The organism is Terasakiispira papahanaumokuakeensis (assembly GCF_001709345.1).
Taxonomy (GTDB): Bacteria; Pseudomonadota; Gammaproteobacteria; order Pseudomonadales; family Halomonadaceae; genus Terasakiispira; species Terasakiispira papahanaumokuakeensis.
In genome coordinates, this window is sequence record NZ_MDTQ01000001.1 from 2,679,980 (window position 1) to 2,737,650 (window position 57,671).

43 protein-coding genes and 2 tRNA genes (1 of these 45 cut by a window edge) are annotated in these 57,671 nt (G+C 50.9%); 12 read left to right on the plus strand and 33 right to left on the minus strand.

Features of this window, described 5'->3' with window-relative positions; translation table 11 throughout:
• Positions 1 to 145: 145 nt before the first annotated feature.
• Positions 146 to 1,114 (minus strand): putative metalloprotease CJM1_0395 family protein, encoded by a 969-nt coding sequence (locus BFW38_RS11690; RefSeq protein WP_068998916.1) that lies wholly within the window; start codon positions 1,112 to 1,114, stop codon positions 146 to 148.
• A gap of 435 nt (positions 1,115 to 1,549) precedes the next feature.
• Here BFW38_RS11690 and BFW38_RS11700 point away from each other — a divergent pair, with 435 nt between their 5' ends.
• Entirely contained in the window at positions 1,550 to 1,813 is a 264-nt protein-coding gene (locus tag BFW38_RS11700) for a helix-turn-helix domain-containing protein (RefSeq protein WP_068998920.1), read from the plus strand.
• A 34-nt stretch (positions 1,814 to 1,847) separates the two neighbouring features.
• Positions 1,848 to 3,530 carry a SulP family inorganic anion transporter gene (locus tag BFW38_RS11705; protein ID WP_068998922.1) on the plus strand — a complete coding sequence of 561 codons (1,683 nt, stop codon included), beginning with the start codon at positions 1,848 to 1,850 and terminating at the stop codon, positions 3,528 to 3,530.
• A gap of 51 nt (positions 3,531 to 3,581) precedes the next feature.
• Here the strand turns inward: BFW38_RS11705 and BFW38_RS11710 are convergent, their stop codons facing one another.
• From BFW38_RS11710 to BFW38_RS11725, 4 genes are all read right to left on the minus strand, one after another.
• Positions 3,582 to 4,784, minus strand: coding sequence for an acyl-CoA dehydrogenase family protein (locus tag BFW38_RS11710; protein ID WP_084004813.1), 1,203 nt, complete (start codon positions 4,782 to 4,784; stop codon positions 3,582 to 3,584).
• 9 nt (positions 4,785 to 4,793) lie between these two features.
• Complete coding sequence (locus tag BFW38_RS11715; protein WP_068998925.1) at positions 4,794 to 5,558, minus strand: SDR family NAD(P)-dependent oxidoreductase; 765 nt, start codon at positions 5,556 to 5,558, stop codon at positions 4,794 to 4,796.
• A gap of 62 nt (positions 5,559 to 5,620) precedes the next feature.
• A complete protein-coding gene (locus tag BFW38_RS11720) occupies positions 5,621 to 7,270 on the minus strand; it encodes an AMP-binding protein (protein ID WP_068998927.1) in 1,650 nt (549 codons plus the stop codon).
• Between the two features lie 422 nt (positions 7,271 to 7,692).
• Entirely contained in the window at positions 7,693 to 8,283 is a 591-nt protein-coding gene (locus BFW38_RS11725) for a TetR/AcrR family transcriptional regulator (RefSeq protein ID WP_069000429.1), read from the minus strand.
• A gap of 174 nt (positions 8,284 to 8,457) precedes the next feature.
• Between BFW38_RS11725 and BFW38_RS11730 the strand changes: the two genes are divergently transcribed.
• Complete coding sequence (locus BFW38_RS11730; RefSeq protein WP_068998929.1) at positions 8,458 to 9,639, plus strand: acetyl-CoA C-acyltransferase; 1,182 nt, start codon at positions 8,458 to 8,460, stop codon at positions 9,637 to 9,639.
• Between the two features lie 27 nt (positions 9,640 to 9,666).
• On the opposite strand, the gene BFW38_RS11735 is transcribed toward BFW38_RS11730, so the two are convergent.
• Together BFW38_RS11735 and BFW38_RS11740 are read right to left on the minus strand one after the other, a co-directional pair.
• A complete protein-coding gene (locus tag BFW38_RS11735; RefSeq protein ID WP_069000430.1) occupies positions 9,667 to 10,866 on the minus strand; it encodes a multidrug effflux MFS transporter in 1,200 nt (399 codons plus the stop codon).
• 4 nt (positions 10,867 to 10,870) lie between these two features.
• Positions 10,871 to 11,485, minus strand: a complete 615-nt coding sequence (locus BFW38_RS11740; protein WP_068998931.1) for a YigZ family protein — start codon at positions 11,483 to 11,485, stop codon at positions 10,871 to 10,873.
• Positions 11,486 to 11,722: 237 nt separating this feature from the next.
• Here BFW38_RS11740 and BFW38_RS11745 point away from each other — a divergent pair, with 237 nt between their 5' ends.
• Together BFW38_RS11745 and BFW38_RS11750 are read left to right on the plus strand one after the other, a co-directional pair.
• Complete coding sequence (locus BFW38_RS11745) at positions 11,723 to 13,072, plus strand: exonuclease SbcCD subunit D C-terminal domain-containing protein (RefSeq protein ID WP_218186413.1); 1,350 nt, start codon at positions 11,723 to 11,725, stop codon at positions 13,070 to 13,072.
• Positions 13,069 to 16,356: an AAA family ATPase gene (locus BFW38_RS11750; RefSeq protein ID WP_068998934.1), complete on the plus strand. Its 3,288-nt coding sequence runs from the start codon at positions 13,069 to 13,071 to the stop codon at positions 16,354 to 16,356. Before BFW38_RS11745 ends, BFW38_RS11750 begins: the two co-directional genes overlap by 4 nt.
• 39 nt (positions 16,357 to 16,395) lie before the next feature.
• Here the strand turns inward: BFW38_RS11750 and ggt are convergent, their stop codons facing one another.
• The 7 genes from ggt to BFW38_RS11785 all read right to left on the minus strand — a co-directional run bounded on the left by ggt (position 16,396) and on the right by BFW38_RS11785 (position 26,983).
• Complete coding sequence (ggt, locus tag BFW38_RS11755; protein WP_069000432.1) at positions 16,396 to 18,108, minus strand: gamma-glutamyltransferase; 1,713 nt, start codon at positions 18,106 to 18,108, stop codon at positions 16,396 to 16,398.
• Positions 18,109 to 18,324: 216 nt separating this feature from the next.
• Positions 18,325 to 20,076, minus strand: a complete 1,752-nt coding sequence (locus BFW38_RS11760; protein ID WP_068998936.1) for a DUF262 domain-containing protein — start codon at positions 20,074 to 20,076, stop codon at positions 18,325 to 18,327.
• A 379-nt stretch (positions 20,077 to 20,455) separates the two neighbouring features.
• Positions 20,456 to 21,907, minus strand: coding sequence for a coniferyl aldehyde dehydrogenase (locus tag BFW38_RS11765; RefSeq protein WP_068998938.1), 1,452 nt, complete (start codon positions 21,905 to 21,907; stop codon positions 20,456 to 20,458).
• 196 nt (positions 21,908 to 22,103) lie between these two features.
• The gene (locus BFW38_RS11770; RefSeq protein WP_068998940.1) at positions 22,104 to 24,344 is read right to left on the minus strand and encodes a right-handed parallel beta-helix repeat-containing protein; all 2,241 of its coding nucleotides are present in this window, start codon (positions 24,342 to 24,344) and stop codon (positions 22,104 to 22,106) included.
• A gap of 231 nt (positions 24,345 to 24,575) precedes the next feature.
• Entirely contained in the window at positions 24,576 to 25,322 is a 747-nt protein-coding gene (locus BFW38_RS11775; RefSeq protein ID WP_068998943.1) for an amino acid ABC transporter ATP-binding protein, read from the minus strand.
• A gap of 119 nt (positions 25,323 to 25,441) precedes the next feature.
• A complete protein-coding gene (locus tag BFW38_RS11780) occupies positions 25,442 to 26,119 on the minus strand; it encodes an amino acid ABC transporter permease (RefSeq protein WP_068998944.1) in 678 nt (225 codons plus the stop codon).
• 84 nt (positions 26,120 to 26,203) lie between these two features.
• A complete protein-coding gene (locus tag BFW38_RS11785; RefSeq protein WP_084004815.1) occupies positions 26,204 to 26,983 on the minus strand; it encodes a transporter substrate-binding domain-containing protein in 780 nt (259 codons plus the stop codon).
• A gap of 534 nt (positions 26,984 to 27,517) precedes the next feature.
• Between BFW38_RS11785 and BFW38_RS11790 the strand changes: the two genes are divergently transcribed.
• Positions 27,518 to 28,450: an MASE1 domain-containing protein gene (locus BFW38_RS11790; protein WP_068998946.1), complete on the plus strand. Its 933-nt coding sequence runs from the start codon at positions 27,518 to 27,520 to the stop codon at positions 28,448 to 28,450.
• Complete coding sequence (locus tag BFW38_RS11795; RefSeq protein WP_068998948.1) at positions 28,437 to 30,392, plus strand: putative bifunctional diguanylate cyclase/phosphodiesterase; 1,956 nt, start codon at positions 28,437 to 28,439, stop codon at positions 30,390 to 30,392. Before BFW38_RS11790 ends, BFW38_RS11795 begins: the two co-directional genes overlap by 14 nt.
• 30 nt (positions 30,393 to 30,422) lie before the next feature.
• On the opposite strand, the gene BFW38_RS11800 is transcribed toward BFW38_RS11795, so the two are convergent.
• The 5 genes from BFW38_RS11800 to BFW38_RS11820 all read right to left on the minus strand — a co-directional run bounded on the left by BFW38_RS11800 (position 30,423) and on the right by BFW38_RS11820 (position 35,229).
• The gene (locus tag BFW38_RS11800; protein ID WP_068998950.1) at positions 30,423 to 31,430 is read right to left on the minus strand and encodes a glutathione S-transferase family protein; all 1,008 of its coding nucleotides are present in this window, start codon (positions 31,428 to 31,430) and stop codon (positions 30,423 to 30,425) included.
• A gap of 322 nt (positions 31,431 to 31,752) precedes the next feature.
• Positions 31,753 to 32,748, minus strand: a complete 996-nt coding sequence (locus tag BFW38_RS11805) for a branched-chain amino acid aminotransferase (RefSeq protein ID WP_068998953.1) — start codon at positions 32,746 to 32,748, stop codon at positions 31,753 to 31,755.
• 231 nt (positions 32,749 to 32,979) lie between these two features.
• A complete protein-coding gene (locus tag BFW38_RS11810; protein ID WP_245686144.1) occupies positions 32,980 to 33,702 on the minus strand; it encodes a ZIP family metal transporter in 723 nt (240 codons plus the stop codon).
• A gap of 15 nt (positions 33,703 to 33,717) precedes the next feature.
• A complete protein-coding gene (locus BFW38_RS11815; protein ID WP_068998955.1) occupies positions 33,718 to 34,197 on the minus strand; it encodes a YchJ family protein in 480 nt (159 codons plus the stop codon).
• A 105-nt stretch (positions 34,198 to 34,302) separates the two neighbouring features.
• The gene (locus BFW38_RS11820; protein ID WP_069000435.1) at positions 34,303 to 35,229 is read right to left on the minus strand and encodes a LysR family transcriptional regulator; all 927 of its coding nucleotides are present in this window, start codon (positions 35,227 to 35,229) and stop codon (positions 34,303 to 34,305) included.
• Between the two features lie 314 nt (positions 35,230 to 35,543).
• On the opposite strand from BFW38_RS11820, the gene BFW38_RS11825 reads away from it, so the two are divergent.
• Together BFW38_RS11825 and rarD are read left to right on the plus strand one after the other, a co-directional pair.
• The gene (locus BFW38_RS11825) at positions 35,544 to 36,440 is read left to right on the plus strand and encodes a pirin family protein (RefSeq protein ID WP_245686145.1); all 897 of its coding nucleotides are present in this window, start codon (positions 35,544 to 35,546) and stop codon (positions 36,438 to 36,440) included.
• A 334-nt stretch (positions 36,441 to 36,774) separates the two neighbouring features.
• Entirely contained in the window at positions 36,775 to 37,713 is a 939-nt protein-coding gene (gene rarD, locus BFW38_RS11830; RefSeq protein ID WP_218186415.1) for an EamA family transporter RarD, read from the plus strand.
• On the opposite strand, the gene cysG is transcribed toward rarD, so the two are convergent.
• The 10 genes from cysG to BFW38_RS11880 all read right to left on the minus strand — a co-directional run bounded on the left by cysG (position 37,680) and on the right by BFW38_RS11880 (position 46,982).
• The gene (cysG, locus tag BFW38_RS11835) at positions 37,680 to 39,116 is read right to left on the minus strand and encodes a siroheme synthase CysG (RefSeq protein WP_068998958.1); all 1,437 of its coding nucleotides are present in this window, start codon (positions 39,114 to 39,116) and stop codon (positions 37,680 to 37,682) included. The genes rarD and cysG overlap by 34 nt on opposite strands.
• Before the next feature lie 149 nt (positions 39,117 to 39,265).
• Positions 39,266 to 39,961, minus strand: a complete 696-nt coding sequence (locus tag BFW38_RS11840; protein ID WP_068998961.1) for a phosphoadenylyl-sulfate reductase — start codon at positions 39,959 to 39,961, stop codon at positions 39,266 to 39,268.
• A gap of 175 nt (positions 39,962 to 40,136) precedes the next feature.
• Entirely contained in the window at positions 40,137 to 41,921 is a 1,785-nt protein-coding gene (locus BFW38_RS11845; RefSeq protein WP_068998963.1) for a sensor domain-containing diguanylate cyclase, read from the minus strand.
• A gap of 241 nt (positions 41,922 to 42,162) precedes the next feature.
• Positions 42,163 to 42,238 (minus strand) — tRNA-Lys (locus tag BFW38_RS11850).
• Positions 42,239 to 42,376: 138 nt separating this feature from the next.
• Positions 42,377 to 42,452, minus strand: a tRNA-Lys gene (locus BFW38_RS11855).
• 123 nt (positions 42,453 to 42,575) lie between these two features.
• A complete protein-coding gene (gene rluB, locus BFW38_RS11860) occupies positions 42,576 to 43,415 on the minus strand; it encodes a 23S rRNA pseudouridine(2605) synthase RluB (protein ID WP_084004619.1) in 840 nt (279 codons plus the stop codon).
• 219 nt (positions 43,416 to 43,634) lie between these two features.
• Positions 43,635 to 44,480, minus strand: a complete 846-nt coding sequence (gene scpB, locus BFW38_RS11865) for an SMC-Scp complex subunit ScpB (RefSeq protein ID WP_068998967.1) — start codon at positions 44,478 to 44,480, stop codon at positions 43,635 to 43,637.
• A complete protein-coding gene (locus tag BFW38_RS11870) occupies positions 44,477 to 45,373 on the minus strand; it encodes a segregation and condensation protein A (RefSeq protein ID WP_069000437.1) in 897 nt (298 codons plus the stop codon). The genes scpB and BFW38_RS11870 overlap by 4 nt, the downstream gene beginning before the upstream one ends.
• Positions 45,374 to 45,390: 17 nt before the next feature.
• Positions 45,391 to 46,014, minus strand: coding sequence for an L-threonylcarbamoyladenylate synthase (locus BFW38_RS11875; protein ID WP_068998969.1), 624 nt, complete (start codon positions 46,012 to 46,014; stop codon positions 45,391 to 45,393).
• Between the two features lie 92 nt (positions 46,015 to 46,106).
• Positions 46,107 to 46,982, minus strand: a complete 876-nt coding sequence (locus tag BFW38_RS11880; protein ID WP_068998970.1) for a PHP domain-containing protein — start codon at positions 46,980 to 46,982, stop codon at positions 46,107 to 46,109.
• A gap of 352 nt (positions 46,983 to 47,334) precedes the next feature.
• Here BFW38_RS11880 and BFW38_RS11885 point away from each other — a divergent pair, with 352 nt between their 5' ends.
• From BFW38_RS11885 to mnmC, 3 genes are all read left to right on the plus strand, one after another.
• The gene (locus BFW38_RS11885) at positions 47,335 to 47,880 is read left to right on the plus strand and encodes a septation protein A (protein ID WP_068998975.1); all 546 of its coding nucleotides are present in this window, start codon (positions 47,335 to 47,337) and stop codon (positions 47,878 to 47,880) included.
• 38 nt (positions 47,881 to 47,918) lie between these two features.
• Positions 47,919 to 48,218 carry a YciI family protein gene (locus BFW38_RS11890; RefSeq protein WP_068998982.1) on the plus strand — a complete coding sequence of 100 codons (300 nt, stop codon included), beginning with the start codon at positions 47,919 to 47,921 and terminating at the stop codon, positions 48,216 to 48,218.
• A gap of 138 nt (positions 48,219 to 48,356) precedes the next feature.
• Positions 48,357 to 50,366, plus strand: a complete 2,010-nt coding sequence (gene mnmC, locus BFW38_RS11895; protein WP_068998984.1) for a bifunctional tRNA (5-methylaminomethyl-2-thiouridine)(34)-methyltransferase MnmC2/FAD-dependent 5-carboxymethylaminomethyl-2-thiouridine(34) oxidoreductase MnmC1 — start codon at positions 48,357 to 48,359, stop codon at positions 50,364 to 50,366.
• 1 nt (position 50,367) lies between these two features.
• Here the strand turns inward: mnmC and BFW38_RS11900 are convergent, their stop codons facing one another.
• From BFW38_RS11900 to smc, 4 genes are all read right to left on the minus strand, one after another.
• Positions 50,368 to 50,658, minus strand: a complete 291-nt coding sequence (locus tag BFW38_RS11900) for a YheU family protein (RefSeq protein WP_068998986.1) — start codon at positions 50,656 to 50,658, stop codon at positions 50,368 to 50,370.
• Positions 50,658 to 52,691, minus strand: a complete 2,034-nt coding sequence (ligA, locus tag BFW38_RS11905; RefSeq protein ID WP_068998987.1) for an NAD-dependent DNA ligase LigA — start codon at positions 52,689 to 52,691, stop codon at positions 50,658 to 50,660. Before ligA ends, BFW38_RS11900 begins: the two co-directional genes overlap by 1 nt.
• 198 nt (positions 52,692 to 52,889) lie before the next feature.
• Entirely contained in the window at positions 52,890 to 54,191 is a 1,302-nt protein-coding gene (locus BFW38_RS11910; RefSeq protein ID WP_068998988.1) for a cell division protein ZipA, read from the minus strand.
• A 446-nt stretch (positions 54,192 to 54,637) separates the two neighbouring features.
• Positions 54,638 to 57,671, minus strand: the 3' portion of a protein-coding gene (smc, locus tag BFW38_RS11915) for a chromosome segregation protein SMC (protein WP_068998991.1). It continues 470 nt past the right edge of the window; 3,034 of the gene's 3,504 nt are visible here — the last part of the coding sequence; its start codon lies beyond the right edge, outside the window — the gene reads right to left on this strand; it ends in the stop codon at positions 54,638 to 54,640.

The following is a 57,671-nucleotide window of genomic DNA, read 5'->3' on the forward strand; positions in this document are numbered from 1 at the left end:
GAGAAGAGAGAAGAGAGAAGAGAGATTAAAAATTAAAAAAGAAATATTGGAAAAGGAATACGACCTAGAACTCAAACAAAAACACACCACCCAAAAGCTGTGCGACGATAAGCGATTGATAGCCGCTAGATCACCGCCATAGCGCTTAAGCCGCAATATTCAAGCGCCCACCCGGCGTATAATCCCAGCGATTCGTCGCCGCCCAATCAAAATAAAAAGCAACCGCCTCGCCTGCGGAGCTGGCCGTTTCACCAAAAAATTGACGCCCTTGGGCCACCGCCACATTAAGATTACGGGGTCGACCAAACGCAAAACTGACAGGCTCACGCCTATCGGCCATATTAGACATATCGGCAGTCTCATTATTATTAGCAGGCGTCTGACCTTCATCGTTATTACTCGATTTGACGTCAGAGTCGGAGCGATTCGTCTCCTTCCCGTCACTGCGCTGTTGGGCAAGCTCCATTTGAGCTTGCGCCAGGGTAGCTTGAGCCTGGGCATAAACACTTCGATCTTGAGCTGAAGGCTCTGCCGGTGCCATTGCCGCCGCCATCACCGTTCGCATTTTTTCGATGGTCGCTTCGGGGTCATCAGCGATCGGCGCGGTATCAATCTGAACCTCACCTGCGACCGCATATTGACGTCCATCAGGCCCTTTCTCCGTCTCATAAGTCGGAGCTCCGGCCCATTGACCACCGGCACTGGCATGTGCGCGTTCGTGCGTTCGAACTTCCTGATCGCGCTGACGCATTTGATCAATGGCACGTGCTTGCTCAAGTTCCAGCTTGGCAATTTCTTGCTTCAGGCGCTGCGTCTCTTCATCGGCAGTTTCCTGAGTGACATTCTTTTCGCGATCACTGCCAGACTCATCAGCCGTGCGAGCCTCGCCACGCTTCCCTTCTTGAGCAGCATCCGGCTCTTGAGAAACCGCCGACTGCTGTTGAACAGACGTTGAATCAGGCCGAGCTTGCGATGATGAAGCCTTGCTGGGTGGAGTAGGCGTCGCCGCTTCATCCGTCTGGGCGAGCTTATCACGTAACTGCTGTAAATCCTGATCTCGGCGCGATGACCAGCTGGGCATCATATTGTTGCTGTGTAGACTGGCGGGCATCATGTTCGCGGTCCTCATGTTGGCCAAACGTAAACAAGTCAACATGCTGGCGCACCAGCATCGAGATCAAAACCTGCAATTAGTGCTAGCGAAGTCATGCATTGATCAAATTCAACACGGATCAACTCAATACAGCTCAAATCAAATGTTATTACCTGCCAACCATTACCTATTAAATCAATCACTTGCCTAAACAAGCGCTCATCACGATACAAACATTAACCATGGTATCAACGCACTTGTAGTCAGTTTAGTCACTTTTAGCATAAATACCATAACGGCATCGTCAGCGATTTCTTGAATCTTCAGGGCCTAAGTGACCCGATTTTCGAATCGCACTACCATTTCCACCCGAATGATATTTAAAATAACTATATTGATATCTAAAACATCATTATACTTAATTCACATAGCAATCTAACAGGAAAAAACATTATCATGATTACCGGCTCTCAAATGCGTGCAGCACGTGCGCTCTTAGGTATTGATCAAAAGACACTCGCTTCATTAGCTGGCGTATCGGTGCCTACCATCCAACGAATGGAATCCAGCCCGAATACCGTACGAGGCGTCATTGAAAGCCTAACTCGTGTTGTCAGTGCTCTTGAGGGTGCAGGCGTCGAGCTTATCGCAGAGCAGGCGCACAGCCAGGCCTGCGGGCGAGGAGTACGCCTAAAGGAAGCCTCCTCCACGCAAGCCTGAGATTTCGAATCATCGGTTAAGGTTGCTGAATATCATGCAAACGCCCGCGCCAAGTTTTGCCGCACTCTTTACACCCAAGTTGATCACCACGTTACGTGAAGGCTATTCATTTCATCGCCTCAAGTCAGATGTGATTGCCGGGCTGACTGTCGCGATTGTCGCCCTGCCACTATCGATGGCGATCGCCGTCGCGTCTGGGGCCTCCCCAGCACAAGGGCTATATACCGCGATTATTGGCGGCTTCTTGGTCTCCCTGCTGGGTGGCAGCCGTTTTCAAATAGGCGGCCCTGCGGGCGCTTTTATCGTATTAGTCGCCGCAACAATTCAAACCCATGGCATAAGTGGCCTGCTCGTCGCGACATTTTTATCTGGCTTGATGCTGATGACCATCGGTTTTTTACGCATCGGTACCTATATCAAGTTTATTCCCTACCCCGTCACAGTCGGCTTCACTGCGGGTATCGCCGTCATCATTTTTGCCAGCCAGCTGAAACCTTTACTCGGCTTGAACTTCACCGATTCAGAGCCCGGCGACCTGCCGGAGAAGCTGCCTTTTTTGTGGCAGCACTTAAATAGTCTGGATGCAACCACGCTGGTGGTGTCTCTTTCGACCATCTTGATCATTGTCGGCTTAAAACGCTGGCTGCCTCGCTGGCCTGGGATGCTGATCGCGGTAACCGCCACCGCATTGGTGGCTGCAGTGTTGGAACTCCCGATTGCCACCCTGGGCACCACATTTGGTGAAATGCCGAATCATTTGCCTATGCCAGAGTGGCCCGAGCTGTCTTGGTCAATGATTCAAGCAGTTTTGCCGAATGCCGTCGCCTTCACACTTTTGGGGGCGATTGAATCACTACTTTCAGCGGTCGTGGCCGATGGGATGACGGGCCGACGCCACCGAGCAAACTGTGAGCTCGTCGCTCAAGGCGTTGCCAATATAGGCTCCAGTTTATTTGGTGGACTCTGTGTCACAGGCACGATTGCCCGCACCGCCACCAATGTCCGCGCGGGTGGCACCAGCCCGATGGCGGGCATATTCCATGCGGGATTCGTACTGTTATTTATTATGATTGCAGCCCCCCTGGCGGCCTATATTCCGTTAGCCAGCCTAGCGGGGGTATTAGCGGTAGTTGCCTGGAATATGATTGAAAAGCGTGCGTTTGCATCACTGTTGAAAGCCTCACGAGCGGATGCCGCCGTATTGCTCAGCACTTTTGGTCTAACGCTGCTCAGAGATTTAACCACAGGGATTGTCGTCGGTTGTCTGGTCGGTATGGTGCTGTTTATTCATCGTATGGCTCAAGCCACCGCGATCACCGCCGAACGCCCTCTTTTTGAAGAAGATCAAGCCGATGAACTGAATCCACCGGATCAAGGCGTCCCTGCTACAGATCCAGACCTGGTTGTTTATCGATTATCCGGCGCTTGTTTTTTCGGTGCCGCCGCCTCGATTGAATCGGTACTGCTGAGAATTGCGGATAAACATCGCGGTTTGATTTTAGATCTTTCTGCAGTGCCATTTTTGGACAGCAGTGGGGCACAAATGCTCGCCGGAGCCCTCAAGTCAGCTCAAGGAGCGGGAGTCAAAGTGGCCCTAACAGGAACCACTCATGACATGCGCCAACAGCTTTTCACACAAGGGGTTCAGCCTCCTGAAGTGATGTTCAGCCACCAACTGAATACCGCGGTCAGGAAACTGAAAGCGCTATTAGCCTAACCCCAATGCGTGATACATAGCCTAACCCTAATGCGTGATACGCCATACACGCTAGTACAATAAATGACGGGCAATGATCAGCTTTTGAATCTCACTGGTGCCTTCATAAATCGAAGTGACACGGATGTCGCGGGCATAGCGCTCCAGTGGGAAATCCCGAACATAGCCATTGCCCCCCATTAATTGCAACGCATCATAGCAAGCACGGTTGCCCTTCTCTGTGGCCATCCATTTGGCCATGGAGGCTTCACACCCAAAAGGGCGCCCAGCGGCTTTCAACGTTGCCGCTTGAAGCAATAGCAACCGAGCAGCCTCCATCTCGGTATAGCGCTCAGCCAGCATCCACTGTAACCCCTGCTTATCGGCCAACGGGCGTCCAAACTGAACACGCTCTTTGACATAATCTCGCGCTGTATCCAAAGCCGCCAAGGCAATCCCCAGGGCCATCGAGCCAATACCAATCCGCCCACCGGCTAACTCGGTGACCGCAATTTTGTATCCCTGATGTATTGGCCCCAACAATGCATCCGCGGGAATCCGACAGTGTTCAAAACGCACTTCATTAGTGGCGGATGCTTTTTGCCCCATTTTATCTTCGGCGGGCCCGATGATCAGGCCTGGTGTATCCGCCGGCACTAAAAAGCAGGAGATCCCTTTGCCTTTATCAGCTTGAGGATCGGTCACCGCCCAAACCACAAAGATACCGGCATATTCGGCACTGGTGATCCATTGCTTACATCCATTCAAGACCCAGTGATCACCATCACGATCAGCACGGGTCGTCATACTCGCCGGATCAGAACCCGCCCCTGACTCAGACAAACAAAAACTGCCTGCCAGCCACTCACCGGAACATAGAGGCGGTAAACATTGCTGCTTTTGGGCCTCACTGCCTACGGCTTGAATCACTTCAGCGACCATATTGGTGACAGAGACCGTCACCGCTGTCGATGCACAGCCGCGCCCTAACTCGGTCAGCGCCAGCGAAAATGCCACCGCATCGGCGTGAGTCCCGCCATATTGCTCATCGATGGTTAAGCCCATAAACCCGAGTTCAGCTAACTGGCGCAGGTTATCCGTCAACAAAGCGCGATGGGCTTCTCGGTCCAATTGGGCCGCACGGGGGGCTAATACTGACTGCGAAAATTGCCGGGCCGTCTCCTGAATCATCCGATGAGTCTCACTGAGATGATCGGGCGAGCCCGTCTCTAACGCTGCACGGCCTTCAACAGTATCGTGATCTACAGATGTCATCATCATTCCTCACTGCATGCGAATGCCGCCATCTAAACGAATCACCTCACCATTGAGGTAACGGTTCTCAATAATATGCAGCGCTAACCCGGCAAACTCTTCGGGCTGCCCTAAACGCTTGGGAAAAGGCACCGCTGACTCCAATTGAGCGCGCGCTTCATCAGGAATCCCTTGCATCATAGGGGTGCCGCAGACCCCGGGTGCGATACTCATCACACGAATCCCGTAACGCGCCAACTCACGCGCCATCGGCAGCGTCATGCCGACAACACCGGCTTTCGAACTGCTATAGCAGGCTTGCCCCACCTGCCCATCAAAGGCCGCAATAGAGGCTGTATTAATAATGACGCCGCGTTCATCATCATCTTGAGGTTCCGCACGTGCCATGGCTGCGGCCGCTAACCGCGCCACATTAAAGGCGCCCAACTGGTTCACCCGAAGCCCTCGCTCAAAGATTTCCGGATCCGCCGGATTGAGTTCGCGATCCAGTAGTTTCTGTACCACCACGATACCCGCACAATGTACGACACCTGCCAGCCCACCGGGCTGACGAGCCGCTAAATCAACCGCCGCTTGGACCTGCTCAGAAATCGTGACATCACAGCACACAAACTGTGCCGCCGCCCCCAACTCAGCAGCAAACGCAACGCCCGCTTGTTCATTCAGATCGGCCAGTATCACTTGGCCTCCTTTCTCGACCAACGCCCGTGCAGTTGCAGCCCCTAGGCCAGAAGCCCCACCAGTAATCAAAAAAGTATGTCCTGCAATTTGCATAATCGGCTCCTCAATACACCCTTGAACAAAATCCTCAATACAGCCCTTAGGCCTTTAGGCCTTTAGGCATTGGACTCTTCGGCTGCCTGACGCCGCAGCACAAAACGCTGGATCTTGCCACTGGGGGTTTTCGGCAAGGCATCAACAAATTCGACTTCACGGGGGAACGCATGGGTGGACAAGCGTTCGCGCACTAACGTCTGAATTTCTTTCACCAAGGCATCGCTCTTCTCATACCCCTCTCGCAATACAACATAGGCTTTAATCACAAAACCACGCTCAGGATCCGGTTTACCCACAGCGGCTGACTCCGCCACAGCCGCATGTTCAAGCACCGTATTCTCGACATCGGTCGGCCCTACGCGATAACCGGCCGTTGAAATAATGTCGTCATCACGACCGGCAAACCAAAAAGTGCCATCCTGATGCTGTTCGACCATATCACCGGTCAAATAGTAGCCCTCATAGAAAGGGACTTTTTCTTGCCAGGTATAGCCTTGGAAGAAGAAAGCAGGCGAATGCTCAATATCAACGGCCAGCTGCCCGGTTTCGCCCGGCCCAAGCTCACGATTTTCGGCATCCAGAATCACTAACCGATAGCCCGGAAGCGGTAACCCCATCGATCCTACGGGACAGTCGTGATCCAACTGGTGATGACAGCAACAGGTCATCCCCGTTTCCGTCTGCCCATAGTGATCCATCACGCGGCAACCTAAATGATCGGTGACCCAGTTCACGACCTCGGTATTCAACGGCTCCCCAGCGGAACTGGCCACTCGAATGGCCAAATGTTCCGCCTGACCATCCAACACCCCCGAAGACTTCATCATGCGATATGCCGTCGGGGCTGACGCCAAGTTGGTAATCTGATGCTGTTTCAGAAAATCCAAGGTGTCTTCAGCACTGAAACCCGCTTCATTGATATAAGTGCGTGCGCCGATTAAGAAAGGCCCCGTCACACCATAGTAAAGGCCGTAAGCCCAACCCGGGTCTGCCATATTCCAAAAGCGATCATTAGGCCTGAGGCCCACCGCAAAATGCATATAGGTATAAAATGCCAACAAGGCCTTTAACGGCACGGCCACCCCTTTGGATTTACCGACAGTGCCCGAAGTGAACATTTGCAGGAAGGGGGCTTCAGCAGGTAATAAGACTGAAGCAAAGGTCACCGGTTGAGCGGCCATTTCGGTGGTAAAATGATCATCTCCCCAATGAGCCGCCTGCTCCGCCGTACCCATTAAAACCCGCTTCGTATTCGCCGTCACAGCAGCAAACTTCTCTCGCTGAGACTGATCCACAAACACCACCTGGGTTTGTGCTTGCTGCAGCCGAAAATCGACGGCTTCATAACCAAACGCGGTAAACAGGGGCTGAAAAACGGCGCCTAACCGCCAGGCACCGAAAATAATGCTCAATAGCTCTGGCGTTCGAGGCAACATCGCTGCCACCCGATCTCCTGCTTTAACCCCTTGCTGTTGTAAGTAATTCGCCACCTGCGCTGAACGCTGTGCTAAATCCGCGTAAGAAAGCTGGGAGACCACTTTGTCAGGGCTCTGATGCACCAGCGCCACGTCATCGGCACGCCCCGCCGTAATATGACGTTCAATACATTCATCATAGGCATTGAAACCCTGGGCCAGACTGCCATTTAACCGAGCTTCAACTTCAGATAAATCAAACTCAGCTACCACACGGGCATAGTGATCAGACATCGCGATTCTCCACACTTGTGATGAGTTGTTTTTATAAGTCGCTGTATCAAACTGTGTTGATCAGTCACTGGCGCCGTGACGGTGTCAGTCGTTTGCCTCAGAAGAGTCATCAATGGCGGTCACAAGCACAGTCACCAACTGCCGCATACGCTCAAAGTGCACTCACGCCTCAAGATAACCTTTACGTTAACGTCACCCAGATAGGCAAAAATAAGGACGCTCAGCGCCCTTATTTCATCTCCAGATCTCACTGACCAATATCAAACCCAGCATTCAAATCAGTTCAAGCGTGACCTCGCCCCAATAGGACCGAAACCCACACGCCTCGCTCAACACTGACAAGCTTGAGGCTAACGCAGCCACATAAACCTAGCAAGCGCTCGCTTTTCAAACTTTAGTGGCATCCAATCCTCATACGTTGATTAAGCATGCAGCCCAACCGCGGCTTCACCCAGCATGAGCTGTACCAGACCTTCGGCCAGAGACTCTGGCGATTTTTCACCCTGAGCGTCATACCATTGAACCGTCCAGTTCAAGGCGCCTAGAGCAAGATGCCGCAGTAAACTAGGATCGCCTTTGAGTAACCCCGCAGCCAGACATGCCTCAATTTCAGTGCGCCATAACGCTTCATAACGATCTCTCAGGGCAATCAGATGAGCGCGAGAGGGGTCAGATAAACTCCGCCACTCATAAATCGCCACCACATGAGCGTTGCGATCATCCAGTAGTGTTTTCAAATGGGCTTGAGCCAATGCCGTTAGCCGATCACGGGGCGATTGAGCCTGCAGCAATGCCCTTTCTGCAACATCCAGCGCATGCGTCATCCCAGTTTCAATCACGGCACAGAGCATTTCCTGCTTATCATTGAAGTGGTGAAAGAGGCTGCCAGACTTAATGCCCATGGCTTCTGCGAGCATACGCACAGTCGTCCGCTCATAGCCTTCACGGCAGAACATTTCAGCCGCGATTTCGATCAATTCCTTGCGTCGCTTGGACTTGTTGTTTAAGTTCATATCGTTTTTAACTAGCGCTTGCTTGGCTGGTGACGGGTGAGTCACATTAAACGAGCCGCTGAGTGGGGTCAATCTAATCCCATGAATCATGCCGAATCGATTCAGCACACGACATCGAAGAACATACAGCGCATTACATCTAACACACAGCATTACATAACAAGAGGTGGAGTCATGTCTGAGGATGCTATTGTCATTGTCTCTGGGGCACGTACCCCAATGGGTGGGTTACAGGGCAGCCTAGCCAGCCTAACCGCACCTGAGTTGGGTGGTATCGCCATTCGAGAAGCGATACAAAGGGCCGGCCTACAACCCGAAGATATTCAGGAAGGCATTATGGGTTGCGTATTGCCTGCCGGTGTTCGTCAGGGCCCAGCTCGCCAGGCCATGATGCAAGCCGGTGTGCCTGTCAGTGCAGGGGCAACGACAGTTAACAAACTCTGCGGTTCGGGCATGAAAGCGACGATGTTGGCCCACGATCTGATCAAAGCAGGCACCAACGACATCATGATCGCCGGTGGCATGGAAAGTATGTCGAATGCGCCGCACCTGCTACCCAAAGCACGCAGTGGCTATCGCTTAGGCCATGGCGAACTGAAAGACCATATGTTTATGGATGGTCTGGAAGATGCACGAACCGGTAAGCTCATGGGCGTTTTTGCCCAAGAAGTGGCTGATGAGCGAGGCTACACCCGTGAAGCGATGGATACCTTTGCCATCACCTCACTGAAGCGGGCGATGGCTGCGATTGAGCAGGGCAAACTCAGCGATGAAATTGTGCCTGTCACGGTCCGTAATCGCCATGGCGAGTTAGAGATTCAACATGACGAACAACCGCATAACGCCAACCTAGATAAGATCCCGACACTCAAACCTGCATTTTCGGCAGATGGCACCATTACGGCGGCTAATGCCAGCTCAATTTCCGATGGGGCCAGCGCTCTGGTCTTGATGCGGGAGTCTACGGCCAAAGCACGCGGGCTGACCCCAATGGCCCGTATTGTCGGCCACAGTACTCACTCTCAGGCGCCCAGTGAATTTACCCTAGCCCCGATTGGCGCCATTAGTGCCCTGCTGGAACAAGTGGGTTGGCAAGCCGATGACGTTGATCTTTATGAAATCAATGAGGCTTTCGCTGTCGTGACGATGCTCGCCATGGATGCCCATCAACTGCCCCACGATAAGGTCAATATCTATGGCGGCGCTTGTGCTCAGGGCCACCCGATTGGCTCCACCGGCTCAAGAATCCTGGTCACCCTGATGCATGCACTGCGCCAGGAAGGTCAGCAAAAAGGCATTGCCAGCCTGTGTATCGGCGGCGGCGAAGCCACCGCAGTCGCTATTGAAATGCTTTAAATTAGCCCAAAACCGCCCCTCACCGACTCAGGTCGGCGAGGGGCGACAAGCCAAGCCACGGAAACAGCAATAAGACACCGAGAAACAGAACAACATGACGGCCAACATGGGGAGTGCCGACGGTTCCGCCCACTGATGCCCGATAACCCCCACCAAGCTGCCTAAAAGGCCACCCAGAAGAAATTGCGTAGACCCCAGCAAGGCATTCGCCGCCCCGCTGCGCTCAGGAAACTGTTCCAACAAACCCGCAACCGTGTTAGGCAAAATCAGCCCCATCACACCACAGGCCATAATCAAAAAGGGCAACATCACCCCCCAAGAGATATCCCAACCCAACAAGACCAAGCTTAAGGCGATTGCCGCACCGCTCCATTGAATCTGTAACCCTCGGCGCATAATCGCAACAGGGGCATGATGGCCCAGCAGACGTAAATTCAACCGGTTCGAGACAATAATAAAAATCACATTCAAACCGAAAAGCCACGGAAACCAAGTGTCATCCAGGCCATAGACTTGGATGTAAACTTCCGGTGCAGCGGTCACAAAGGTCAATAGACCCGCCATGCTCAGCGCCCCCGTCAACAGAAATCCCATCCCTTGACGGTGATGCAAAATCACCCGATAAGTCGGCCAAATGTGATACCAAGGGCGTATCGCTTCTTGCCTGAGACGTGTTTCTGGCAAGTACCGATAGAGCACCCACCAGGCTAAGACCCCATACCCCCCAAGCACCCAGAAAATCGCCTCCCAGCCACCTAGCTGTTGCAGCAAGCTGCCCAACAGTGGGGCGACTAGCGGCACCATCAACATAATGATCGCCACCATCGACAAAACGCGAGCGCTATCTCGACCACTAAAGCAATCACGTACCACCGCCGACGAATTCACGACCGAGGCCCCGCCTCCCAAGGCTTGAATAAAGCGTAGCCCCCATAGGTAAGTCACGTCCGGCGCCCAGGGGATGGCAAATGAGGCGAGTAAAAAGCACAAAATACCGGACAGCATGACCGGTTTACGCCCCAGCCGATCCGATAAAGGCCCCCCAAATAGTTGCCCTAGCGCAAAGCCGACCAAAAAGAGACTTAATGACCATTGAATATGGGCCATATCAACAGCAAAGTCTGTCGCCATCGCAGGCATCGCGGGCAGATAAGCATCGACTGCAAAAGGGGCTAACGCCGTATTGATCGCCAGCAGCAATGCCAGACGCCGCGTCGGGATCGTCATGGCCTTATTCATCAATGTCACTCAGTCGCTCAATCCCGTGCTGACCATTGACCCATTCATGCAACGTCGTCAAATGCGCCAGCGGCACCTGAAGTACCACCTGCACACATTGGCTATAAGTCACCGACTGAATCTCACTGTCATGTTGAGACGCCCAGTGGCGTAACGGTTGCTCCTGGGAAAAATCCAACGTCAGCGTCACTGTGTCCATCGGCACAGGTTCAACCCACTGCATCGATGACAGTACGGCCTCAGTGGCTCCGGCATAAGCACGCACTAACCCACCAGCGCCGAGTTTGATGCCGCCAAAATAACGGACCACCACCACGAGCGTATCGCCCACCTGCTTATGCTGAATGACATTGAGAATCGGCTTACCCGCCGTGCCCGAAGGCTCGCCATCATCACTCATGGCCGCCGTAGCCGCTCCCTTGGGATTGCCAATCAAATACGCCCAGCAATGATGGCGCGCATCAGGAAACTCCTGTTTCAGCTCATTCAGGCAGGACAAGGCCTCTTCCCGTGTGGACACTGGAAAAGCACAGGCGATAAAGCGACTTTTCTTGATTTCCAATTCAGCACGCAGCGGTGCTGCGGGCACAGGATAGACGTCAGACATGCTATTCCTTGAGTAGCGACCAAAGATCCAAACGGCTCGACCTGGGCTTGCAGTCCATCGAGCCAAGCGGGATCATAACAGAATCACGGACAACACTGCGTTCCTTGCCTCCGAGACGCCATCGCGCTTCGAAAACAAGGCGATGAAATACACCGCTGATCAAGACACAATCGCCGAACGCAATCAACGAAACGCTATCACCGAACGCAATCGCCAAATATAAGGTTATGGATTACTGTGCTGAAACTGATCCACACTGCCGACTGGCATCTAGGCCAGACACTCCACGGGCAACCCCGAGAAGCCGAACACCAGGCCTTTCTAGACACCCTGCTGGAAACTCTCAGCGAACGCCATATTGATGCACTCCTGATTGCCGGTGATGTCTTTGATAATGCCAACCCCAGTATTCGCGCCCAAGAGCAGCTGTATCAGTTTATTCGTCAAGCACACCAGCGCTGTCCCCAATTGGATATCGTGCTGATTGCCGGTAACCATGACTCAGGCGCTCGAATCGAACTCCCCGCGCCGTTACTGGCGCAGTTCAACACGCATGCTCTAGGGCGGGTTCATTGGCACCCCAGCCAAGTGGAGACACCACGGCAACTGGATACTGACGCTTTACGTATTCCGCTGACAGATGCTCAAGGGCAAATTGCCGCCTGGTGTCTCGCCTTACCCTTCTTACGCCCTGCCGAAGTGACCGGCTCAGGACTCGGAGACGACTATTTACAGGGCATCGAAATGGTGCATCGTCAACTGATCCAAGCGGCAGTGGACAAACGCGCTCCCGGGCAGGCGCTAGTGGCCATGAGCCACGCCCACCTGACGACAGGTCAGGTCTCAGAAGACTCGGAAAGGCCCATTATCATTGGCGGGGCTGAGTCCATATCGACTCAGCTGTTCCCCGCTGAATTGGCCTATGTCGCGATGGGCCACTTGCATCGACCCCAACAATTACAGGAGCACCCCTGTATTCGATACAGCGGCTCCCCATTGCCAATGTCATTTGCCGAGACCCATTATCCTCACCAACTGGTCGAGGTGACGCTTGAAGGTGAGTCACTGGCCAATGTCACCCCTATTCCACTGCCCCACTATGCCGCCATGCGCCGAGTCCCGGCGCAACCGGCGCCACTCGACACGGTGATGAGCGCACTCAAGGCATTGGCTCAAGAGTGCCAGACCTCAACCGAACATCATGGCTCAGCGCCGCTACCCCCTGAGCGCTGGCCTTGGTTAGAAGTGCGTGTATTACTGACACAACCTGAGCCCAACTTGCGCCAGCAAATCGAAGCGGTACTCGCAGAGGCGCCTGTACGATTGGTGCGTATCCAAGTCCATTATGCCCAATCAGAACACTCGGCTGAGACGCCATCTCTAGAGCAGTTGGATCGTCTGACTCCGACCGATATTCTGACCCGACAATGGCTGACTCAATTCGGACAGGCACCCGACGCCGAGCTGATGGCTGATTTTCAATGGTTGGTCGAACAAGCACAGCTTGATGATGAAGTCTTTGAAGACAACCCATCCGCTAGCGAAAACCCTACACTCAAAACCTCTGCGGCAAGAGACGAGTCATGAAAATTCTCGCCATTCGTCTTTGCAATATCGCCGCACTGGCGGGTGAACAGTGTCTGGACTTCACTCAACCGCCGCTGGCCGATGCGCCTTTGTTTGCCCTGGTGGGGCCCACGGGCTCAGGCAAAAGCAGCGTTTTAGATGCCTTATGCTTGGCCCTATATGGCACCACACCGCGCCTACAACGTGCCTCGCACAAAGGACGCATGCCGCAGGATGACATTACCTTCAAAGACCCTCGCAACCTACTCAGACGCGGTGCCGCCCAAGGCTATGCCGAAGTTGACTTTATCGGTGTCGACGATCAAGCCTACCGCGCGCGCTGGTCGGTGCGGCGCGCCCGCCATCAGGCTTCAGGACGATTACAAGCCGCAGAACAATCGCTGACCCGGCTCAGTGATCACACCTTACTGACCCAGCAGTCCAATGAGTTCAAAAACCAGTTGCCAACTTATCTGGGGCTGACCTATGAACAATTCAGCCGTGCCGTGCTGTTAGCCCAATCGGAATTCAGTGCTTTTATTCAAGCAGAAGATGCTGAGCGTAGTGCATTACTAGAGCGCCTCACCGGAACGGAACTCTATAGCCGAATTGGTCAACTGGCCTTTGCCCAGGCTCGTGATGCTCAACAGGCCGTTAAAGAGATCGAACAACGACTCGGTCACCAAACACCTCTTGATGCCGACACGAGAGCCGCACTCGATCAGCATTTAACCGAAGTCAACGCACAGCTGGCTCAGCTCAAACAGCAACGCCAAGCATTACAGCAGGCATTCACTTGGCAACAACAGGCCCAGCAGCTCAACACTGAGAAAGCACAGCGGCTCAATGCACTACATACCGCTCAAAAAGATCAGGATCAGATCGCACCATTGGCTCAACGTCTCCAAGCGTTAGACCAGGCAGCCGATATCCTGCCTCAACACCGAGAACACCAACAGCTTTGCGCCCAAACGCCAGCACTGATCACAGAACAAACCGAACAGCAAAACATCATCGCCCAATACCAAGAGGCCCAAGCTCAACAACAGCAAACGCTGACCCAAACTGAAGCTGAATGCCAGCAAGCCGAGCAAGCGCTCAACGAGGCTCAACCCAAAATTGACGCCGCCCAGCACTGTGACTATCAGCTCACAAGCTTGACCGAACAACACCAGGAATTAAGGCAAAGGTGGGCGCAAGAACAGGCGCAACAAGCTCAACGATGGCAGTCACTAGAAAGCCTCTGCCATGAACTGGGGCTGACGACAGACCTTGAAGCGCTGCCGGATACGCTCGCCCAAGCCATCACACAACTGGATGAACAGCTTGACTCAACACAGGTCAATCCAGCGTACATTGATTTCGAACACCCGGATTTCGAACACCGGGATTCCGAACACAGGGATTCCGAGCACGCACCATTACGGCAAGTGTCACTCGATCTGCCGCTAGATGAAGAGACGCTGCGCACCTATGAGCAACAGCTAGAGACGCTCACCCCCAGCCTCCAACAAGCCCAACAGTTAGCAGAGCTGGACCAACAATCCCAGGCATTACAAGCCCAACTCAAGCAGTTGTATCAACAGCTACAAGAGGATCAAGCCAATGAGCAGCAGGCCCAAGAACGCTATGCTCAAGCCAAGCCGATCCTCGAACGTCAGCGGCGCTTGCGTCAGGATCACATTATTGAGTTGCGGACCCAATTAACGCCCGGAGAACCCTGTAGCGTTTGTGGTAGTTTGGAACACCCTTGGGCCGACCCTGAACGCCTAGAGGCGGCGTTGACCCAGCTTGATGCCGATGTCGAACGACAACAGCTGGATGAACTCTCAGCCGAGGTTGAACGTTGTCATACCCAGCGATTGCGCAGCGAAAGTCATCTCAATAGTGTTGAAACACAGGATCAACAACTGGCCACAAGACGGCAATCGCTCAGCCAAACTTGGCAATATCAATTACCCCGCCATTGCCAAGGGGCGCGCCAAGCCGATGATCCTGTGCAATGGTTGACCACACAGCAGCAGCGACTGCGCAATCAACGTGACCAGCTTCGACAATTACTGGAAGTGCAGCGAGCTCAACAGCAACAGCGCCTTAAGCTTCAGACGCATCGCCAACACCTGGCGCAAGTTCAGACCCAGCTGACTCAATACCAAGAGCAAGAGCAAGCCTGTCAGGCCTTGCAAAAACGCCTAGAGCAGAATCGGGAAAACCAAACGAACCTGAACACACAGCGACAAACATTATTGGGTGAATACGACACCGTCAGCCAGTGGCAACATCAACTACAGCAGCGTCGTAACGCCGCGCAAACGCAATGGCGTGAAGCCGAAAAAGCATTACAGGACACGCAACTGACGCTGACACGACTGGAAAGCAATCACCAACACCTGACTGAACGGCTATCCCAGCAGCAAGATCGCATCGCGGAACTGAATAACGCCTGCCAAACCTGGCTGGCACAACATCCCGATGTCACTTCAGCCGACCTCGATAGATTGCTGCTCGACATGCCGCAAGCCGAGCAATGGCGTCAACAGTGGCAAGCGGCGCAAACTCAGACACAGCAGGCCCAAGCCCGGCTGGATGATGCTCAAGAGCGTTGGGCACAGCATCAGGCCAATGCCCCCGTTGCGGCGGACCAAACCGATCTCACCCAACAGCTGAGCGACATCGACCATCAAGTCGAAACATTGGACGAGCAACGGCTACAGGATTACAGCCAAATCCAGCAAGATGACCAGCAACGAGCCGCCCAAAAGCAACTCAGTGAGGCTCTCAATCAAGCGCGTCAGACCTACCATCGCTGGCAGCGTTTAAATGAAGTGATTGGCGATCGAGAGGGAAAAACCTTCCGGACCATGGCCCAAAGTGTCAGCTTGGAGTTATTGCTGGCTCACGCCAACCAACAGTTGCAGCATTTAGCCCGCCGCTATCGCTTACAGCGCGGCAGCACACCCATGAGCCTTTTAGTCTTGGATACCGAAATGGGCGACGAGGTCCGCTCAGTCCACTCCCTTTCAGGTGGCGAGACGTTTCTGGTTTCCCTGGCCTTGGCACTGGGCTTAGCCGGTATGGCCTCCGGCCATTTACGCATTGAATCGCTCTTCATTGATGAAGGTTTTGGCAGTCTCGACCCACAATCTCTGCAATTAGCGATGGACGCCCTGGATGGCTTACAAGCTCAGGGGCGCAAAGTCGGCGTCATTTCCCATGTGCAGGAAATGCACGAACGCATGCCCGTCCAAATTCAAGTCGAGCGCCAAGGCAACGGCGCCAGCCGACTCGTCGTCCTTGACGAATAAATACCGCTGGCGTCGTAAGCGATGACGTGACAAGCCCAGTTACAAGCCCATCGCGGAAGAGGTTGCGCGTCGAGGATCAGCACCACCATAGAAGTGACCCTCATCAATCATGATCGATTGACTGGCCCCCATGGCAGGCTGGGTGTCGACATGATGACCCATGCCTTCCAGCAGCCGGATGGTATCGGGACTGATACCGGCTTCGATACGTAGCTGATCGGGTAACCACTGATCATGAACACGCGGCGCACTCACAGCAGATTGGATGTTCATGCCATGATCAATCACGTTCATAATCACTTGTAAGGTCGTGGTGATAATCCGTGAACCGCCAGGGCTGCCGGTCACGAGGAAGTTGCGCCCCTCTTTTTTCACAATGGTCGGTGACATAGACGACAACATCCGCTTATTCGGTTCAATGGCATTGGCTTCACCCCCAATCAACCCATAAGCATTCGGCACACCAGGCTTCGCAGAAAAATCATCCATTTCGTTGTTCAACAGAAACCCTGCGCCATCCACGACCAAGCCTGAGCCATAGCTGAAGTTAATGGTATAGGTATTGGAAACCGCTAATCCCTGGTCATCCGCAATCGAGAAATGTGTGGTCTCATTAGACTCATAACGCTGAACTTTGCCCGGGCCAATTGAGTCAGGCGATGTCGACTGGGATTCATTAAATTGACTACGCAGCTCACGCGCATAAGCTTTAGACGTCAAAGCATTCAGCGGTACATCGACGAAATCACTATCCCCCAGATACTGTGAACGATCGGCATAAGCCCGCTTCATGGCTTCACTCATCAAGTGAATCGTCTGGGCGGAGTTAAAGCCGAGACCATGAATGTCATCCCCTTCGAGCATATTGAGGATCTGGACAATATGAACACCTCCGGAAGAGGGCGGAGACATGCTGTAAATATCATATCCTCGATAAGTGCCGTGGACCGGTTCACGAATCACCGGTTCATAGGCCGCCAGATCTTCTAATGTCATCACGCCCGCATGGCGCTGAATTTCATCAATAATCAACTTCGCGGTTTGGCCGGTATAAAACTCATCGGGCCCATCAGCGGCAATCCGTTTGAGCGTTGCGGCCAGATCGGGCTGGCGAAAACGTTCACCGGCTTGATACAACTGCCCATCAGGCTTGTAGAACACCTTGCGCGTTGATGGCCACTTCTGCAATCGCTCACGGGTATCGGCCAACCCTTTGGCGAAACGCGGCGGAATAATAAACCCCTCTTCGGCCAGTTTAATCGCCGGAGCTAACGCTTGAGGCAGGCGATAAGTGCCATAGCGATCCAGTGCCAAGGCTAATCCTGCCACCGTACCGGGAACCCCCGCTGCATTAGCCGAGAAGCGTGACCACTGGCTGACAGCCTCGCCTTCATCATTTTGGAACATGGTGCGATAAGCACGACTAGGGGCCTTCTCACGATAATCAATAGCGATCACCTTGCCGCTTTTCTCATCGGAGATCAGCATAAAGCCACCCCCGCCGATATTGCCGGAACGCGGTTGCGTCACGGCCAGCGCAAACCCTGCGGTCACCGCCGCATCCACCGCATTACCACCATCAGCCAACACATCATGGGCAATTTGACTGGCGAGATAATGGCTGGTCGCGACCATGCCGCGAGTTCCTTCTTCCGGGTGAAAGCGCTCACCCTCCAAAATCGGTAACGTCGCCTCACCACTAACATCAGAGGCACTTGCACTGAACGCTTGCGGAGCGGTCAAACTGACCATCGCAAGGGTCAGTGTGGTAGCGCTCACACTAAACGCCTTCTTCCAGACAGGCACCTTTCGCCACATCAACGTTGTCATCCACATAAGCTTATCCTTAGCATTATCATTATTAAGCAAGGGAACCGAACTTCAAGGTAGGCATGATCGATCAAAACATCGAGCCATCAATAAACGTAACACAGAATTCTAATCGCACTTTAAGGCACCTAGTTACATTCAACTCGTAACAAATTCATCATCTTCTAGATTAGCTTCATCATCATCTAAAGGGGCTTTCCATGCATCACCCACAATCTCTTGGATTCTATTTGCTATCATTTGCCCTCTATCTTCAAGAAACTGGTCAAAAGACTCTTTCGATACATATCTTTCAAAATTAGGATCAGTGCTTGAGTAAGGTATAAGGCAGCTTGCCAAGCGCCGATCCAAGTCAGCAGAGTTGCCTTCACATTGGTGATGTCTAATAATCTCCATAAAGTACTTATCAGGGTTACTGTCCCCAATATCTCTATTAGATTCCCTAGAAACTATTATCTTGTTTGCTATTGAATTAAGCTTATTCTTATTCAACCCAGACTTATTCAATGAATAAGGATAGATATGATGATCTTCAAGGTCGCCATCCAACGAATTCCCAGTCATCAAGTCCTCTTTAACTGTCGTTCTCATTAAGGCTTGAATCGCTTTATACCTACTATCTGAAATATGTTTTATGTCAATAATCTCTTCATTTGTAAAATACACTCTAGGATACTGTATAGTTTCACCATTATCTAAAAAATCACAAAATCTTCTAAAATCATCGCCAACCTTATAATTATTAGCAGGAGAAGGGTTAGCAGCCAGAGTAGAGCAAAAATACCATTTTCTTAAAGTGCTCGAAAATGCTGGTTTAGATAAGCTATCAGGAAAACACATCAGTGTTGCAGCTATAGAAACTAAAGTACCATGCGGAGGCTGAGTTTTTGCTGTAGCGCCAAGGGCTTTCACCCATTTACATGTTTCAGACAGATGAAATGCAGCATTATGCCAGTGTTCAGCAATAAAATCTGGCTTTAATGAAAGAAGAACAGACCTTGTTGCTTCAGGAAATTTATTAACATCATTCCTTAGATAATAAAGAGATAATATCTGTAAGATTCGCTCTCCATCAACATCATATTCATTAAGAATAGGATAACATTCTTTTGAGTTATCAAAAAGTTCTTTAAGGTCTGGCTCCGGATAATATCGCGCTACAGCTAAGTCAAAAGTCGTCAAACGAGTTCCCGTTGAATTAATAGTTTCAAAGACTCTACATACCGACTCTAATGGAGCATCATTATCAAGAGCCACAAAAGGTATTGAAAATTTTCTTATTGTTTCAAATACTCCTTTCAAGCTAGCAGCAGCTTTTCGGGCAAGAGTTCTATCTTCTTGAAACTCAGGAAAGTCTCCAGAGTCCTCTATATATTCGGAGATATAAACATCACATTTAGCTTGATCAAGCGCAATATCTGTTCTAATCAGCCTATTATTATCTTTTCGTTCCGGATTCTTCTTACCTCTTGCTCTACTCACGATCCAGCTAGGGCTCTCATTACTAAAAACCTCATGCATCTTCTTCAAATCGAAATAGTAATTTCTTTTTGGATGAGCATCTAAAAAAACTCTTGCAATTGATGTGAGTCGTTGCTGTCCATCCAAAACATAATATGATTCAGAACTTGAATCATCAAGAACCACTAAATTATTGATATCATCTTTAGGTGGATAATTTGCATCTAACTTTCTAGATTTAAGAGGAACATCTTCATTCTTACCTAAAATCAAAAGCGACCCTACCGGATAATTTCTAGCAATAGAGTCCACTAACAAACGAGTTTGCCCTTCTTTCCATGTGAAGTCTCTTTGAAATTGAGGAATTAAGAAATGGCCGGAACTTATTTTTTTCAAAAGCTGACCAATATCAAAATTTATAGTTTGCATACTACACTCCTTCCAATCGACATCAATTTCACATCCATAAAAATATTAATAATAGACAAAAAAACAAAAAACTCAAGTTATACAAATAACCAAAAAATGTAAAAAGACTTACCTATAAACATTCACGAGGTAATAACCAACGACACCTACGAAACAATAATATTTTTAACGTGTTATAGACTCCACTATATGTGGCTGACCCGAAAGGTCCCGGCAACCAACACACGTAACACTACTGATTACTGCTTCGCAGGCAATCTGTTGCCCTGTATAATCATTTACACCATAGATAATCCAACGCATATACTTGGAATGAATACTTTTTTGCTCATCCATCGCGACAATACAAGACCTGCTGACTGGAAGAGTTCTCCGGCCGTCATAACGATGACGTTTTACCTTTGTCTTTGGCTTTTCTAAGTACGAGCGAGATGACGATATCGGCGAGCTTGCCGAAAGGCGCATGTATCAGGCGGGGAAAGTTCCAACGCCCCTGCACAAAGACGCCCTTGGCATGACTCATCGAGCGGAAACCTTCGATGCCGTGGTAAGCCCCCATACCGCTCAGGCCAACGCCGCCGAAAGGCAAATCATCTTGCGCCACGTGCATCAAGGTATTGTTGATCCCCACATTGCCAGACGTCGTACGTTCAAGCAGCCGAGCGCAGTCATGATCCTCAGCGCCGAAGTAATAGAGCGTGAGAGGGCGAGGCCGTGCGTTCACGTACGCAATCACTTCGTCGATGCAACGGTAGGTCCGCACCGGCAGGACGGGGCCGAAAATTTCCTCTTGCATGAGGGGCGCTTCATCATCGGTATTGATGACGAGCGTAGGCACCAAGGCGCGCTCACGTCCAGGCAAGCGAGTAGGGCTTTCGCCCACCTCAATCACACGGGCCCCCGTGCGGCGCGCGTGATCGACCAACTCGCATAGCCGGTCATAATGACGATCGCTGATGATGGTGGTGTAGTCGGGACTCGCCGGGCCCTCTGGGTAGAAACGCCGTACTGTGGCGACGTACTGGGTGATAAAGCTTTCTAAGTCATCTTCGTGAACCAGGGCATAATCTGGTGCCACACAAGTTTGGCCTGCGTTGGACAGCTTGCCATAAACCAAGCTGTGTACAGTGCGCTGATGGGCGTGACCAGGAGCCACGATAGCCGGGCTCTTGCCGCCGAGTTCTAAAGTGATCGGCACCAGATGATCGCTGGCAGCTCGCATCACCTTGCGACCGACTTGTGTGCTACCGGTGAATAACAAGTGGTCAAACGGTAGTGCACTGAACGCCTCGCCTGCCTCGGGCCCACCTAGCACGACAGCCACCTCATCAAGAGAAAAGACTTCGGCCAGCATGCGCTGCAACACCTCGCTTGTCCGTGGCGTCAGTTCAGAAGGCTTGAGCATGACACGATTACCCGCTGCCAAAGCCGTCACCAACGGTATCAGCGTGAGCGCAATAGGATAGTTCCAAGGCGCCATCACACCCACGACGCCCAGCGGCTGGTATTCAACGTAAGCGCGTCCCGAACGGTAGATCAATGGTACATGGCGACGTTCGCGCTTCATAAAGCGACGCAGGTGGCGGGAAAGGTAGTCGATGGCCTGAATGACACAGGCCAACTCCATCATATCGGTCTCATGGCGCGAACGGTGACCGAAATCAGCACTGACTTCGTCTTTGAAGACGTCTCGGTAAGCCAGCACCGCACTACGTAGCCGAGAGAGTCGAGCCTTACGCACTTCCAGATCCGGCGGACCCTCGTGAAGGAATGCATGGCGCTGCCGGTACAGCAGGGCAGCCATGTGAATGCGATGTTCATCCTGTGTCATGAGACCTCTCCGGCGATCAAAATTCAGCCACTCAGGTCGGTATTGAGGGCTAACGAAAGCCGATTATTAGCGAAAACGATCGTCAGACCGCTTTTTGCCCCCCACCATCGACTGAGCCCTTATTCAACACGCGAATAGCGCAAAAAAACAGGCCCCCGAAGAGGCCTGTGAGGTCATGACGGTGAATCACGTTAATTTAATGATCAAACAATAGCTGCTGGAGTGCCAAAGCACGCTCAAGCACTTCTGCTTCGGTACTAGGTGACTGCGCCATCAGGGCTTCGATTCGGCCTTTGGTCGCCGCATCATAAGGAGCCTCACTGGCCGGAAAGTAATCGCCCTCTTTCAAGAACCAGTTTTTAGGGCTGATATCACCATGGACGGTATCGGGATATTGACCTGGGTGAGCAATCCGAAGCGACACATTATCCATTAACCCGGCCGGATCAAGTTCACCTTCATAAGGGCTTTGACGTACAATATAGTTAAAACGCTTATTATCGATCGCGATATTATGCGCTAACGTGATGGCACCAGGGTTAAAGTTATCGGTAAAGCCATCCATATTATTATTGAACGACAGGCTGTTACGTACGATATGCGGTACAGGCAAGCCTTCCCCACCGAGTTTGAAGCCATTCCCACGATTGCCGCCTTTTTTCTCCATCGCTAATGTCTGGCCATTATTAAACGAAATAGAGTTCATAATCGTCACCGCGCCATTGGGCCCATCTTCTACTTTGTTGAAGAGATCCCAGCCGTCATCAATATTGTGATGAGAAATACAGTGATCGAATAAATTACCTTCCCCAATCCGCATTTTAGCGGCAAAACCATCGGCATTGATTTGTGAAGGATCCATGTTGTTATAGCTTTCACTGTACCGAACGGTATTGTGGCTGGCCCAAAGGGCACGACCAATCCCGCGGGGCGAAGTGATTTGGAAGCCGCTGTCAGGCGCATCGTGGGTCACGATATGCTCAAACGTATTGTGACTCCCGTGAACAATCAGTCGCTCTCCTGCGACTTCAAGATGATCAAGCTGCCAGTAGTTGGCATTATGAGACACCATGCCGGTAAAGCGCACTTGAGCCCCTTCGCCGGTCAGTCTTTTCAACTTATCGGGACGACCACTGGCGGATAGGGGAATTTCAATCTCTGGATAATCACCACTGGCTAAGTGAATCGTGCCACCGGGCGCCACTTGCATAATGGCTGAGGCCAGATCCAACGGCTGAGCCTTTGTACCCGCCTGCCCCACCTGACCTTGCGGTGAAACATACAGATTCATCGGGTCAGCAACCGCGACAGGTTTGACCGTCAGCGTTTGTGTCTGAACAGACTGTTCCGGCCCCTGTAACGGTTTAAAGGTCACGGTCAGCGCTGTGGATTCTGAAACCGTCACAGGTTGCTGAAATAGCTGGCCTGCGCGTACTTTTTTCGGTTCCGCCAGTGCCTGCCCTGCGCGCATCACTTGATATTCGCCCGCATAATTCGCCCGCGCTTGCAGCGTATAATCGGGAATACTGGTTACTTCAGCGGAGGCAAGCGCCCAGTTTAAAGGCGTTTTCGGTGGTTGATAGCGGCTGCTCTGGTCAGTGTCGGCATCACTGAGTTCAAGCGTGACATCAGAGACACTCAACCGAGCATTACGCGCGGCAAAAAAGCCTAGATACTGGTGGTCGGCATCCTGTGTCTGCACTAAGTTCGCGGGCGCATCATCCAGCGTATGAGTGACCGTTTTTTGTCCATCATTCAACGTGACTGAAAAGTGTTCGTTCGTCCGTGTGAGCGTCATGCGATAGTGGTGATGACGATCATGTTCGATGCCTTCCACATAATCTTGCTTGCTCAAGAAATTGCCCGGATTCCCCCAGGGCTGGCGAATCCCTTCTCGATAAACAGCGGTCGCATTGGATAAGCCATCGTTCTGACGGCTATGAGAACGCAATAAATTCATCACCATGTTGGACGCCGCTGGAAATTCTTCGTGACCCACAGGCTGCGGATTAGCCCGCGGCGCCCCAATGATATCGCGGATCATAATGCCCGCACCTTCTTGACGATTAGGCGTTGCGCCCGTCTCAGGCCCCAGCTGCTCTAAAGTTAACGTCGCCGCAATGGTAAAGTTAACGTCAGTCGGCAAACGGGTATAATAGAATGTGCCGCCTTCATGAGAGTTCGCCAATTTACCGCCGCGGCTCTCAATAGTGAACTGCTTCACTAATGGCCCAGCATCGACCGGTTCACCATCAACCGTCACCTCATTGGTACCCACTTTTTCCGGCAGAATGGTCGATCCAAAGTTCAAATCAGTCGATTGACCGAATGTAATCGCTTGCCAAGTCAGATCCTGTGCAGCAGGCGCTGCTAATACAGCCGTCGTTCCGAATACAGGCACGAGGCTGACGAGTGAAACCCTTATTATTTTATTCATATCAAAAGCATCCCTATATTTATTATCTTTCTTTTCAGCAGCGACATCGTCATGTCATTGACTCGCAACGCCATCATAATTCAGACACACTTTTAAACGTAATACGTCATACGTATTAGGTCAGAAAAAAGCCCAGGCGCATCGCCTGAGCACTGAATAGGATTTGTGGTGGGGCTTGTGACTAGACGGGCAAGCTCGACATTTTACAACTAGGTCTAGGAGGTGATGCCGTCAATGTTTCAGAACACGAGATAAAAAGGCTTGGGTCCGCTCATTCTGAGGGCGGTCAAAGACATCCTCCGGCTTGCCTTCCTCGACAATGCAGCCTTCATGGACATAGACCACGCGATGCGCCACTTCTCTGGCAAACCCCATTTCATGAGTCACCACCATCATGGTCATCCCTTCACTGGCCAACTCACGCATCACATCCAAGACCTCGCCAATCATTTCAGGGTCGAGGGCAGATGTCGGCTCGTCGAATAACATTAAACGCGGTTCCATCGCCAATGAACGAGCAATCGCCACGCGTTGTTGCTGCCCTCCAGAGAGCTGCGTTGGATACTTCTGAGCTTGATTGCCAATGCCCACCCGCTCTAATAATCGATGTGCCGTTTCTTGCGCTTGCTGGGCAGCAATACCTTTTACCTTCATCGGGGCAAGCGTAATATTCTCTAATACCGTGAGGTGCGGGAATAAGTTGAACTGCTGAAAAACCATCCCGACTTCCTGACGGATGATATTCAGTGCTTGCTGATGGCCACCATTCACTGCTAGCGCTTGTCCATCCACTTCCAAAGCACCCTGTTGATACTCTTCCAAACCATTCACACAGCGAATCAACGTCGATTTGCCTGAACCACTGGCACCAATAATGACGACCACTTCACCGGCATCAACGGTCAGATCAATATCTTTCAGTACATGGTGATCACCAAAATACTTATTCATGCCCTGAATATTGACAATTGAACTCATGCTTTCACCTTTATCAATCTGTGCTCATCTCCACAGGTACGCGAGCAACACTTGATGGACACACGCCACTCTCGACGTACCGGTCACGCTCACTCATGCGTCATCACTTGATCGAAGACTTAACGAGCACTGACCTGACCGCGACGTTCATACCAGCGCAAAATAATGGATAACGGAATAGTGATCGCAAGATAAAGCACGGCAACCATGAAATAGACTTCAAATGCGGTAAATGTCGTCGCAATATAAAGCTGCCCTTGGCGCACGAGTTCACCAACACCAATCACAGAAAACAATGAAGTATCTTTGATACTGACGATGGCCTGATTACCTAACGGCGGAATCATACGGCGTAGCGCCTGGGGCCAGATGATGTAACGAAAGGTTTGTAGGCGAGATAACCCCAATGAAACCCCGGCTTCTCGCTGGCCTTTATCTATAGACTTCACACCGCCACGGACCACTTCAGAAATATAAGCTCCTGAATTCAGTGCAATCGCGGCGATCCCGGCAGTGATGGCATTAATGGGCCCACCCAGTAAATCTGGCAGACCATAAAATATGAATAACACCTGCACTAAAATAGGTGTCCCGCGGAAAATCTCAATATAAGCCGTTGCCGGCCAACGCAGTAAAGGTGTACGCGCTAAGCTCATCAAGCCTGCCAAGACACCAATCAAAAAACCGACCACCAGACCGCCAAATGAGATCAGCAGTGTCCAGGGTAGGCCATGAATTAAATAAGGCAGTGAATCCACTGCCGCTTGCCAATCGAAGGTAAAACCCGATCCTTGCACGTGGCGCCCCCTATTGATTATCAAAAAATCTGAGCCCAACAAGCAGGGCTTCGGCATCGAAGCCCTGACATCACTCAGACTCTATTATTCAGGGGCTTTACCAAACCACTTGGTATAGATTTTGTCGTAAGTACCATCCGCTTTCATGGCAGCCAAGGCATCATTGACTTTATCGCGCCAGGGGCTGCCATTGACTAAGGCAATACCATATTGCTGGCCTTCATAAAGCGGCCCCACCACTTGAGTACGCCCTTGGCCTTTCGTTTGAGAGAAATATCCGACATTGGGGGCATCATAAAACACCGCATCGACACTACCTGACATCAATGCCATATACATATCAGCACTGCCCGGATAAGGCGTGATATCGGCTTTATCGCCCAATTTTTGATTCAAAAAATCAGCACTGGTACTGCCGATTTTACTACCGACTTTCTTCCCTTCGAGATCTTCAATGGTATGAATATCTTGCTCATCACTACGCACTAATAAACGGAGCCCTGAATCGTAATAGGGGTCAGAAAAATCAACGATTTTTTCACGAGCGTCGGTGATCGTAATTCCGGCCAGGGCAATATCCGCATTGCCGGTCTGGATTGCCGGGATGATGCCATTAAAATCCATGGTATTCAGCTTATAATCGAAACCTGCTCGGTCTGCGACTTCAGCCAAAATATCCATGTCAAACCCTACCATCTTGCCGGATTCTCGATCTAACATCTCAAAGGGGACAAAGCTGGGATCCGTGACCGCTCTTAAGGTCTCAGCATGCACCGTTTGCGACATTAAAGGACCGCTACCCAAGGCAACACCTGCAGTCAGCACCGAAGAAAACACCCACTGTTTCAATTTATTCTTATACATGATCAGCACCCTTTTCATATCATTTACAACATCATTTTTATACTTTTTGATAAAAAAACATAATAAAACCATGCGTTCAGACGGATAATCTGTCAAGTCTAAACGTAGCAGGCTCACGATTAAAAAACACAAACGATCGAAAAAATCAAAAAAACAACAACGAAAAGTCACGTTTTTGAAGTGAACTCCAAAAAAACACGATTTTACATAATGTTATCTCAAGATCATGAGACTCATCAGGTTCCGCAGTCTTTCCATGTTAGAATACAATTAAAAATCAATACTGATTTATGACCAACGATCGACTCACATCTCCAGACACGCCCCAGGTATCTTTCACGTCATCAAGTCACTCATATGACCAAGATATTGAGACGGGTTAAAAGCAATATCATTTGACTGGCATGAAAGTTCATTTAAAGGTATATCTGGAAATCCGATATTAGGGTGGATCACCGCACAAAAGCGAATAGGATGCTAAGTGCGATTAATGTCATGATCTTGCTTAACGCCAGATACCGGAGCCCGATAATCATGCAGATCCGAGCCATGAAAGGATGCGCGCTACTGGCACTGATCTATTCTCTGACCGGTATACTGCTCACGCTGCTGAGCCTTCATCCTCAAATCATTAATCTATGGTTACCCGCCGGGTTTGCACTCGCCACTTTGATTAAGTATGGGCTTAGACTACTGCCGGGGGTTTTTCTAGGTAACCTCCTATTCAACCTATGGCTTAATCAGCATTTTGACAGTCTGGCACTCTCGTCAATTACAGGATCGATCCTGATTGCCACAGGCGCCAGCGTACAGGCTTCTGTAGCCTACTGGGGCCTCAAGCGTTTTGTGGCAGAGCCTCTGAATATTACGCGTGCGGAGCATGCATGGAAGTTTTCCATTTTTGGGGCCTTTTTGCCGTGTTTGATCAATGCCTCTATCGGCACCCTCAGTCTGCATATCACTCAGAGCATTTTTAATCTTCATGATGCCGTGATTAATTGGGCGCTTTGGTGGACAGCCGACTCATTCGGCACCATATTAGGTGCCCCGCTGGCGATGGCGGTCATTCAAAAGCCCTCCCACTACCAACGCTTGACCGTCAAACTAGGGCTGACCATTGCCAGTGTTTTGCTGTTCAACCAGTTGTACTTTCATCAGCTATATAAACAGTTAGAAACCAGTTTCGATCAACAAATCCAGGTCTTACAAGCCCAGTTACAGGGCATCTTCGAACGCAATCTAGCTGATCTGGCACAGCTTGAGCGCTACGTCTCACAACATGGGGATATCAGTTCCGCAGAGTTTAGTGCTGAGGCTGAACCCCTGTTAAGACGCAACCCGTCCATGCGTGCTTATTCATGGGATCCGCTGATTCCGAAATCGCAACAACATCAATTCGAAACCCAACTCAGTCATGAGTTAGGCCGTCCGGTCAAGGTGAGCCCCCCCCTCTTTGCGAGCAGATGAACCGCTGATACCGGTCAAATACGTCATGCCTATGAACGGCAACACACAAGCCCTAGGCTTTAATCTACTATCGACGCCGAACCGACGCGATTGGATACTGGCGGCACAAAAAAATGGACGAGTCCAAGCGACACGTATTCTGCATTTAGCCCAAGCGCCCAATAAAGCCGGAATGCTCGTATTACAACCGGTATATCGCTCTTCAGTCGAGCAAGGCTTGATGGAAAACCAACGTCAATTAATTGGTTTTCTGGTAGGGGTGTTTACTGTGGACCAAATGATTCATACCGCTCTGAATTACAGCGGTTTGGACCATATTGATCTTCAGCTATTTGAAAACCACGCCATAACCCCAACCTATCGCATCATGTCTGAAGACAATATCGGTCCTCAGAGGCAAGCATTCAACGAGACCTTTCATGTCAGCTTAGCAGGTCAGCAGTGGCAATTATTAGCCATCGCCAGTCAACGCTACATATTGCAACGCCTATCACCGCAGCATTTACCGATGCAGTTGCTTCTGATGATCGCAGCAAGCCTGGCCGCGTTCATGATGATGATGCAACAGAGCCGAGAAACCTATCTCAGCAGTGAAGTGGCACATAAAACAAGAGACCTGGACCATCTCGCCCGTCACGACCCGCTCACAGGCTTACCAAATCGCCGAGCGATGAAAGAAGCGATTCAGAACCTGGCGACCCAAACCACACAAGAACATGCAGCCCTGCTGTTCATCGACTTGGATCGCTTTAAGCTGATTAATGACACCTTAGGTCACCAAACAGGTGATCAATTATTGATTTACCTGGGCCAGCGGCTACAGCAACAACTGACCTCTGATCAATATTTATTTCGCATGGGCGGCGATGAATTTCTGATCTTGTCACCTTACCAGAATGAATCCAATCTTCAGCAATTGGCTAAGCACTTACTGGCCGTCTGTAGTCAGTCTGTAGATTTGGCCAATGGTCCACGCCTCCAAGTCACCGCCAGTATTGGTATCAGCCAATACCCCAGAGACGGGAAAGATTTAGACACCTTGATCAAACATGCGGATACCGCCATGTACCAGGCCAAGGAGCAGGGCAAGAACCAGTTTTTCTGCTATACACCTGCCCTCACCGATGCGACCCGCGAGCACTTCGAACTAGAGCAATCATTGCGTCAAGCGATCAGCCAACATCAGCTGACTGTTTATTATCAGCCACAGTACACACTCAATGATGCGACCCCTTGCGGCTTAGAAGCGTTAGTACGCTGGCAACACCCACAAAAAGGGATGATTTCACCGGGCACCTTTATTCCCATCGCAGAGGAAACGCAGTTGATCATTCCACTGGGCTGGGAAGTGCTTCATCAAGTCTGCCGGCAATTACGCCGCTGGCAACATGAAGGCCTCCATATCAAACGCGTCGCGGTCAATTTATCGCCCGTGCAGTTAATGCAAGCCGACTTTTTCAGCCAGCTATCCCGCATGATTGATAATTACGGCATTCAACCGCAGCAGTTAGAACTCGAGATCACCGAGAGCACGCTGCAAAATGATCCTGACTATGTGATGGAACTCTTACAGCGATTACGTCATCGTGGGCATTTGTTGTCATTAGACGATTTTGGTACCGGCTACTCCTCTTTCCGTCGCCTCAAAAAAATGCCTATTCACCGCTTAAAGATTGATCAAGGCTTTGTACGCGACATTGGTAGCGATCAAACCGATGAAGCGATCATTCATGCCATGATCGCTTTAGGCCATAGTCTCAATATGTCGGTATTGGCGGAAGGGGTTGAAACTGAAGAACAACTTAATTTTCTTTATCACGCGGGGTGTGATGAGATCCAAGGCTTCCTGACAGGCCACCCAACAGCCGCAGAACAGGTGACCTGGAAGCCCATCAAAAGTGATCTAAGAAATCGTCTACTGCTAGAACTGAATGATGTGTAAGCTAAAGCGAATCAAGCCCTTGGAGCGTCATTAAGCGGTGCGCTGCCAAATACCTACCCCTTCAAACCGGGCACGGTCATGAGGGCGTTCAAGCTCAAGCAAAGGCCCTTTAGGGACAATCCCCGTCGGATTGATCATGTCATGACTGGCATAGTAGTGAGATTTAATATGGTGAAAATTCACTGTTTGAGCAACCCCCGGCCACTGGTACAGTTCTCTTAAGTAATTGGAAAGATGGGGGTAATCTTCAATACGGCGCTGATTACATTTGAAGTGACCGACATAGACAGCATCAAACCGCACTAAGGTCGTAAACAAGCGCCAATCAGCTTCAGTCAGGTAGGGGCCGACAAGATAACGTTGCTGCCCTAAACGATTTTCCAGCTTATCCAAAGCTTCAAACAACGCATCAAATGCTTCTTCATAAGCAGCCTGTGTCGTCGCGAACCCAGCTTTATAGACGCCATTATTGACTTGGTGATAGACCTGCTCATTGATGCGATCAATGTCTTCGCGTAATGGCTGGGGATATAGATCCAATGTATTGCCCGTCAGGCCATCAAAGGCCTGATTCAAAATCCGCATAATATCAGCAGATTCATTATTCACGATGCGCTGCTCGCGCTTATCCCATAGAACGGGTACCGTGACTCGACCGGTATAGTGGGCATCCGTCATGGTGTACAGCTGATGGTGATAATCCGCATGATTAACGGGATCGCCTGTCGACCCCGTTGAGGGATCATAGGTCCAGCCGTTCTCTTTCATCAACCAACTGACAACAGAAACGTCAAGCAGCTGATCAAGCCCTTTGAGTGCGCGCATGATCAAGGTGCGGTGCGCCCAAGGACACGCTAAAGAAACATAGAGGTGATAACGTTTAGCCTCAGCGGGATGTGCCGGTTGACCTTCAGGACCTGTTTGGCCCTCAGAAGTTAACCAATCACGTAACTGAGCACTTTCTCGAACGAAACGGCCTCCGTTGTTTTCAGTGTCGTACCATTGATCGACCCATTGTCCATCGACTAAACGCCCCATGATTCACCTCATTGCTTTTGGATGACCTGACCACCTTAATCTGTACTTCTGTCGTTTTCATTCAACAATTTTTGGCCTTTTCATCCTAAAAAATCGAATTATTAACGTTTAATCATGAACGTTTAAAAGCACGATACAAAATAATCATCCATCTAATGAAAAAGAGCGCCACAAGGGCGCTCTTTCAATCGGTTCCCGAAGACAGTGAGTCGTCATCAACAGGCAACTCGCAACTTGAAGCAATAGCACAGATTTCAGCATCGCTCATTCAGCCTGAACAACTCACTGATCCCAGCCAGCACATGATAAGTGAGTCGACCCATTATAAATGAGTTAACCAACCATAACGGTCTTCGGCATGCCCCCACTGAATATCATTCAGTGCTTTTCGCAACGCTTGGGCTTTAGGCCCAGGCTCACCACTGCCGACTCGATGCTCCTGCCCTTGATGAATAAGGGTTCCCACTGGAGCCAGCACCGCGGCAGTACCGGATAATGCGGCTTCACAGTCATCATGGGCGGCACGTTCAAGTAACTCCGTCACCGTAAAATCACGTTCAGTGACCGTCATGCCCAAATCTTTAGCCAGTGTCAACAAAGAGTCGCGGGTCACACCATGCAGGAAGCTGCTATTGAGCGGCTTGGTAATCACTTCATTACCATCAATCAATAAGAAATTCGCTGCACCCGTTTCTTGCACATCACCGTTAGGGCAAAACAACACTTGGTCAGCCTGATAATGTGCTTTAGCTTCTAATGTAGGCTGCATTGCGCTGGCATAGTTACCCCCGCTTTTCACCATCCCCATGTGTGGTGCACAACGCATCCCTTCTTCTTCAATTAACAGACGTAACGCACTGGCACCAGAGGCAAAGTAGTCCCCTACAGGTGACAGCAGTACATAGAGTAATGAAGTTGCAGAAGGAGCAGCCGCTTTACCGACTGCGGGTTCAGTACCAATGTGGGTCGGGCGAATATACATCGCACCCGGTGCTTCCGGGACCTCGTCAGCAAATGCGCGCACAGTCTCAACAATCATGTCTGACAGCATGGCTTCATCGAAAGCCGGCAGTGAGAGTAATCGACTACTCTGCGCCATACGGGCTACGTTGCGATCCATCCGGAAAATTTTCACGCGACCATCATCATGACGAAAGGCTTTCAAGCCTTCAAAGCACGTGCTGGAGTAATGCAGCACATGTGCTGCGGGGTGAAGTGTCAGTTGATCCGACGCCACCAGAGAGGGTTGGCTCCACTCACTCCCATTAAACTCAGAACACGACATTTTCGGCATAAAAACCGTGCCAAAAGCAGCCATATCAACATCCTTTACAATCAAATTCAGAAAAACAATCAGCTTCTTTTCAAGCCTGCGCGAATGCCTATCTCAATAGCGCTAACCGTCAAAGAATACGCCTGACTGCGTTATTAGGCCGATCTCGAATGACATCACATTGTGGCCATCAGGTCATATCGGATCACGATACAATGCATAAGACACTGCGCAAGATAGACAGTATCAAGCAAGATCAATGTGCTGCCCGGGGCGTCAGCCAATCCATATATTGCCCAGCAAACCTAACAAAAAACCCAGGACCGCCCCTAACGGAGGGGCCCAGTGCCGTTTGAGAGGCACTTGAGGCGCAATATCTTGAAAAATAAGATACAGAATACCGCCACTAGCCAACAGCATAATACTGCTCAGTACAGCAGGCATAGAGGTCAGCCATAAAAAACCTATCCAGGCCGCTAATGGCCCTAACAGAGCCAATGCGGTAAACACGGCAAGCACACGGTACACAGGACGGGCCTGATGGGCCTGCAACTCTCGAAAAGCATTAAAGCTCTCGGGAAGGTTTTGTAACGCCATCAATAAAGCCAGCAACAAGGCAGGCCCTTGTCCCTGAGTCAGCAAGGCCCCCAATGCAGCCGCTTCAGGAATAAAATCCAACAGCATGGCTAAAAGTTGTGACCAAGTGCCGCCAGATGAACTTAGCATGCGATCTAATAGCATAAAAGCAATACTGCCGAAAGTCATGCTAAGTGCGACCTGTACCATCGATAAATTCGGCACACTTTCTGGCACCAGAACCAAAGCCACTGCAGCCAATAAAACGCCCGCCCCAAAAGCGATCACACTATGACGGAATTCAGCTTCCAGCCACTGAGGACGCCAATGCTCAAAAGCCGCGAGTGCACCTCCTAAAGGGATCGTAAGGCCTGCCAACCCCCCCAGTAATAAAGCTTGTCCCAATCCATCGGGCATACTCATATTCATAAAGCGCCTTTACCCTCCGGCACCGCAACATTTCTTATACTTACGACCGCTACCACACAAACAAGGATCATTGCGACCGATATTGGCCTTGGGTTCGGCACACTCCTGGCCTGCAAAAAAATACCAACGTCCGTCTTGTTGTATAAAGGTCGAGTCCTCCGTGTGCGCATGCACACCATCATCTAGCTTAAAACGCGCCGTAAACACAACGCGTCCGCGCTCCCCCGTTTGCTCACTAAGATGCACTTTAAGACTCAACCACTGTGATTGACGGGCCCACTCACCCAGTTGCTCAAAATCATAAGCAGCACGCCGCTGCTCTGCCGTGGTGTCTCTTAAATAATCAATATCAGCATTCACATAGGCGACATAGCGTGAACGCATTAACGCCTCTGGGCTACCGGCAAACGCCTGTCGAGCCAGTAATGGGGCGCAGCAATCTTCGTAAGTTAAGCCGGACTGGCAGGGGCATTGCATATGTGCAGTCATGAAAGCAGTCACTCCTCAACAGTGAATCAATAGTGGGCTCACCATAAACTCATCATCAAATTTCAAGTTAAAAAGCTCGGCGAGAGATCAAAACACGCGATTAATTCAACTGAGTTCTGGATGATCAAGATCCGGTTGATGGTCAGCGTCGTAAACTTGAGAGGCTAAACGCAATTGATCCGCTAGAAACTGAGTTGCAGCACCTTCCCGATCTTGGTCCGCATGAATCAGCTGAACGACTGTATGGCGAGTCCCTCCAGCGGTCAGTGGCACCTGCTTCAATTGTCCTGAGGTCAACGCAGTAGTCACTAAATGCTCCGGCACCCAAGCAAAGCCCAACCCGCGTATCAACATCCCCACGGAAGTCGATAAATGACCCACGGTCCAGCGTTGTTCGGCTTTGAGCCAGCCCGCATCAAGTGTCGAGCTCCGTGCAGAATCTCTGACCACTAATTGTCGGTGGTGTCGTAAATCGCGTAAAGAAAGCGGACGCTCAGATTGATGTAGCGGATGGTCTGGATGCGCCACACAAATAAACCGAGTCGATAACAGTGGATCGCCTAAAAAGCCCTGCACCGAACTGGCAGTGATCAATAAATCCACGACACCCTCGTACAGCAGCTCTGCACCGCCGGACAGTACAGGCTCATGCAATTGAACTCGAACTTGTGGGTAAGCTGCAGAGAAATGGGCCAGGGCAGAAGCCAAAGCGGCCTGAGGGAAAATTTGATCCACCGCCAAGCGGACTTGGGCTTCAGTCCCTTCAGCCAGATATGCCGCAACATCTTCAATGGCTTGAGCTTCTTCTAATAACTGACCGGCACGACGTAACAGTGCCTCCCCGGCCAGTGTTAAAAAAGCTCGACGACCTCGGACTTCCAGTATTTGAACCCCTAAGGCATCCTGAAGCTTATGCACGGCATGATTAATGGTTGAAGCACTTTTATGAATGGCTTCCCCGGCTTGCGCAAAGCCACCATGATCGACGACAGCTTTTAACATGCGCCATTGTTCTAAAGTGACTTTATGCATCATAAGCCCCCTCGTTAGGGTCAGGTTAAATCACTCATCTATCCACAATAATCGAATGAACATAGCGATATTTTGCAATATTCATTCGAATTATACGATCTAAAATGACGGCATATCGTATAACGATGACGGCCCCTGAAAACGATGAGCGATTCACGACCGCAACACTCAGACGGGGAGATTAGCGATCAAGATACTGAAGACTGGTTTTCATCAAGACAATAGACTTTCAAGGCGTCAGGTTTTCAGCAACGGTCAATAAAACTCTCAATAAACTGCCAATAAAAAAGTGCTCAATACACGAGGAGGCTTTTATGGCTTCAGCACACACTGAGCTATCCAGCACGATGCCCCAGACACCACACAGCAAACGTCTCATTGACCTGAGAAGAAGCTTGCCGACTCAAGATGGCGCGGGTGTACATATCCAACGCGTACATGATTTTCGTGGTGGGCTAGATCCATTCTTAATGATCGATGAACTCAAGTCGGATCAAGAAGACGACTATATTGCGGGCTTTCCACCACACCCTCACCGAGGCTTTGAAACCATCACTTACATTTTACATGGAGGCATCACCCACGAAGACAGTATGGGTCATAAAGGTGAAGTCCATGCGGGAGGGGCCCAGTGGATGAGTGCAGCCCATGGTGTGATCCACTCGGAAATGCCACTCAAGGATCAGCAAGGCCTGCATGGCTTTCAAGTTTGGATCAATCTACCGGCAAAACGTAAGTTAGAGACGCCTCATTATCGCGATGTCCATCCACAGGAAATGGGTCAAGTGAACTGGGCCCATGGCAAGCTCATTGCCATCGCCGGACATTGGCAAACGGATCAAGGCGAAGCACAAGGCGCCTTAGCTCAGTTAGGAGAAAAAGCCGCCATGGCTGATCTCCGCTTACAGGGCGGCAGCAGCATCACCCTGAATGATGCTGACCAGTATCCTTTGTTGGTGATGCCGTACCGAGGCCAATTTAATGAAGGGCCGAGACAAGGCCAGCTGGGCATCTATAAAGACGGCAACACAGTGACACTTTCAAGCCCCGAAGATACCGGCGCTTTGCTATTCACTGGGCCACCATTAAGAGAACCGATCGCTCACTATGGCCCCTTTGTCATGAATACAGAGCAGGAGCTACAGCAGGCCATTGAAGATTATCAGTCGGGCGCATTAATAGAACGTGCAGTGATTGATGAGACGCGCTAAAAGAGATGCGCCAAAAAGACGCAGTATATTTTTTGAAAAAATTTCAACTTCAGTGAACTTTTCATATTGATGCACGTCACAACATATGTGTTCAAGCGTGGGATTGTTCATGGCGATCCCAGGTTCCCTTCCCGGTTAAACCGGTTACAGGCACCTACCCAGGTGCCTGTTTTTTTATCACCGCTTTATCACGTCAACCTTGCATGCCCAGACGATAAATAAGCGCGTGAATTGTCACCGTCACATTACGCCCATAGAGTCTGTTATCCCCATCTCCTACAATGTCCGCCTTATTCGATTCACTAAGTTCGATTGATAGAGGGAGTGATGGACCTTGTCCAGTACAGATGCGTCGCCTAAGTCCTCGGGGCTTTTGTTCGCCTTAAGTGCTTACGGCATGTGGGGATGTTTCCCTTTATTTTTCCATTTACTGGAAAATGTATCCGCTTGGGAAGTACTGGTCCAACGCATTATCTGGGCCCTCATATTCATGCTCGCCATCTTGGCGTTCACAGGGCGCCTGCGGACTTTTCTAAACCATCTGAGGTCACCACGCACTTTATTTTGGATGACGCTCTCATCCTTGCTAATTGCCATGAACTGGCTGGTTTTTATCTGGGGGGTCAGTCAGCATCATGTCTTGGAAACCAGCTTGGGCTATTTCATTACGCCCTTATTAAGCCTGCTATTAGGCCGGATCGTATTAGGTGAAAGGATGCACCCATTGCAAGCCGTCGCGGGAGGCATCGCCACGCTGGCTGTCCTGTTTGAGCTTTGGGAATTGGGACGTTTACCCTGGATCTCCTTATCGTTAGCCACCACCTTTGCCCTGTACGGGCTGGTGCGTAAGCAACAACCCATAGAAGCTTTGAATGGGCTGACACTGGAAACACTCGTACTCACGCCCATCGCAATTGCCTGGATCTTATGGCAAATGATGAATGGTCATCCCCTCGCTTTTGGACAAAGCCCATGGATCAGCAGCTTATTAATCGCCTCAGGGACACTCACAGCTATTCCATTACTGCTCTTCGCTGCCGCCACTCGTCGACTGGATCTGAATGTGGTGGGCTTCATTATGTACTTGAACCCAACACTACAGTTTTTGTTTGCCGTTTTTGTCTTTGAGGAAAGCTACCCGCCACAGCGATTGATTACGTTTGCTTTAATCTGGCTAGCCATGGGGTTTTTCATGGCAGGGCTCTGGCGTGCCCACAGGCAACGCTCAAAGCCCAGCACTCACGATACAGTAGAAGATTCAGTACTCGATTGAACCGCTGGAGGTTCATCCGCGAAACCGGCACCACCAAACCAGTCTAATTGCTGATGCAATGCCACTACCTCACCCACAATAATGAGCGAGGGTGAGGTGACTTCCGGCTGGGCCGCCAGCTCCGGTAATCCTTGCAAGGTTCCCACAACCTTGGTCTGATCAGACCGTGTACCACGACTGATAATGGCCACAGGCGTTGAAGGATCACGTCCATGCTCAATGAGCGCCGTTGTAATTGCCTCAGCTTTCAAAGTGCCCATGTAGATCACCAGCGTCTGCCGAGATTTAGCGAGCAAAGGCCAATCCATTGGATCGCCATCAACACGACCATGTCCGGTCACAAACTGCACTGTTTGGCTATAGTCACGGTGGGTTAGGGGGATCCCCGCATAGGCTGTTGCACCACTGGCAGCTGTAATGCCGGGCACCACCTGAAAAGGAACTTGGGCTTCGACAAGGCTCTGCGCTTCTTCACCTCCACGGCCGAAAATAAACGGGTCCCCCCCTTTAAGGCGTAACACACGCTTACCTTGCCGAGCCAAACGAATCAACCAATCATTAATCTCAGGCTGTGGCACTGTGTGGTGGCCCGCCACTTTACCCACAGAAAAACGCTCAGCATCACGCCGACACAGTTCAAGAATCTCTGCTGAAACCAAGCGGTCATAAAGCACCACATCAGCCGCCTGCATCAACTGCAAGGCACGTAGCGTCAGCAGTTCTGGATCGCCAGGCCCTGCGCCCACAAGCCATACTTCCCCACCTTGAGAACGATGGGCCGACAAGGCTTCCAGCGTTGATTGCTCAGCTTCTTGATCACGTCCTGCGGCCACCAAGCGAGCCACCGGCCCTTCCAGTAACTGCTCATAAAAACGACGACGTTCAGTCACATCGGTCAGCTGTTGTTTGATGGTCTGACGCAAGCGCCCAGCCAAGGCTAATAAACGGCCCGTACTTTGGGGGATCAAGGTTTCTAGCTTTTGTCTGATCAAGCGGGCCAATACCGGTGCACGCCCCCCTGTCGACATCGCAATTTGTAAAGGACCACGATCAACGAGGCTTGGCACGATAAACGAACAACGGGGCTGATCATCGACAACGTTGACGAACAAGCGACGCGCCGTGGCCGCTTGATAAACCTCGTCGTTGACCTCGGGGTTATCCGTTGCGGCAATCACCAGCCAGACCTCATCCAGTTGAACCGGATCAAAAACGGGCCCGATCCAATGAGCCTGCCCAGCCGATACCGCCTCCTGCAAAGTCGTGCTGATCTCGGGTGCCACGATATGCAATACCGCACCGGCTTTCAGTAAAGCATCACCTTTACGGGAGGCCACTTCACCACCGCCCACTAACAAACAAGCTCGCCCTTGCAACTGGGCAAACAGCGGATAATAGTCCATCCAATACTCACTCAAAACAGCGGGATTAAGACAGCTGACAGGTCATCTAATGTCAATGAAATTGCCAATAAAACGAGGCCACGTTATTTACAATAACTTGCCCCTAAAACCATGAAAACGGCGGATCAGGTCTTCAGTGCCCACACAGTTTATTCGTGCAAACCGCACTCACGTTTAAGACCAAAGAAACGCGTATCCTCTTCAGTCATATCAGCCGTGAGCGGACGACTGGTATGCCAATCTCCAACCGAGACATACCCCGCCTCCCAGAGCGGATGATACGGCAAATCATGGTCGACCAAATAACGATGAACATCTCGCGTATGCCAATCGATCAAAGGATAGACTTTATAGCGCCCATCACGACGCTGCTCAACAACAGCACGATGCTGCCGAGAGCTGGACTGTTGCCGACGCAACCCCGCAAACCAAGTGCCGACATCCAAATCATCCAATGCTTGATTCATCGGATCGACTTTACGCATTTGATTGTATTGCTCAATGCCCTCGACACCTTGCTCCCAAAGCTTACCGTGACGCGCTTCAAAATAAGCTGCGCTCAGTGGTGCAGAAGAGACCTTAAGGTTAAGTTTCAAGCGCTCAGTGAGCTGATCAATAAACCGATAGGTTTCCGGAAACAAATAACCCGTATCCACCAACAACACCGGAATATCCGGCTTTATTTGCGTCACCAAGTGCAGTAATACCGCTGATTGAATACCAAAACTGGAGCTCAGGACAAAGCTGCCAGGTAAATGAGACAAAGCCCATTCAACACGGCCAATCGCTGAATCACTTTCCAGCGATGCAAGCTGCGTCTCGGATAATACGGTCGTTGAAGGCATAAGTGCTCCCACACATCATCATTTGATTATTGGGAACAAGACTACTGGAGTTGAGGATACACAAAAAGAAATAAATAAAGATTTTAATATCTCAAAATAGAATAAAAAAATAATTCATTCGAGCTATTTCACATGGCAGCCTAGCGAGAGCCCTGTGAGGCTCACGCGATGATACTCAGTTTAAGACTGACGGCTCAGCATCATGTTGGTGATTAGGCGCTAATAACCAATGCCCTTTTCCTGAGCGCTTCACCTCATACATCAGATGATCCGCCACTTGTAGCCATGCATCAACCGTCACCATATCCGACTGCCATGCACAGACGCCAATACTGGCACCGACCTGATGAGTCTGAGCCTCAATGTCAATAGGTTGGGATAATGCGTGCAGCATTTGCTCTGCCCGTTGTTTTACATGCATTGAGTGACGCCCATCTGCCATCACCATCACAAACTCATCCCCCCCTATTCGAGCCACAAGATCGCGACTACTGGTCAAGTGCTGCAAGCGTTGAGCCACGACCTTTAACACTTGATCACCGACAGCATGACCAAACTCATCATTCACCGGCTTAAAACCGTCTAGATCCAAATAAAACAAGACAGGACAGTGTTCAACCCAACGCGCCGACTCCATTCGTTTTTGTAGCCAGTCCGTCAAATAACGTCGATTAGCCAATTGAGTCAAAGGATCATGATGAGCACGATACTCTAGGTCAGACTGACGCTGATAAAAATCAGTCATATCATCCAACGTCAACACAGCCCCACTGGTAGCCTGAGATTTTTTTAATGGGTTCACACGGACATAAGCCTGAAAAGTACGACCAGAATGACATTGCAACGGAACATCCTCAAAAACACCTTCTTGTCCCGCTTCAACAACAGCCATCAAGCGCTGAAAAAAGGCCTCTTGTCCCGGTTCAAACAAACGGGCAAATGTGCCACGCAGTAAAAAGGAGCGATCATACCCCGTCAACTGCACGGCAAAATCATTGGCAAAGCGAATACGCCCATCCAAATCAATCACGATAACGCCTTCCTGCACTAACAGCAGGATGGTTTTCATTTCCTCTTCTAAGGACTCACGCTGCCGATATTGGCGATGAACTTGCTTGAGCAATAACAAAAGCCCAATCGAGGCAAATCCCCCGATCACAGCCGTCAGTAACATTTTAACCAGGAAGGTATGCCAAACACGTGTCCAGGGAAACGATAGGCTAAGCGTCAACCCCAAGTCTTCTGATTGGCGTGTCACGGAGGCAAAACCAGGTTCCTCCTCCAAAGGGCCGCCCAGCATTTCGCCCCGGAAAGGATAATGGCTAATGACATTGCCCCGCTGATTGGCCAGAGAAATCAGAATCCCCGTATTCTGTGAAAATGCCCCTAACTGCTGGGAAATGGTGCGCGCATTCAGTACCGCGACTAAAGTACCGAACTGCCCATCAGGCAAGGCCAGACGCCGCGTTAACATCACTAAATATCGACCATTAAAACGGCTCACGACAGGCTCAGCAATAAATAACTCATCTCGTTCAGGGTGAAGTCGATGATACTTCACATAAGCCCGGTCACTGACATCCAACTGCTGCCCTTCTTGAGCCGAGATACGCGTCGCGGCAATCAAATGTCCCTGCTCATTAATAACCGAAAGGCTTGCCACTTCAGGCATATAATTAAGCGCGTTATTCAGACGATCATTCCAATAAGCAACGACAGATTGGTGAGGCTGATGAAGAGGGCTTTCAAGCTGGTGACGTAGCTTGAGCATTTGCCCATCGATATGATGAAAGTACTGAGAATACTGCGCCAAAACACTGTGCGCCAAATCACGCAAATAATCGCGCGTTGTTGATTTGAACTGCCACGAGTCAATGATGATAAAGCAAATGCCAAGAAACCAGATAAAACCGATCAGTCCCAAAGTCCCACGGTTTAAAGAACGAAGCAGCAACGACATGGCAGCCCTCTGACCATTGATGAGTCCAGTTTATTTGCCTCAACCTGCCTGCATGACCCTGCTTTTTATGTGGCATTATTTTAATCATAATGCATCATCACATCGCCTTTTAAGCGCCTACAGATCAATGCCATATCAGTATCTATTAATATTAAAAAATCTCAATAAAAAGCTTGATATTGATCTAATAAACCACATATAAAAAAACCGCCCTGACGAATCAGAGCGGTTTTTCAAAATATGGTGGGTCGTGTAGGATTCGAACCTACGACCAATTGGTTAAAAGCCAACTGCTCTACCAACTGAGCTAACGACCCGATAAGATGTATACTACACATCAATCCGTTTTTTTGCAACCTTTAAATCAAGTAACTTTATGATTTATAAGGCTTTTGAAGTTTTCAGGCTTTAAAAATGAGCCCTTCAAAAAAAGTGTTCGGTCACTCTGGCGTAGGTGGTGGGTCGTGTAGGATTCGAACCTACGACCAATTGGTTAAAAGCCAACTGCTCTACCAACTGAGCTAACGACCCCCAACGCGGCGCAAATAATACCTCTTTTTCCGTAACTTGCAACCCCTACCTACTATTTTTTTAAATATTTTTTTATCATGCTGTCCAAACGAGGCTTCATCATGGGCCATCAAACCCATGAATTCATCGACGACGGCGAATGGCATGTACGGGACGTCGGCCTCGTTGTTTGCGACCAGAAGGCACCTGATCATTCGGGCCAAAATTCACAGACTTACTCTGTAATCCCGCCAGCCCGGATAAGTCATCGACCTCAGCCTGAGTCAACTCCACCCATTCACCCGCCTTGACTCGCTTATCCAGAAAAATATTGCCGTAGCGGACACGTTTGAGACGGCTAACAGTAACGCCTTGAGACTCCCACAAACGACGCACTTCACGATTACGTCCTTCCATGATCACCACATGAAACCACGTATTAATCCCTTCTCCACCAACAGATTGGATGTCAGAAAAGCGCGCCAAACCATCTTCCAACATGATGCCATCTCGCATCCGCGCCAACATATCGTCATCCACCTGCCCCATAATGCGCACAGCATATTCACGTTCAACCTGATGCGAGGGGTGCATCAAACGGTTAGCCAGCTCGCCATCATTGGTAAACAGTAGTAAACCACTGGTATTGATATCCAGGCGCCCGATCGCAATCCAGCGCTCGCCTTTTAAACGAGGCAAGTTATCAAAAACCGTACGCCGACCTTCCGGGTCACGCCGCGTCACCAACTCACCTTCAGGCTTGTTGTACATAATGACGCGTCTGGGCATGTCTAACTCACTTTTCAGGCGAACCGCTTTACCCTTGACCGTCACTCGGTCATCCAGCGTAATTCGATCACCTAAAGTCGCGGTCTCGCCATTCACAGTGACGACACCACTTTCAATTAAGGTTTCCATTTCACGACGAGAGCCCAAACCGCTCCGCGCTAAGACTTTTTGCAGCTTTTCACTTTTTTGAGTCACGGTGTTCACACACAGGTTTAAGAGAAGAAAGAAACGGACATGGCAGGTTATTTATGAAGCCACTGCTTTAACGGCCAAGGCTTCATGATCAACCCTTTCATGACAGCCATTGGACAGCCTTCAGGTCATCCAATAGCGGGGATCCGAAGGATGGACTAAGGCACTGTAGAAAACAAGATGGGCTGACACAATAAAGCTGACTCAAAAGTCCAAAGATGTTTACGTTTCATCAGAAGCTTGCGCATCGTCTGCGTCCGAGGCATCACTTGAATCAGACTCAGGAAGATCAGAGCTGGGGTCAAAACGGGCAGAAATTTCGGCAAAAGTCAGTGAAGAAATCTCAGGCATGGGGATATTCAACAACGGATCATCATCCGACGGCCCCAGGGCTCGTCGACGTTCTTGTTCAACAGACAATGAATGAGTCGCTTCACCATCTTCGGTCTTATCATCATGTGCAGCCTCATCATGACCCGATAATGGGGGTTGCTCGCGCGCCGCACGGTCCAGCTCATCTTCCCACTCTTGAGCTTCGGGCTCGGGCAGCTCTGCCAAAGCAGGCAGTTCGTCCAGGGTTCTGAGATTAAAATAATCCAGAAACTGGCGTGTTGTGGCATAAAGTGAAGGCCTTCCAGGCACATCACGGTGCCCAATCACTCGAATCCACTCTCGCTCTTCCAAGGTGCGAATGATTTGAGTGCTCACACTCACGCCACGCACTTCTTCAATTTCGCCACGGGTAATCGGCTGCCGGTAAGCCACGAGGGCCAGAGTTTCTAATAATGCTCTCGAATAACGGGGCGGTTTTTCTTCCCACAGTCGACTGACCCAAGCGGCATAATCACTACGGATGTGAAGGCGCCAGCCACTGCCCACCTCCACTAACTCTTGCGCACTAGCATCCAAGCGCGCTGAGAGCTGCATTAAAGCGGTTTTAATGTCATGCCGTGAAGGCTTTTCGTGCTCATCAAAGAGTGCAAATAATTGCTCCACCGACATAGGCCTCTGCGCTGCCAATAGAACGGCTTCAATAATTTGCTCCAGGTGTTCACCACTGGGGGTCAAAACTCAATGCCCTCTTGTCTATCATTCACTGCGCTTTCATCTTCAGCGGCTAAAACGGATTCGTCCTCGGCGGGACGCCGCCGGACATAAATAGGCGCGTAAGGCGTCTGCTGTACCAGCTCGACCAATTTTTCTTTGATCAACTCCAATACCGCCATAAACGTCACGACGATACCGGCTTTTCCTTCATGCTCAGGGAACAATGCCTCAAATGGCATGAATTGTTCTTGCTCACCGAGCGCATCTAAAACATCACTCATCCGCGCACGGGTGGAAAGCGGTTCACGCGCCACCTGATGCTCTTGCTTCAATTCCGCACGCTGTACGACTGAAGCCATCGCCACCAGCACTTCTCGCAAATCAACATCAGGATGCAGCACACGCTTTTCTAGCTCGGGTAAGGCAGGCGCGACAGGATGTAAATCACGTTCCCAACGAGGCAATGCTTCTAATGCCTCAGCGGCATTTTTAAAGCGCTCATATTCCAACAATCGACGAATCAGCTCAGCGCGCGGGTCTGCTTCTTCTTCATCGTCGTCATCTTTGGGTGGGCGAGGCAGTAAAGAACGCGACTTAATCTCAGCCAACATGGCGGCCATCAGCAGATATTCAGCGGCCAACTCAATCTGCATAATGTGCATCAGCTCGACATATTCGAGGTACTGATGGGTAATATGGGCCACATTGATCGACAGAATATCCAGATTATGCCGCCGAATCAGGTACAGTAATAAATCCAGAGGCCCTTCAAAGGTCTCCAGAAAAACACGTAGTGCTTCCGGAGGAATAAACAAATCCTCCGGCAACTGAGTGAGCGTGTCGCCCCCTACCCGAACCTGCCATTTAGCATCAACCTGTAATGAGGCCTCAGCAGACACCGGCATGTCAGACATGGCACTTATTTCAGACATTACACTTGAAACGGTGTTGCATCGCCCCGGCCTTCACGCATCACAATGGGCTCACGTTCACGCAAATCAACAACCGTCGTCGGCTCTACTTGGCAAGCGCCACCATCGATAATCAGATCGACATCATTATGGAGACGATCACGAATCATCTCAGGATCCGTCATGGGCAGATCATCGTCAGGCATGATCAAGGTAACACTCATTAAGGGCGCCCCAAGCTCTTCTAATAGCGCATGAGTAATACGATGCTCAGGCACCCGAATCCCAATAGCGCGACGTTTAGGGTGCAGTAACAAACGCGGGACTTCACTGGTGGCATTCAAAATATAAGTATAAGGCCCTGGCGTATGAGCTTTTAACAAACGAAACACACTATTATCAAATTTAGCGTAAGTCGCGATTTCCGACAGATCAGCACACACCAATGTAAAGTTGTGCTTATCATCTAATTGACGAATCCGTTTAATTTTCTCAACGGCCTTTTTCTCACCCAGACTACAGCCCAGGGCATAAGCGGAGTCTGTGGGGTAAGCCACGACACCACCACGCCGAATAATATCCACGGCACGACTGATTAATCGCGCCTGCGGGTTCTCCGGATGAATCTCTAGAATATCGCTCATTACCTAGCTCCCTTAGCCGGTCTGCAATTTTACTATTTTAACATGTCCAACCATCGGTCACTGCATCCGACAATCCATCACGCCTCAATCCATCACGCCACAATACCGCTAGCGACTTTCCAGCACTGAGAAAGCGGGTCGACATCATCAGGCACTGTGGAAAAACCGCCAAGACGCCATCCCGGCCCAGGAGAGTGAAAATCACTGCCCCAACTCATTTTAAGCCCAAGCTCCTGACAGGTACGCTGAATACTTTGGATCTGACTCGGCTGTTGCCAGCCATTGACAATCTCCACGGCATCGCCACCCGCTTCGGCAAAAGCTGTCACCAACCGAATACGTTTACTGCGCGTTAACTTATAACTGAAAGGGTGTGCCAAGGCCGTCAATGCTCCAGCCGACTTAAGTGACCCAATGGCCTCTTCCATATCTGGCCAATGACGTTTCACATCGCCCGGTTTACCACTGCCCAACACTTTACGAAATGCCGTGCCGGTATTTTTCACAAACCCTTTGCGCACCATCACACGCGCAAAATGAGGCCGACCAGGCACTTCACCACCGGCTTCAGCCGTAGCTTCTTCAAGTGAGACCGGACATCGACATTTAATCAAACGCTGAACAATTTGAGCCGCTCGAGCCCACCGCGCTTGTCGCTGAGATTCCGCCAAGGTATGCGCTTCTGACGTCAACCCTTGTGGCCACAGCGCCACCACATGCAAAGTAAAGCCTTTCCATGTACAGGAAAACTCCATTCCGGGAATCAGCCGCAACCCCAGGGCATTAGCGGCATCTGATGCTTCATCGATGCCATTTAACGTATCATGATCAGTCAGCGCCACTTCCCTTAACCCCGCCTGCCAAGCAGCCTGCATTAAGGCTGCAGGTGATAAGCTGCCATCCGACGCGGTTGAGTGCATATGATAATCGCAATATTGGGGAGCCCATTGCTCCGCTTGCTCACCCATAAGCCAACACCTTTTCATTAAGCGAATATAAACACTGACTGATTCAGTCACTGTGCCAATGGCACTTCGAGTTTGCCACCTCAGTCAACGGTCTCTCCAGATAGATCAGAACCCCAGTGAGAACAGCCGGTCAAAAGAGCGTCCACCAGACTATCGGTATTGGGCGAGGGGTCAACTTAAATATGTGATGAGTCGATAGGTCGTGCACACTACTCTCACTTAAGTGTACTGAAAAATATACTGAGAAATGCCCCGAAAAATGGGCGCAGAGGCGACTTAAAAATGCTGATACAATGCGCTTTAGCACGGTATCTCGTGATACCTGAAACACGTGACGATAGGACGCCACGCTATGCAGATGTTGATTGACTTTCTTCCCGTTATTTTATTTTTCGCAGCTTATAAAATCAGCGGCGATTTATTGACGGCGACCGGTGTATTAATGGTGGCCAGTGTTGCCCAGGTGGGATGGATGTGGTGGCGCCACCGCAAGGTTCAACCCATGCACTTGGTCAGTCTCGGCTTGGTGATACTCCTGGGTGGGGCAACACTGCTATTTCATGATAAAAGCTTCATTCAGTGGAAGCCAACAGTGGTCAACTGGCTATTTGGAGCCGCTTTCCTACTCGCCCCGTTATTCGGCGGGCGAACACTGGTCGAACGTTTGATGGGGGCTTCTCTAACGCTCCCCAAAGCCGTTTGGCAACGCCTGAATATCGCTTGGGTGATCTTCTTCGCTTTGATGGGAGGCTTAAATCTATGGGTCTTTGAGCATTTCAGTGAAGAAGCCTGGGTGAACTTCAAATTATTTGGCATGCTGGGCCTCACATTAGTCTTCGTTATTTTACAAGGCCTCTACTTGAGCAAGCACTTACGCCATGAGCCATCAGACTCATAGTTCGCGGCTCACACCTTAATGATCCAAGGAGATTTCTCATGCTCTACGCCATTATCAGTGAAGACATTCCCAACAGTTTAGAAAAGCGTATGCAAGCACGCCCAGCTCATCTGGCACGCCTAGAAACGCTACAAGCGGAAGGCCGGTTAGTGCTGGCAGGGCCGCATCCTGCGATTGATAGTGATCAACCGGGAGATGCAGGCTTTACGGGCAGCCTCGTCGTGGCCGAATTTGAGAGCTTGGAAGCGGCTCACGCCTGGGCGGATGCCGATCCTTATGTGGATGCCGGCGTCTATTCTAAAGTCATGGTTAAACCCTTTAAAAAGGCTTTTCCCTGATAAATCAAATGGCTGGCTATTTACCCACAAACCCTGTGGAAAACTTTGTGCATCCCGGTGGGAAAAACAGCGCCAGCCAATACCGTAACCTACCAGACACACATTGGTCACATTTTAATCAACGGCCCTAGCCTCATCATGTCTGACACACTTCCTCCCTTACAAGGCTTAGCTCACGCCAGCCTCGACTGGCAAGCACAAGGGCCGATTGCCCGCGACTATCAGGATGTTTACTTCTCCCGAGATGATGGCCAGGCCGAGACCCGCTATGTCTTTATTGAACAGAATTTATTACCTCAACGGCTTGCTCAATGGCAGCAGAAACGCGCTTTCGTCATCGGAGAAACAGGGTTCGGCACAGGCCTAAATCTGCTCTGTGCTTGGCAAGCGTTATTAGACTATGCTCCGCCAGGCACGCGTTTGCATTTCATCTCGGTTGAACGCCACCCACTCAGCCACGTCGATTTATCACAAGCACTCACATCTCACCCTAATTTAGCGCCATTGGCGGCACGCTTACTCGCACAGTACCCAGAAGCCGTCAGCGGCGTGCACCGCTTGCAGTTAAGTGAGCGGGTCAGTGTTGACCTACTATTGGGTGAAGCGGCAGAGATGTTGAGCCTAGTGAACGGGCCTGTAGACAGCTGGTTTTTAGATGGCTTTGCCCCCGCCAAAAACCCACAAATGTGGTCATCAGACCTCTTCCAAGCCCTGGCGCGTTTAAGTCATCCAGAAACACATTTCGCGACGTTTACGGCCGCAGGCGTTGTCAAACGAGGCCTGAAAGCGGTTGGGTTTGAAGTGCGGAAAGTAGCGGGTTTTGGTCATAAGCGTGACATGCTACGAGGCCAGTTTCGCGCGTGTCACTGGCCACACCCGGAGTATCGTCAAACGCCTTGGCTCACCCCTCACCCGAGTACAGCGCTGGGTCGAATCGTGATCATTGGCGCCGGGCTGGCCGGTTTGTCCACAGCGGAAGCACTCACTCGGCGAGGTTACTGCGTCACGATCTTGGATGCTGAAGGCCCAGGTGCAGGAGGTTCTGGCAACCGCCAAGGTGCGCTTTACATTAAGCTGGCCGTGGAAACGAACCTACAAAGTCGTTTTTATCTGAATGGTCTGCAATATAGTCGCCGTTGGCTGACCTTCCTTGATCCACAACAGCAATTCTGGCAAGACAGTGGTGTACTCCAGCTCGCGATGACAGAGAAGGAGCAGCAGCGTCAGGCTCGCTTTATCGAACGCCACCCCAATCTTCCCCCCAACTTACTTCGCTCCGTCACCGCAGCAGAGGCCAGTGAGCGAGCAGGGCTATCGCTCTCTCATGGGGGACTCTGGTACGGTCAAGCAGGGTGGGTGCGCCCAGGAGCATTGTGCCAATGGCTATGCCAACACCCCGGTATTGATTATCAACAGGGGCAAGTCATCGACCTGCAACGAGGCCCCCATGACTGGCAACTGCGCTTATCGGATCAACGTCAACTCAATGCTGATACGGTGATTGTCGCCACAGCGGCCGCTGCGCGCACACTTCCTGGATTAGACTGGCTGCCCACAAAAGCGATTCGAGGCCAAGTCAGCCATGGCCGGCTGACAGACGCAACCCCCACCCCACAATGCGTGATCTGTGCAGGCGGCTATGTGTCTCCGTCACTAGAGCATCAACTCTGCTTTGGCGCCACCTTCAACCTGCATGAATCCAGCCCGCATTTACGTGTGCAAGATCATCAATATAATTTGGAAGAACTTGCCGCCACCTTACCAGACACCGCCAAGGCCTTGATCGATCAAGGGCAAACGGCCGAACAACTTGAGGGACGGGTCGCCTTTCGCTGCGCCAGCCCCGACTACTCGCCGATCGTCGGCCAAGCCCCAGACATCGACGACTGGCAGCAAGGTTATGCTGTCATGGGGCAAGATGCGACTCGAATTCCGCCCCATGAGGGCAAGCGTCTACCCGGGTTATGGCTGAATCTGGGGCATGGATCACGAGGACTTGCCAGCACCCCTTTAGCGGCTGAGTTACTGGCGAGCCAATTGTGCGGAGAACCTTGGCCCATGGAGAGTGCATTAGCTCACCACCTGGACCCAGGTCGGTTAGTCATTCGGCAAATCATTCGCCAAGGTCATGTGAAACGGTCAGTTTAGTTTAAACATCAGACGGTTGGGTCAAATCAGCACCTAACGGATAATCCCCTCTTAACCAGGCTTCGGCCTGGTCTCGGGGCAGAATCTCAGTTGATTCAGTCTCAATGTCATGAATGATCATTAAATCACCACGCTTGAGCTGGGCCTTAACCTCTTCAACCCACCCCTGAATGCCTGCATCCGAGGTATCGGCCGTATCGTAACCCTGCCGCGTGACAAAAGCTTCCAATAGCGCGGCCAATGTTTCCGGTGCCAATAATGAATCCGCAATCGCGACAAAACGCTGATGCATCAAGCCGTCTCCAATTCAGTCAAGCGAGCCATGAGCTCGGCTTCATCTAATACCGTCACGCCAAGGCTTTCCGCCTTGGCCAGCTTACTACCTGCAGCCAAACCGGCCACAACACAGTGGGTCTTTTTCGACACACTGCCTGCAACACGAGCGCCCAAGGCTTCGAGACGAGCTTTCGCCTGCTCCCGGGTCAACTGTTCCAACGTACCGGTCAGCACCCAGGTTTGCCCATTCAAGGGTAGCGTATCACGATCAATCTTGACTTCCTGCCAATGAATGCCCGACTTAATCAGTGCTTCCAATGTTTCCAAGTTATGCGGTTGACGAAAGAAAGTCGCAATATGTCGGGCCACCACTGGGCCGACATCTTCGACAGATTGCAAATTAGCTTCATCGGCGGCTTTTAATGCCTCCAGTGCACCAAAGTGCCGGGCCAGTGTTGCTGCGGTCGCCTCACCCACTTCCCGAATGCCCAAAGCATAGATAAACCGCGCTAAAGTCGTCGACTTACTGTGCTCTAACGCCGCCACCAGATTCTCAGCCGACTTGCGCCCCATGCGTTCCAGTTGAGCCAACTGCTCCGCCTTCAATTGGAATAAATCAGCCGGGTTGGTCACCCACTCTTTATCAACCAATTGTTCAATTAATTTAGTCCCTAAACCATCAATATCCATCGCCTTACGGCTGGCGAAATGCTTCAACGCTTCTTTGCGTTGTGCCGGGCAATAGAGCCCACCCGAGCAGCGCGCCACCACCTCACCTTCAAGCTGTTCAACAGTGGAGCCGCATTCAGGACATTGATCGGGGAGTTGGATCGCGATCGTATGTTCTGGGCGCTGTTCATGGATCACTTCAACCACTTGAGGAATGACATCACCTGCACGGCGCACCACCACGGTATCGCCAATACGGACATCCAACCGTTGAATCTCATCCATATTGTGCAAAGTGGCATTAGAGACCGTCACCCCCGCCACAGCAACCGGCTGCAGCCGAGCGACCGGCGTTAAAGCACCGGTACGCCCCACTTGGAAGTCAATCCCTTCCAGTCGCGTGATTTGGGCTTGAGCGGGATACTTAAACGCGATGGCCCAGCGCGGTGCACGCGAGACAAAACCGAGCTCCGACTGTAAGCGAAGATCGTTCACTTTAATCACCGCACCGTCGATATCATGTGGTAACTGCTCGCGTAACTCACCTAAGCGATGGCAATAGTCAATAATGCCTGCTTGGCCCGTCACCACTTCCTGCTCGGCACTGGTCCGGAACCCCCACTGTGCCAAGCGCTTCATCAAGTCACTGTGTGTCAGACTATTCTCCACGCCCTCTATGCGCGCCACTTGATAGGCACAAAACGTTAAAGGGCGCTGAGCGGCGATTTTAGAGTCCAACTGCCTGAGGCTACCCGCTGCGGCATTACGTGGGTTAGCAAACACTTTGTCACCTGATTCACGCGCCCGAGCATTCAAGGCTTCAAATCCTTGATGCGTCATATACACCTCACCACGCACTTCCAACAAAGCGGGAGCAGGTTCATCTTGGACGCGCAACGTGATCGGAATCGATTGAATCGTTTTCAGGTTCTCGGTAATCCCTTCGCCAGTCATACCGTCACCGCGTGTGGCCCCTTGTCTCAATTGGCCGTTCTCATAAATCAAAGACACTGCCAGCCCATCCAACTTCGGCTCACAACAAAAGTCCATTTGGGCTGATCCACCGACTTCCCGCTCGATTCGGTCGACGAATTGAGCCAGTTCTTCATCGGAGAACGCATTCGAGAGCGACAACATGGGCACTGCGTGACGGACTTCGGAAAATGCTGAAAGCGGTTCACCCCCGACTCGTTGAGTCGGCGAATCGGGCGTAATCTGATCAGGATATTGGGCTTCTAACGCCTGCAATTCACGAAACAAACGATCATATTCTGCATCGGGTAGAGGCGAATCATCGAGGACATAATAACGATAACTGTAATCTTGGAGCTGTTGACGCAATGAGTCTAAACGCGCAAGCGCAGCAGAGGCCTCGGCCATGATCGGGTCCTATTGAATCAAATCAGAAAAAACGGTTGGTCAGTATCATTGTATGGAGAGCGTGCATCCCAATCGCAAGCCATGACAACACGGGCCGCGACAACAGGAGCTATGACCATACGGAGAGGTTATCAGAAAGAGGCCATAGACAGTTGAGCCCTCAAAAACACGACTCGAACCACCCGCGTCGTGCCTGCATCAAGATTGCCGCGATTTACATGCAGCAAGATGCGTTTTGCGTTCAAACTCTTGGATACGTTGCCGATAGTGCTCGACCGTCTGGCTGGTTAGCACGCTACGCTGTTCATCTTGTAACTCACCATCAAAATTACGCACGAGATGATGAGCAATCCCCACCATTTCATCCAAGGCTTCCATAGGATGCATCGGGCCAGGAAGTGCCATCACGAACACAACACCTTGCGTTTCAAACGTTTCGTCCATGCCATGGGCATCAAACCGACCTGGAGCAAACATATTGACCATCGAGTACTCCAAGTGTGCTTTGCCTTGGTGTAAACGAGTTCGATGGAAAAAGCCGTTTTCACTACAGGCCATGCCCACAGCATCCATCAGTTGCTGGAGCGACACGCCATTAAACGGCACGCCCTCTCGGGCATTCACATTAATCGTTAAAAACTCTTCGGCCTCGCTCCAGACGCGCTTTTCTAATGCGGCAAGCGCCGCGGCAATACGATCTTGATGCGAAGGTTCAGGTTCAGGTTCTGGCTCAGGATGAGCAGGCGGTGCCGTATAGTGCTCATCAACGATCGACTCATGCGCTTCAGCAACGGATTCTCTGGCAACTTCGTTGCTATCCGTGTGATCAACGCTGCCGGAGTAATCTACCTCGGACACTGAGGCAATGGACTCATCTGGCGTGTCATCAGCGAAGGTTTGATCATGGGGCTGGGCAGAAGCCGCCATAAAGCTGGGATCATAACGGAAACGAGCACGCATATCATCCCAGCGCGCTTGCTCATCGGCCTCCATCCCTGCATCCACGATATGCTCATGGTCAGCACTGGCAGGGGCTTCTTGCTGATAAAACTGAGGCTGACGAGAAGATTGTGGCATCGCCTCTGACGGCTCATCAAAGGGGCCGTCATCAGACGTATCAGGCAGTGGCTGAGTAAACAAATCTTCCGGGCGCAGAGGCTTACGGCGAGAAGAGCCTGCGGACGGCAACGCAGAATCCGACTCTTGACTGACAGGGTGCTTCAGTACCGGGACAGGATCATCGTCAAACACTTCAACATCGTCGAACAAAGGATCACGATCATGCCATGGGGACTCATTTTCTGAAGAGAGAACCCTTGCCCCACCATTAGGCAATTCGCGTGCAATCTGAGCCCGGCGCGAAGCTTCCTCAGGATCTTCCCAGTCCTCATCATCTTCATCACCAAGACGACGTTGACGACGAATACGGCGTAAACCGTCAAGCGCAATAGCAATGACGACTAGCCCGCCTAAAAGCATCAACCACTCACGCAATCCCATAAGATGCTGTTCTGCCTATTACTTGTCTATAAATCAATGGACGACACTCAATCGTCGATCGCTGTCGACGGGGCGAAATCACATCGAACTCAAAATATCTAGATCCGTTTTACTCATACAGGCTTCACAAACATGTTGTTTAAAAACCTCTTTAATCAACATGCTTCTATAAACATAATGTTATAAACATGAGCTTATATAAGCATAGCGCTCTCAACATAGCTTTCTACATAAAAGCAGCGCACGCTGCATATCCATATCAGACCCACCTGAGAGAAAGCACCAAGTCACTTAACATGACATCGTACTTTGTCATATTTGACAAAAATATGGCCAACGTCTCTTTTTGGCGCCAATGAGCACTACACTGATGATACCTTGACAACAAGTCAATGTAATCAGTTCAAGTGCCAACGGTTAAAAAATGAGCAACCATTGCGCATTGATTACTGAACTAAAGCTTCAGCCTCGGTCATATCAACAGAGACTAAACGGGAGACCCCAGGTTCCTGCATAGTGACGCCCATCAATTGGTCCGCTTTTTCCATGGCTTGCTTGTTATGCGTAATATAGATGAACTGGATACGATCTGACATCTCACGCACTAGATTAGCGTAGCGCCCCACATTCGCATCATCCAGCGGTGCATCCACCTCATCCAACATACAAAACGGTGCTGGGTTCAGCTGAAAAATAGAAAAGACTAAGGCCAACGCTGTGAGTGCCTTTTCGCCCCCTGAGAGCAGGTGAATGGTCGCATTTTTCTTCCCCGGCGGGCGGGCCATGATCGCCACCCCAGTTTCCAACAGATCCTCTCCGGTGAGCTGTAACCAAGCCGTACCACCGCCAAAGACTTTAGGGAATAATGTCTGTAGCCCCTGGTTGACCTGTTCAAACGTCTCTTTAAAACGTGAGCGAGTTTCACGATCAATACGCCGAATGGCTTGAGACAGCGTATCCAGCGCCTCCATTAACTCGGCATACTGAGCATCTAAATACCCCTTACGGGTTTGCTGTTGTTCAAACTCTTCAATTGCGGCAAGGTTAATCGCCCCCAAACGGCGAATACGCTCAACGGTATTATCTAATGTTTGCCGCCAGGCAGACTCGGTCGCATCTTCGGGCAGATCAGGCAAAATATCACGCAAGGTAACGTCCATTTCCGCCAGTTGCGATAAGTGCGCATCACGTTGTGCCATCAAATTCTGCTGCTGCATCCGCACCTCATCAAGCCGAGCACGGACCCGCTCTAACTGCCGGTCATGCTCAGTACGTGATTGCTCTAAGGTGCTCTGACTGTCATAGGCTGTTTGCTGCCGCTGCCTCAGCTGACTGACCGCTTCTTCTTGTTGGGCATGCTGGTCCAATAGTTCATCTAATTGCGCCTGCTGAGTATCATCAGGCTCGTGAATCTCTTCCAGTGCTGCTTCAAGGGTTTGGCGTCGCTCATAAAGCCGGTCTCGCTGTTGTTGTGTTCGCGCCAGCCCTTCTGTCATCCCTTGCTGACTGGTCAACAGCTCCTGCCGTTTGAGCTGCAACTGTTGCCGGGTTTGCTGATACTGGGACTGCGCCTGGCGGGCCTGCTCAACCGCGTCTCGCGCCTGTTGACGCGCTCGATCTAACGCCTCGCGCTGCTCAACGTTGTTTTCGACACGCGCTAACGCTGCCTGCCAAGTGTCACGCGCCGACATTAAGGCCATCTCGGTGTCTTCCATCTGGATGGCCAGCTCTTCGCGTTCCTCAGCCATTTGCCCTTGACGTTCGGCAATATGGCCACGACGAGTTTCAAGCGTTGCAAGTTCACTAGAGAGTTGAGAGACACGCCCCTGTATTGGCTTTTGTTGGGCGACCAATGTCTGGCGTTTCTGCTCACCGCTCTCTAAATCACGCTCTAAGCGTGTTAAGTGCTCTGCCGTGCTCTCGATCGTTTCTGCCAGCTCATCCTGCTCAACCTCCAATACTTCTAATGCCCTTTGGCGTGCCAGCGGCCCATCATCGTTCTGGTCTGCGGGATGTATCCTTAACCAGTCCGGCCCCAACCAATAACCTTCAGGAGTGATACAGGATTGCTCTGCCGTCAGCGTCGGGCGTAATACCAACCCCTCAGCCAAAGACGGCACCACGAGGATCTTGGCCAAGCCACGACGCACCGCATCTGGCCCTTGCACATAAGCGGCCAAAGTTTGATCAGGGCTGGCGGTCAATTGGGTATCAACCATCAAGCTGAGAGATCCTTGGGGGGACTGAGCTAAAGCCTCAAGCTGGGCATCCGGCAAGGCACCGGGTAAAACTAAAGCTTGCAGTTGATCAGCCAAAACGGTTTCCACCGCATGTTCCCACCCCGGTGCCACAACCAACTTTTCTGCTAATCGAGCTTCATGTGCCAATCCTTGTTGCGCCAACCACTGGTTCACCCCCTCATCATCATGCTTTAACGCAGCTTGCTGCAAGGCCTGCAAAGAAGCCAACCGCCCAGAATTTTGTTGATACCGAGTACGCCTCTGATCCAGCTGATCACGCAGCTGTTGCACCTGCTCACGCAGGCTTTCACGTTGTTGCTGGAGCTGTTCCGCTTCCTCGTCAAGCGTTTGGATCTGATCCTGCATGGCCTCACGTTCAAGCGTCAGTGAGGTAATCTGCTCATCCAACTGCGTGGTTGATTCTAAAGACGAGGCTTGCTCACTCAGACGCTGAAGGCGTTGCTTCAATTGAGTTTGATTGGTTTCATGCTGCTGAATACTGGCACGCGCTAACTCGGCTTCGCGCTGATCCCGATCGGCATGCTCACGAAATGTTTCCCAGCGTGCCTGACAGTCTTCAAGTTGTTCCGATTGCTGAGCCAACGCCTCCTCAGCCATCAAGTGCTGCTCATCCAGGGCTTCAAGCTCGGGCTGAAGCGATGCTAACGCCTCTTCAAGCTCGGTGAGACGTGCTCGATCCGATTGATCAGATTCATTCAATTCCTGCTCACTGCGCATCAGGGCTTCTAAATCCTGCTGCAGCTGTCGAGCGCGTTGAGTACGATGCTGTAAATGCTGTTCTAAACGTGCAATCGCCTGACCGGTTTCATGAAAGCGGGCTTGAGCGTCATCCAATGCATCCGCCGCTTGAGTCTGGGTCTGACGCGCCGTCTCCAGCTCACTTTCGATTCGCCGGATTTCAACCAAATGCGCTTCAACTTCAAGCTCCAACTCACGGACTTGATCAATAATCCCCTTGAGCTGATGATCGGCCTCGCGCCAGCGCAGTACCGCAAGCTCGCCCCGTAAACGTCGCTCATCCGCTTTGAGTTGTTGGTAACGACGGGCCGCCTCTGCTTGACGAGATAAACGCTCGAGCTGTCGACCCAGCTCGTCCCTCACATCCTCCAGACGCTCAAGATTATCTTCTGTGCGTCGCATGCGGTTTTCAGTTTCGCGCCGGCGTTCTTTGTATTTGGAAATACCCGCAGCTTCTTCCAAATAAACCCGCAACTCTTCG

Bases quoted from the DNA above. Each gene is read 5' to 3' on its own strand.
- BFW38_RS11690 (WP_068998916.1), bottom strand. From the start codon at position 1,114: ATGATGCCCGCCAGTCTACACAGCAACAATATGATGCCCAGCTGGTCA.
- BFW38_RS11700 (WP_068998920.1), top strand. From the start codon at position 1,550: ATGATTACCGGCTCTCAAATGCGTGCAGCACGTGCGCTCTTAGGTATT.
- BFW38_RS11705 (WP_068998922.1), top strand. From the start codon at position 1,848: ATGCAAACGCCCGCGCCAAGTTTTGCCGCACTCTTTACACCCAAGTTG.
- BFW38_RS11710 (WP_084004813.1), bottom strand. From the start codon at position 4,784: ATGACATCTGTAGATCACGATACTGTTGAAGGCCGTGCAGCGTTAGAG.
- BFW38_RS11715 (WP_068998925.1), bottom strand. From the start codon at position 5,558: ATGCAAATTGCAGGACATACTTTTTTGATTACTGGTGGGGCTTCTGGC.
- BFW38_RS11720 (WP_068998927.1), bottom strand. From the start codon at position 7,270: ATGTCTGATCACTATGCCCGTGTGGTAGCTGAGTTTGATTTATCTGAA.
- BFW38_RS11725 (WP_069000429.1), bottom strand. From the start codon at position 8,283: ATGAACTTAAACAACAAGTCCAAGCGACGCAAGGAATTGATCGAAATC.
- BFW38_RS11730 (WP_068998929.1), top strand. From the start codon at position 8,458: ATGTCTGAGGATGCTATTGTCATTGTCTCTGGGGCACGTACCCCAATG.
- BFW38_RS11735 (WP_069000430.1), bottom strand. From the start codon at position 10,866: ATGACGATCCCGACGCGGCGTCTGGCATTGCTGCTGGCGATCAATACG.
- BFW38_RS11740 (WP_068998931.1), bottom strand. From the start codon at position 11,485: ATGTCTGACGTCTATCCTGTGCCCGCAGCACCGCTGCGTGCTGAATTG.
- BFW38_RS11750 (WP_068998934.1), top strand. From the start codon at position 13,069: ATGAAAATTCTCGCCATTCGTCTTTGCAATATCGCCGCACTGGCGGGT.
- ggt (WP_069000432.1), bottom strand. From the start codon at position 18,108: ATGGTCAGTTTGACCGCTCCGCAAGCGTTCAGTGCAAGTGCCTCTGAT.
- BFW38_RS11760 (WP_068998936.1), bottom strand. From the start codon at position 20,076: ATGCAAACTATAAATTTTGATATTGGTCAGCTTTTGAAAAAAATAAGT.
- BFW38_RS11765 (WP_068998938.1), bottom strand. From the start codon at position 21,907: ATGACACAGGATGAACATCGCATTCACATGGCTGCCCTGCTGTACCGG.
- BFW38_RS11770 (WP_068998940.1), bottom strand. From the start codon at position 24,344: ATGAATAAAATAATAAGGGTTTCACTCGTCAGCCTCGTGCCTGTATTC.
- BFW38_RS11775 (WP_068998943.1), bottom strand. From the start codon at position 25,322: ATGAGTTCAATTGTCAATATTCAGGGCATGAATAAGTATTTTGGTGAT.
- BFW38_RS11785 (WP_084004815.1), bottom strand. From the start codon at position 26,983: ATGTATAAGAATAAATTGAAACAGTGGGTGTTTTCTTCGGTGCTGACT.
- BFW38_RS11790 (WP_068998946.1), top strand. From the start codon at position 27,518: ATGCAGATCCGAGCCATGAAAGGATGCGCGCTACTGGCACTGATCTAT.
- BFW38_RS11800 (WP_068998950.1), bottom strand. From the start codon at position 31,430: ATGGGGCGTTTAGTCGATGGACAATGGGTCGATCAATGGTACGACACT.
- BFW38_RS11805 (WP_068998953.1), bottom strand. From the start codon at position 32,748: ATGGCTGCTTTTGGCACGGTTTTTATGCCGAAAATGTCGTGTTCTGAG.
- BFW38_RS11810 (WP_245686144.1), bottom strand. From the start codon at position 33,702: ATGAGTATGCCCGATGGATTGGGACAAGCTTTATTACTGGGGGGGTTG.
- BFW38_RS11815 (WP_068998955.1), bottom strand. From the start codon at position 34,197: ATGACTGCACATATGCAATGCCCCTGCCAGTCCGGCTTAACTTACGAA.
- BFW38_RS11820 (WP_069000435.1), bottom strand. From the start codon at position 35,229: ATGCATAAAGTCACTTTAGAACAATGGCGCATGTTAAAAGCTGTCGTC.
- BFW38_RS11825 (WP_245686145.1), top strand. From the start codon at position 35,544: ATGGCTTCAGCACACACTGAGCTATCCAGCACGATGCCCCAGACACCA.
- cysG (WP_068998958.1), bottom strand. From the start codon at position 39,116: ATGGACTATTATCCGCTGTTTGCCCAGTTGCAAGGGCGAGCTTGTTTG.
- BFW38_RS11840 (WP_068998961.1), bottom strand. From the start codon at position 39,961: ATGCCTTCAACGACCGTATTATCCGAGACGCAGCTTGCATCGCTGGAA.
- BFW38_RS11845 (WP_068998963.1), bottom strand. From the start codon at position 41,921: ATGTCGTTGCTGCTTCGTTCTTTAAACCGTGGGACTTTGGGACTGATC.
- BFW38_RS11870 (WP_069000437.1), bottom strand. From the start codon at position 45,373: ATGTCTGACATGCCGGTGTCTGCTGAGGCCTCATTACAGGTTGATGCT.
- BFW38_RS11875 (WP_068998969.1), bottom strand. From the start codon at position 46,014: ATGAGCGATATTCTAGAGATTCATCCGGAGAACCCGCAGGCGCGATTA.
- BFW38_RS11880 (WP_068998970.1), bottom strand. From the start codon at position 46,982: ATGGGTGAGCAAGCGGAGCAATGGGCTCCCCAATATTGCGATTATCAT.
- BFW38_RS11885 (WP_068998975.1), top strand. From the start codon at position 47,335: ATGCAGATGTTGATTGACTTTCTTCCCGTTATTTTATTTTTCGCAGCT.
- BFW38_RS11890 (WP_068998982.1), top strand. From the start codon at position 47,919: ATGCTCTACGCCATTATCAGTGAAGACATTCCCAACAGTTTAGAAAAG.
- mnmC (WP_068998984.1), top strand. From the start codon at position 48,357: ATGTCTGACACACTTCCTCCCTTACAAGGCTTAGCTCACGCCAGCCTC.
- BFW38_RS11900 (WP_068998986.1), bottom strand. From the start codon at position 50,658: ATGCATCAGCGTTTTGTCGCGATTGCGGATTCATTATTGGCACCGGAA.
- ligA (WP_068998987.1), bottom strand. From the start codon at position 52,691: ATGGCCGAGGCCTCTGCTGCGCTTGCGCGTTTAGACTCATTGCGTCAA.
- BFW38_RS11910 (WP_068998988.1), bottom strand. From the start codon at position 54,191: ATGGGATTGCGTGAGTGGTTGATGCTTTTAGGCGGGCTAGTCGTCATT.